Origin of the sequence: Cupriavidus oxalaticus, assembly GCF_016894385.1 — a bacterium.
GTDB classification, from domain to species: Bacteria; Pseudomonadota; Gammaproteobacteria; order Burkholderiales; family Burkholderiaceae; genus Cupriavidus; species Cupriavidus oxalaticus.
Genome location: NZ_CP069811.1, coordinates 218,386 through 274,211, shown reverse-complemented (window position 1 = coordinate 274,211; position 55,826 = coordinate 218,386). Strand labels below are relative to the sequence as shown.

Genomic DNA, 55,826 nt, shown 5'->3' with positions numbered 1-55,826 from the left:
GCGTTGCCAACATCATGCGCCCCTATCTGGAGGTAATAGGATGAAGGCAGATTTTCCGGCGTCGGTACGTGCACGATTGCTGAATGTTGCAAGGGCACAGCGAGTGGATTTCAATCAGGTACTGGTTCGCTTCGCGCTGGAACGCATCTTGTACCGACTCAGCCGGTCGGCACACGCCGACCGTTTTGTTCTCAAAGGCGCACTGTTGTTTACGCTCTGGTACGACTTGCCACACCGTGCCACGCGCGACGCCGACATGCTGGGTTTTGGCGCCAGTGACCTGGAATCTCTTGCGAAGACATTCCGCGACATCGCTGGTATTGCGGTGAACGACGGCATCGCTTTCGATCCGGCATCGGTCACCACCGATGAAATTCGCAAGGAAGCGGGCTATGCCGGTGCGCGCATCCTGATCACCGGCACACTGGCCAATGCGCGCTGCAGGACGCAAATCGATATCGGATTCGGGGATGCGGTAACACCCGGGCCTGTGGAGGCGACCTATCCGGTGCTGCTCCACGATCTGCCAGCGCCACGGTTGCGGACCTATCCAATCTACACGGTTGTTTCGGAAAAACTCCATGCCATTGCGCTGCTTGGCATGGCTAACAGCCGCCTGAAGGACTATTTCGACCTTTGGGTTTTGCTTGAGCGCGAAACACTGGATGCCCATCTCCTTGCCGACGCAATCTCCGCGACATTTGCCCGAAGGGGCATGGCCGTTTCCAGTCAGATTCCTGTCGGCCTCACCGACGAGTTTTCATTGGACCCATCCCGTCAGGCAGTTTGGGAGGCTTTCCTGTGGAAGAACGAACTCGGCCGGCTGACGTTGCGCGAGGTCGTCGGGAGATTGCGGAACGTGCTGGAGCCGGCCTTGATGCAGGCCCATCTGGGCAAGCATTCTTAGGCGGTATGCGACCTGTTGCTGGCACCTAGATCAGATGCCAATCCGCGAGGCAGAACAAATGCCTACCGAAACCCGACAACCACCTCATTACTCCGCCCCTGCAAAACCGGCACCAGGCTCCCCTGCCCCGGCACCCGAAAGGCAAACACAAACCCCTTGGTAGCATCATCCCCGGAGAACGCGGACGTCTGCCCCTCGGCCTGAGGCAACATCACACACCGCTGCGCATTGCAGAGATATGCCTGCAACTCAGCCGGCGGCGTCTGCGCAAAGCTGTAACGCCACCGCACCGTCGTAATCACGCCTTCAGCCTGCGGCAACACCCCCACCGGCTGGATCGGCGCCGACACGGCCCGCTGCCCGCGCCCATGCAACGCCGGCCCATTGACCGACCCGGTCCACGCATGCCGCGTACCGCCTTCAATCGCTGCCCAGGCACAAGCCGACGCAGCCAGCAGCACGACCACAGCGCCGCGCGCGAGCAGGCCACCAGCTGCCATCACAACAACCCTCGCAACTGATTCCGCAACCGCGTAATCGCCTGCCCCCGGATCTGGCACACCCGTGACTCGGTCACATCCAGCACCGCCCCGATCTCCCGCAGGTTCAGCTCCTGGTCATAGCACAGCGACAGCACCAGCTTCTCGCGCTCGGGCAGCCGGTCGATGGCGCGGATCAGCGCCTGGCGCATGCCGCTTTCCATCAGCACCGTCAGCGGATTGCCGTCGTCGCTGCCGCCAAGATGGCGGTCGAGGAAATCCTCTTCCCCGGAGCGCTCGAAATCTTCGTAATGCAGCAACTGGCAGCCATAGACCTCGTTGAGCAGGACCTGGTAATCGTCCAGCGGCATTTCCATCGCCTCGGCCACCTCGGAATCGAGCGGCGTGCGTCCGAGCTTCTGCTCCAGCGAGCGCTGGGTGCGTTCGATGCGCCGCGTGAACTGGCGCAGGCTGCGCGACTGCCAGTCGTTGGCGCGCACCTCGTCGAGCATGGCGCCGCGGATGCGCTGGCTGGCGTAGGTCTCGAAGCGCGCGCCGTGGGTGTCTTCATAGCGCTTGGCGGCGTCGAGCAGGCCGATCATGCCGGCCTGGATCAGGTCGTCGATCTGCACGCTGGCAGGCAGCTTGGCGGCCAGCTGCAGGGCGATGCGGCGCACCAGCTGTGCGTGCGCCTTGACCACATCGGCCTGGTCGAGCTTTCCCTCGATCGTGTACATGGTGCAATTCTCGTGAATGCTGGATTGCTGGACGGGCGCGCCACGCGGCGCGCCGGCTGGCTCAGGGTCTGGTTCGTTGGTAAGGCATGGCTCGGGCGGCGCTCATGCCGGCACGGGCGTTGCCGCAGGGGTTGGCGTCTCGGTGCGCAGCGGCCAGCCGCCGATGCTGCCGGCGGTGCGGCGCAGCGCGCTGGTCGCGGGTGCAGCCGGGAAGGCCTCGACCACGCAGCGGCCGAGCTGCACGCCGCGCGCCACCAGCGGGTCTGCCGGCAGCCAGCCGGCGCACAGCACTTCCACGCCCAGGTACTGGCTGGCGGTACGCGCCAGGTTGCGCAGGATCGCCTGTACGGCGGCTTCGGTGGCGGCCATGTTGACCACCAGGTGGAAGCGGCGCCACGCGTACAGGTGGTGCAGGCGCTTGATGCAGGCATACGCGGCGGTGATCGACGCCAGTTCCGGGCGCATCACGATCACCACGTTGTGCGCGCCGCCGGCAAAGGGCGACAGCGCGCCGTCGGCATTGGTGGTGGCATCGACCAGCACGCTGCGGAAGGCCGACAGCGCCGCGGCGGGCACCTCGAGCCCCGCGCGCTGGCGGCCAGCCGGCAGCACTGAAACCGCCCCGCCGGTGCCGGCACCCGCCGCGGCTTCCAGCGGCAGGCGTCCTTCCTGCACGTCGGCGAGCGTGCCGGCCGGAGTCGCGCCGGCGAGCCTGGTCGCGCGCGCCGTGGCCGGGTCTTCGTCGAGCAGCAGTACGCGCTCGCCCTGCAGCGCCAGGGCGTGCGCCAGGCCCAGCGCCACCGTGGTGGCGCCGGCGCCGCGTTCGCTGGCGATCACGGCAATGCGGCGCGTGGTGCGCGGCGCCAGCATGCGCCGCAGGCTTTCTGCCTGGTCCATGGCAAGCGTGCTCACTGCAGGGCTCCCATGACATCGGCCGCTTCCGCGACAGCGGGTGCCGCCGCGGCGCGGCCGGGGTAGTTCTCCAGTACGTCGAGCAGCGCCAGCATGCGGCCCATGCCTTCATTGAGCACGGTGCCCGGTACCGCGGCGCCGGCACGCACGGTGCGGCCGGCCAGCCGTGCCAGGAATGACGGCGCGGTCGCGGTTGGCGCGTGTTCGAGGCGCAGCACGGACAGGCCCAGTTGCAGCGCAGCGAGTGCGGCACTGGCGGCGTGGCCGGCGTCGGCATCCTGCGCGAAATGATCGGCAGCATGGCGCAGCGTGCGCAGGCGCGTTTCGGCCGTGTCCGACCACGGCGCCCAGCGCGCCACCTGTGCCGCGTCCGGCGCCAGCGCCGGGTCGCACAGCAAATAGCGGGTATCGAGCAGCTCGCCGCTGGCGCGGTCGACCAGGCGCACCACCGCCAGGCAGGCATCGATGCCGCCTTCAGGGGCGCCCTTGCCACGTGCGGGGCTGTCGGGCACGCGCACGTCGGCGGTGGCAAGCCAGCGCACAGCGTCACGCTCGCGCACGACGGCGTCGCCGACGGCGTGGAAGGTCAGCGTATCGGCGAGCGCGTCGAGCTTCCAGGCGGCGCCCGCGCTGACCACGCGCACGGTCTTGCGCGCGCCCGCGAGCCAGCGTTCGCCGGCCTGCTGCCAGCGCGCCAGCGTGGCGGCCGAGGGCATCGCGTCGATCAGGTTGACCACCTTGCGCGCAGCGCTCATGGCCGCGCGCAGGTTGGCGGCCTCGGCATCGGCCTCGCCCAGCGGCTGGCCGGCGCGGCCGGCGGCGGTGATGGTGGCGGCCAGCGGCGTGCCGTCGCGGTCGCCCAGCCACAGCGTGTGCTGCAGCGGCTGCGGCGTGCGGCGTCCGGGCACGCTGACCGGCAGCGTGGCCGCCAGCGCCAGCACATACTGGTCGCAGGCGCGGTTGACGTCGCGGCAGACCGCTTCGCGTACCTGCTGCGCCATCGCGCGCAGCTCGGTATCGCCCGCGGTACGCTGCTGCCACAGCGAGCGCGCCAGATCGAAGCCGAGACCCGCGTTGTTGAGCTCCGCGACGCACTGGCCCAGCGCGTCGGCGCTGTCGGTGAGCGAGCGCAGCACGTCGTCGGCGCCGCCCTTCGCGGCCTGCTCGTCCGCGACCGCCTGGCGGCGGCGCGCGGCGTCGGCATCGGCGAAGACCGAGCCGCGGCGCGGCGTCAGGAAGGCGCGTTCGACCAGCGCGGTGCTGCTGGCCAGTTCCAGGTGCTCGGGCACGCGCTGGCCGGTGGAGGCATAGAACACCGGCAGGCGGTGGCGGATCACCACGTCGAGCACGGAGCCCAGGTGGGTAGCTTCATCCAGCTTGCTGATGATGCAGCCGTCGATACCGCCGCCATCCGGCGCGGCATCGTGGCGGTAGGCATGCACGACTTCATTGAGCGTATCGCCGTGGCTGGCGCCGTTGAGCAGCAGCACGCGCTGCACCGGCGCCGGCACGCCGGCCAGCATCGCGATCTGTTCCGACAGGCTGCGGTCGCGCTGGCTCATGCCGACGGTGTCGATGATGACCAGGTGCTTGTCCTTCATCGCCGCCAGCGCGAAGCGCAGGTCGGCCGCGTCTTTCACCGCGTGCACCGGCACGCCGAGGATGTCGCCGTAGATGCGCAGCTGTTCATGCGCGCCGATACGGAAGCTGTCGGTGGTCAGCAGCGCCAGCTTGTCGGCGCCGTGGCGCAGCACGAAGCGCGCTGCCAGCTTGGCGGTGGTGGTGGTCTTGCCCACGCCGGTGGGCCCGATCAGCGCCAGCACGCCGCCCTGCGCGAACAGGTGGTCTTCGTCGCCCAGCACCGGCACCTTGCTGGCCAGTTCCTTGCGGATCCAGGTCATCGCGGCGGGACGGTCGTAGCCCAGCGGCAGGCGCGCCAGCAGCGTGCGCGCGAGCTGGCCGGAGAAGCCGGCGCCCACCATCCATTCGAACAGCGATTCGCGCAGCGGGTCGCTCGCCGCAACGCCATGGCCTGCTGCGGTGGGCGCATTGCCGATGCCGGCAAGCTGGCGCTCCAGCAGTGCGCGCATCGATTGCAGTTCGCCGCGCAGGTCGCCGATGGCAGGCGTCTCCGCCACTACCATCGCCGGCGCTGGCGGCACGTAGGCCTGCGCACTGGCCGATACGCTGCCCAGGTCGGCATCGCGCATGGCGACGATCTCCACGCCGCCCTCCACGGTGCGGTTGGACAGCACCACGGCATCGGGGCCCATGGCTTCGCGCACCTGGCGCATGGCTTCACGGCCGTTGGCGGCGACAAATTTGGCTACGCTCATCGTTGGCTCTGTCGTTGGCTCTGTCGGGTGACACTCACGCGCCGATCATGGCGGTGACGCGGATATTGCGGTTGTCAGGCACTTCGGCGTGCGACAGCACCCTCAGCTGCGGCAGCGTGCGGCGCAGGAAGCGCGCCATCAGCGGACGCAGCTGCGACGGCACCAGCAGCACCGGGTCCAGCCCCATCTGCTCCTGGCGCGTGACCGCGCCCTGGGTCTGCTGCAGCAGCGCATCGGCCAGGCCCGGCTCGATGCCGCCGCCGTTGGTCAGCGCCTGCGACAGCACCCGCTCCAGGCCGGCGTCGAGGCCGATCACCTGCAGGTCGGCGTTGTTGGGGAACAGCTGCTGCGTGATGGCGCGGCCCATCGCCACGCGCACCATCGCGGTCAGTTCGTTGGGGTCGCTGATCTTGGGCGCATGCTCGGCCACCACGTCGAGGATGGTGCGCATGTCGCGGATCGCCACGCCTTCGTCGAGCAGGTTCTGCAGGATCTTCTGCAGCGCCGTCAGCGAGATGGTCTTGGGCACCAGGTCTTCGGTCAGCTTGGGCGCATCCCTGGCGATGCGGTCCAGCAGCGCCTGCACTTCCTGGCGGCCGAGCAGCTCGGCCGCGTGCATGTGGATCAGGTGGTTCAGGTGCGTGGCGACTACGGTGCTGGCATCGACCACGGTGTAGCCATACGCCTGCGCCTGCTCCTTGATGCCCGCGTCGATCCACACCGCCGGCAGGCCGAAGGCGGGATCGCGCGTGGCCGCGCCCGGCAGCGTGCCGCTGACCTGGCCCGGGTTGATCGCCATCCACTGCCCCGGCATGGCTTCGCCGCGGCCGATCTCGACGCCCTTGAGCGTGATGCGGTAGGCGTTGGGCTTGAGCTCCAGGTTGTCGCGGATATGCACCACCGGCACCAGAAAGCCGATTTCCTGCGCCACCTTCTTGCGGATGCTCTTGATGCGGCCGAGCAGCTCGCCGTCCTGCGCACGGTCGACCAGCGTGATCAGGCGATAGCCCACTTCCATGCCGAGCGGGTCGACCAGCGAGACATCGTCCCAGCTGGCTTCGGTCGATTCCTGCGCCACCACCGGTGCGCGCTCTTCGCGCTGCCTGACCTGCTGCTGCGTCGCCGCCTTGCGCGACAGGTAGCGGCCCATCCAGACCAGCGCGCCGGACAGCAGCAGGAAGGCGAAATGCGGCATGCCCGGGATGATGCCCATCAGCCCCATGATGCCGGCGGTCAGGTACAGCACGCGCGGGTTGGAGAAGAGCTGCCCGGTCAGCTGCTCGCCGACATCCTGCTCATTGGCCACGCGCGACACGATCACGCCGGCCGCGGTGGAGATCACCAGCGCCGGGATCTGCGCGACCAGGCCGTCGCCGATGGTCAGCAGCGTGTAGTTGTGCACGGCGGTGCCGAAATCCAGGTCGTGCTGCACCATGCCCACCACCATGCCGGCGGCGACGTTGATGAACATGATGATCAGGCCCGCCACGGCGTCGCCGCGCACGAACTTGCTGGCACCGTCCATGGCGCCGTAGAAGTCGGATTCCTGCGCCACTTCGGCGCGGCGCTTCTTGGCCGCGGCTTCGTCGATCAGGCCGGCGTTGAGGTCGGCATCGATCGACATCTGCTTGCCGGGCATCGAGTCCAGCATGAAGCGCGCGCCCACCTCGGCGATCCGGCCCGCGCCCTTGGTGATGACCATGAAGTTGATCACCACCAGGATCGCGAACACCACGATGCCGACCGCAAAGTTGCCGCCCACCAGGAAGTGGCCGAACGCCTCCACCACCTTGCCGGCGGCGTCGGGGCCGGTATGGCCTTCGAGCAGCACCACGCGGGTGGAAGCGACGTTCAGCGACAGGCGCAGCAGCGTGGTAAACAGCAGCACCGCGGGGAACGCGGCAAAGTCCAGCGGCTTCTGCGTGTACATGCTGACCAGCAGCACCATGATCGCCAGCGCGATATTGAAGGTAAACAGCAGGTCCAGCACGAAGGCCGGCAGCGGCAGGATCATCATCCCCAGGATCATGATGATCAGCAGCGGCCCCGTGAAGGCCTTCATCTGGCCGGCCGCGCGCAGGCCAGGCAGGTTCAACAGTGAGCTCAATGCGTTCATTCGCGGCTTTCCGGTACGGCGAGTTCATCAGGCACCAGCAGGTCCGACGGCGCCTGCGGCTGCGGCCCCTGCGAGTAGTGCCAGTGCTTCAGTTGGTAGACCCAGGCCAGCACTTCGGCCACGGCGGTATAGAGTCCGGCGGGGATTTCGTGGCCCAGCTCCACGTGGCGGTGCAGCGCGCGCGCCAGCGGCGGCGCCGACATCAGCGGCACACGATGCTCGGCGGCCAGCGCGCGGATGCGCGCGGCGACTTCGCCGGTGCCCTTGGCCACCACGCGCGGCGCGCCCATGCGGCCTTCCTCATAGCGCAGCGCCACGGCGAAGTGGGTGGGGTTGGTCACCACCACGTCGGCCTTGGGCACCTCGGTCATCATGCGCCGGCGCGCCATGGCGCGCTGCTGCTGGCGGATGCGGTTCTTGATATGCGGATCGCCCTCGCTCTCCTTGAACTCCTGCTTGACCTCTTCCTTGGTCATGCGCAGCTTCTTGAAGAACTCCCAGTACTGCCAGGGCACGTCGATGGCCGCCACCACCAGCAGCGACAGCGACACCACCAGGCAGCAGTACAGCACCAGGTCGACCATGTGCAGCAGCGCTTCCTGCACCGGCGCATTCATCAGCGCGATGGCTTCCGGCAGGCGCTGCCAAACCACCCAGGCGCCGACCGCGCCCACCAGCAGCGACTTCGCCACCGCCTTGAGGAGCTCGACCAGCGAATGGGCGGAGAACATGCGGCCCAGCCCGGCGATCGGCGACATGCGCGACAACTGCGGCGCGAACGACTTGGCCGAGAACACCCAGCCGCCCAGCATCAGCGGCGCGGCCAGCGCGGCCACGCCGAACAGCAGCAGCAGCGGCAGGAAGGCCAGCAGGCTGTCCCACACCATCAGGCCAAAACGGGACAGCATGCGCGAGGTATCGAAGGCGGTTTCCCGCTCGAAGCGCAGCGCGCCCTGCATCACCTGGTTCAGGCTGCGGCCCATATGGCCGCCCAGCGTCCACAGCCCGACCACGCCGGCGATCAGCATGATGAACGTGGCCAGCTCGCGCGAACGCACCACCTGCCCCTCCTCGCGCGCCTTTTCCAGACGCCGGGGTGAGGCGGGTTCGGTTTTCTCGAGATCGCTTTCTTCGGACATCCACGCTCCGTGCGAAGCGGCAGGCCGCTATTCGTCAGGACGGATTATCGAAGCGTGGGGGGTTTCCCATTCACGGGAAAAGGCGGGGGATTTGGGTGTTGTTTGGGAAATCGGGGGGACTTGGGGGGTTAACGGCGGGGCGGTGGGAGACTTTAGGGGAATCTGGAGGGGGCGTCGGCCGGTGAGTGACTTGGAACATGCCCCACCCGTCGTGGGCGCACCCCTGTGGCCAGCACTGTGCTTGCCCATCCCCAGCGAACCTGCCTTGGTGAAGGTTGGGCGGCACTTTCCACGTGGTCGCGTAGCCGTTCACACGGCCACGGACTTTCGGCAGCGGCCGCGAGCTTAAAGAAGTGTAGCGACCCCGACGGGCTATTGAGATCGATATGACGAATGGCCGAGAGGGGTGATCAGACTCGAACCAGGCTAGCCGCCACAGCCTGCAGAGAACAAGGTGCCATCCACTCGCGCAAAGGAGGCCGCGGTCGGATCCACCATCGCTACGACAATGATCAGAATCAAAATGCACAAACGCATGAATCGCGTCCGCGAGGGAAGCTGCATCCTCGAAGCAGCAATGAACAGCGGCAGCACACATGCACCAGCAAACATGCACCTGACCGCCACCGCATAGAGCATCGTCATGTGTAGACGACCTGCGTAGCGGCAGGCATACTGGACTCCAGTCGTGCACTCAGAAATGCCTGCTCTATATCCGCCTGCAAGTCTTCAACATTCTCAAGACCCACGGACAATCGCACCAGAGAATCCCGAATCCCAGCCCGTCTTCGTTGGTCCGCGGTGAGCTTGCCATGCGTTGTCGCGGGACACACCGCTGAATTTATTGGCAGCGTCGGCTGCTGAACTGAACACGTACGCCGACGTCAACGCTATTGGCTCGCAATAGGCGTCCGACAAATCCTGGAACTGCGCAGTTCGCACTGCCTGCGTCATCGCCCCATTCATGATCAAGCCCTGTTAGTTTGTCTTGGTAGCTGGCAGCGTCGCACGGTTCGGTTGTGTGGTCCCATCGCTTTTCGATGCTTTGCCCCGCAATCCGATCCAAGAGAGTGCGGCAGCAAATAGAGTGAGCAGGGAAAGCGTCATGATCGTGCTACTGTAGCTGCTACTTGATTCAAATGACGCCGCACCCAGTTGCACAGAAAGAAATGCGCCTATCTGATGAATGAGGAACAGCAGTCCGAAGACCCGTCCTTTGATGTGATTGCCAAAACGGTCGAAGCAGAACATTGACGTCAATATGACAGTGCCAAGATAGCTCGCTCCGAAAATCACCGCGAACGGCAGCACGCCGACGCCCGGAGTAAGAAGCAAAATCATCGACAGTGATCGCATGGCATAGAAGAGCGCCAGCAATCGATGCTTGTCGAATCGCAGCGCGAGTGCTCCTGAGGCGAGCCCACTCAGTAACTCCAGCACCCCCAGGGTGCTCATGCCGTAGCCCATCTCTAGTCTCGGCACGCCCTGGTCCTGCCAGTGAGCCAGAAGATGAACGTCGATGAACGCCATCGTTGCACCACAACCAAAGAACCCGGTGGCCAGGATATAGAAGACCGGATCTCGACGCACCACGACCCATGCGGATGGTTCGTCCTTCCGCTCGTCTATACTTTCCGCTGAATGTGTCGGAGGTTCCAATCGTGAGGCCAGCCACACGATGGCCGCGATTGGCAATGCGAAGGAAAGTCCGACCGAGGCGAACACAATCATCCAGCTTGCCTGAGGTTGGAGCCAGATCCAAATCGGCGAGAGAACGATGAAGCCAACCGCCGTGCCGTTCGTGATGACCGCGTACGCAAGCCCCTTTTTGCGCTGTTCAAAGAGGCGATCTACGAGGACTCCCATGGGCACGAAAGTCATGGCGGCAAGTCCAAATGCGCCCACGACGCCAAACGCGACGGTAAAGATCACTAGCGACTGATGGCAAACTGCCACGATCAGGCACGCGATGCCGGCCGAGAATGCACCGATCGCAACGGTGCGCAATGGCCCGACTCTGTCGCTCAATGCCCCGACCACTGGCGACATTACGCCAGTGGCAAGCATGAAAAGTCCGCCGGACCAGGCAAACTGTGCTCGGCCTTGTCCAAAGTGCTCTGCCAACGGAACAAAGTAGACTTGATAGATCCCTTTGATTGCGGTTGACGCAAACATGGCCGCGAAGCCAATGGCGATGAGCAAGTAGGTTACCGAACGGGAACTCGGCGCGGCGTTCATGTCAAGCCGCCTTCACTGCTGCCGACGTGCGGGGAACCTTCCTGCGATACTCCGCGTAGATGTTCTCGTACATGCCATAGAAGAGCTTGCACGTGTGGTCGACAGCGAACAGGGCATCTGCTTGCATCTGAGGTGTCGTGCACAATTCAGATACAAGGTTCAGACCCTGCTCGACGTGACCGACATCCTCAACCTGATGCACGGAGAAGAACAGAAGGTCGTCGGCCGCCAGTTCATAGACTTTCCCGAACAACTCGTGACGAGCCTCCCCAGCCTTCGTCTCGAGGTTCTGACCCTCGCTCGCAATCATGACGGCCGCCGCGCCGATGTGGTACCTCGGTGGGTCGCGTACTGCATCCAGGCGGTAGTTGATTAGCTCGGCGGTTCCGGGCAGTGGACGCTCCGCATCGCGTTGAGCGTCACTAATGCCAAGCGAGCGCATGAAGTTCTGCATAAGGGCGACGTGATTGTCGGTCTTGGAAAGGCGCCCGGTCTCTTCCTCGTAGACGTTGATCAGCAGCGCGCGTTTGAACTTTGGCAGCGGGCAATGGAAGAAAAGGTGTTCAACATAGTACAGAAAGTGCTTCGTCAATTGATAGCCTTGCAGCGCCACACTTTGCAGCAGCGGCATGCCGCCATCAGCGGTCTTGCAATCGACAAGCGAGACCACGTGTCGGGCCTCCGGTTCACCAAGGCGTGGCAACCACTCAAGGTGAAGCGTATCGGCCGGTTGATTGGTATTGTTTTCAGGCATAGGTGAGATCGTAGGAGCCGGCCTGCGTTTCAGCGAGCAAACGTTCGGACAACATTGACAAGTATTTGGCCACTGACGCACGTGCCGTGTAGGCCGATGAATCGGAACGATTTCGCTATAATCGTCCGCGCAAAGCAAAGACTAGGCCATCGAAGGCGCGTGCCTGCAGACCCTGCAAGAAATGAAATCTGCCTACTTCCTCGTATTGCCTGACGCGCATATGCTCGATCTGGCGGGGCCGCTCCAGGTTTTGTCGAGCGTTGCCGAACTGGGTATCGCGCCGGTAGCCGTCCAATGCGTCGGGCCGAATTCAAGCGTGCGAAGTTTTCAAGGTGTTGCCCTGGCGCACGTCGAGAAGTTGCCTTCCCGCCTTAGGAGTGGCGATGCGGTGCTAGTCATAGGCAGCAAGCTTCAGGACACTCTGATGAAATCTCGCTCGTGGGGCGATACAGTGGCGTGGCTGCGCCATGCTTTTGTGGAGCAGCAAACACCAGATGTCACCGTTGCGGCTATCTGCACCGGTGCGTTCCTGCTCGGTGACGCCGGACTCCTCGATGAGCGGCTGTGCACAACGCACCATCACTTTGTGAAGCAATTGCGTCGACGTCATCCCAAGGCCTCGGTAGTCGACAACCGGGTGTTTGTCCGCGACGGCAACGTCTGGACCTCGGCCGGAGTCGCCTCGGGTATTGACCTAGCGTTAAGACTCGTCGCGCATTCATTTGGAGATGAGGCAGCGATTCGCGTTGCGCGTGAGAACGTTGTTCCGTTTCGACGATTCAGCAATGATCCGGACCTCGATCCCCAGTTCCAGTCGCGATCCCATGGCAATCAACTCATCCATGCCGTCCAGGATGCGATCTCGAAGGATTTGGGCGTTTCCGTCTCGGATCCGCGATTCGCTCACAGGTTTGCGATCAGCGTCAGGCACCTTTCCCGCGTCTTTAGCGAAGAAACTGGCTCGACGCCAAAGCAGTACCAACTCGCGCTTCGCATGTCGCGAGCTCGGCAATTGTTGGCGTCGTCTACGCTGTCCGTCGACGAGATTGCGTTGCGGTGCGGCTTCGCAAGCGTCCAGGCGTTTCGTCATTATTGGAACAAGGTGGAAGCTTTGACGCCCTCCAGCTTCCGGCGCACGAATTCCGCTACCCCGCTGCTAATTGGGGCAGGCGGGCGCAAGGCAGGGTTAGCAGACTGGTGAAAAGGAGCCGGCGCGTGCCGCGGGACTATCGCGCCGCAGCCGATTCGCGCTCGAACTCGCGGATCACCGGGTTGCCAAGGATGGCATCCCTTCCCGCTTCGATCAGGCGATCGACATCCCTCTCGGGCAGACGAAGCCTGGTCGGCAGATCGTTCAGACTTGCAGCACGCTCCTTGTCGAGGGCATCAAACGAGATCCGCGTGACGAAGAAATCGACTTCGTTGCACCGCCAGCCTGGGCGGCGCGCAGCGATCTCCTGCTGCCGGGAATGCGGCAGCCCGCACCGGTACGCCACGAGGTCGTCGCGCCATTGCTGCATCATGGGAATGAAGGCGTCATAGGTCATGCGGACAGTGGTTGCCATTGCCGCGTCGATGGCCGCGTTTGCGACTTCGATGCCGGATGGGCCATCCTGGCGGTGGTTCCAATCGCCGCGCGGGCCCTGGCCGGCGTCAACAACGATGAAAAGCAGACGCCGCATATTGATTGCATCGTTCTCGCTCATGGGTCCGTAAGGCGTGCCCAGCAGCAGGCGCGATTGCAAAATGGTGGCCAGGCCGTAGTTGTCGGTCACCCCGCCGTCGACCAGCTTGATGTACTTTCCCTTCGAAAGGTCCCGGTGACCGCGAACGGCAGTTGCCAACGCGCCAACCAGCAGCGACTGTTCAGGCGCCTGGACGTGGTCAAGGTTCGGCAGCGGTGCACTACAGGCCTCGGGATGCTTTTGGAGGACGATCGGTGCGAAGAAGACCGGGACCGCCATGGATGCGGCGACGGCCTCGGAAACGGGAAAGCTCGCGAGATCACTGCATAGCGCATCGAATGCCAGCTGGCTGAATGGGAACGCGACCCGGTAGTAGATGTTCGTGGCGTTGATCCAGACGACTGGCTTGCCGCGGCGGAACATGTCGGCGTACGTCGCGCCCTTGAACACGTCTTCGTCGAGCCATGCCTGGAGATCCTCCCGATCGTTGAGCCCCCCGGCGAAGAGGCGCGCAAGATTCACCGGATTCAGGAGACTGAAGCGAAGTCCCGCCTCTCCGTCCTTCAAGAGCACGGATCGAAAGGTCGCCAGGCTGGCCTTGCCGTGCAGACCGTAGTACGCAGCGGTGATGGAGCCTCCGGACACGCTGCTGATGAAGGCGACGTCGTCGAGCAGGGACGCGCCCGCAGGACCTCTCATGGCGTCGAGCCCCTGCAGCGCGCCGAAGGCGAAGGCTGCGGCTCGCGTGCCACCGCCAGAGAACGACATGGCGACGGTGGTCGGGCCGGCGAAGTCGCTGGGTTCGCGCAGGGCCGCGGGTGCGCTGCCAGCCGCGGCCTGAGGCAGATTGCGCGGAGCATTGTGAGGAAGCGACCCGCAGGCACTGAGTCCCGCAAGCAGAAGCAGCATCAGCGTGCGGCAGGCCCTGCCGCAGCCGTGTCGCTCTCTTCCTGCCCCCACCATTCGCCAAGGCAGGCTGCTCTTGCGGCGAAGAGTGCGGTCAAGTCGAAACTTCCACATTGGACTAGGTCAGAAACTTGGCGTGGTGGCGGCCCGCAGGAAGGGAAAGTCGAGTTTCGTTGCCGCCAGGATCCGGTGAGTCCGGGCTCCCCGGGATATTACGGCATCTCCGTGGGAGCCGCACGACCCGCAGATGGCGACTGATCAATCGACCGTGCTCCCAGGACGGGACGGCAGCCGATTGCACGGCTGCCCCCAAACATCAGTCAGCCTGCAGCGCCTGCCCCTGTAGCACGGCCAGTTCACTCAACACCTGCGTCTCGTGCGCCAGGCTGACGGCGAGGGAAAGCAAGTTCTCCCAGGTCCGCTGGTCCAGATCCACCGGATCCAGACTCGGGGCGCCATGATCGCTGGCCATGAGCAAGAGGCCATGAAGCTGTGCCGCGCGCTGCACGGCGAGGCTCAGCGGATTCTCGCCGGGGCTGTGGGCGGTCACGAGCATGTCGGCACCGTTGTGTTCCGCTGTGATGCCGTGATGGCTATGGTTATACATGGCGCACCTCCACATACGCGGCTCGCGCGCACTGCGGCAGTGTGCAGGTATTGGAGATTGCCAATCGCCCGATATGGGCAAGTAAAGACTGAAGCATGGAAATATCCCCCTTCTCATACAGGTTCAGTCCCGCTCCCCGGGGTGCTGATCGGGGTGGGCGGGCGCAAGGCAGGGTTAGCAGACCGGGAAAGAGCCAAAAGCCGGCGAGCCCGAAGGCTCCCCTGCCAGGGCCCGCCCAAAGAAGGGGCGTGCGAAGGCACGGCGAACGTAAGAATACCGCCAGAAGGCGAACGTTCGGCTCTCTCTCCGGGCTGCTAAACCCGGTCGCCACGACGCAGCGACGAATCCAGTATGAAGAGGGGTTGTAAGCGCGGGTATGGGCAAACTCTTAAAAAGCGAGCCTAACCGAAACGTCAGAACCCCAAACTAGCCAACAAATCATCCACCTGCGCCTGGTCCGACACCACGTCGGCCTTGCCCTCCGGATTCACCTGCGGCCCGTTGAGCAGTGTCGACGGCGCCTGCGCTTCTACGCGCCGCTCGGACGGGACATTGTCGATCAGCACCTGCAGCAGCTCCTGCTCCAGCGTGCGGATCATGTCCATCATCTTCTTGATCACCTGCCCGGTCAGGTCCTGGAAGTCCTGCGCCATCATGATGTCGAGCAGGTGGCTGTTGGTGGCGCGGGCTTGCGCCGGGACCTCGGACAGGAAGGCGCGCGTGTCGAGCACCAGCGAGCGGGCGTCGGCCAGCTCCACCGGCTGCTCGAACCACGCCCCCCAGCGCTTGTCCAGGGTCTCGGCCTGCTGCTCGATGTCGGACTGGATCGGCTGCGCCAGTTCGACCGCGTTCAGCGTGCGCTCGGCGGCCTGCTCGGTCATTGCCGCGATGTAGTTGAGCCGGTCGCGCGCATCGGGGATGGCCTGCGCGGCGCGCTCGATCTCCTTGTCCAGGCCGAGCTCGCGCATATTGTCGCGCAGCATCCGCGTCAGGTTACCGATGCGCAGGATCAGTTGCTCGGCCGAATCGTTGCTCAGCGTCGGAGTCATGGCAAAGGGCTCCTTTGGATCAGCCGCCGAGTTTCTCGAAGATCTTGGCGATCTTCTCGTCCAGCGTGGCTGCCGTGAACGGCTTGACCACATAGCCGTTGGCGCCGGCCTGGGCCGCGGCGATGATGTTTTCCTTCTTGGCCTCGGCCGTCACCATCAGCACCGGGATCTTGCCGATATTCGCGTCAGCGCGGATCGCCTGCAGCATCGACAGGCCGTCCATGTTGGGCATGTTCCAGTCGGAGATCACGAACTGGAAGCTGCCGTCCCTGGCCTTCTCCAGGCCGGCGGCACCGTCCTCGGCTTCTTCGACGTTGACGAATCCCAGCTCCTTGAGCAGGTTACGGATGATCCGGCGCATGGTCGGGAAATCGTCCACGACCAGGATCTTGATGTTCTTGTCCACTTTGAGGGCTCCAGGTAAATGCAGTGATGGCTTGTTGGTCCGGCTTTGTTGTTTCGGCTTGCCGGCTCGACTAGACCCGTTGCGCGCGCGTGCCGTACGTGGCCAGGCGCGCCATCACGCGCTGGGTCATCGACGGCAAGGGCACGATTTCATGCACGCCGCCGGTGGCGATCGCCTCCTTCGGCATGCCAAACACGATAGAGGTGTGCTCGTCCTGCGCCAGGTTGTAGGCGCCGGCCTCGCGCATGCGCAGCATGCCGCGCGCGCCGTCCTTGCCCATGCCGGTCAGGATCACGCCGATCACATTCTTGCCGCCATGCTCGGCGGCCGAATCGAACAGCACGTCGACCGAGGGCCGGTGCCGGTTGACCGGCGCTTCCTGCGACAGGTGCGCGACATAGTTGGCACCGCTGCGCGCCAGGCGCAGGTGCGAATCGCCCGGCGCGATGTACGCATGGCCGGGCAACACGCGCTCGCCGTGCTCGGCTTCCTTCACGGTGATGCGGCACAGCCCGTCCAGGCGCTGCGCGAACGAGCGCGTGAAGCCGGCCGGCATATGCTGCACGATCATCACCGCGGGGCTGTCGGGCGGCAGCGGCATCAGGAATTCCTTGATCGCCTCGGTGCCGCCGGTGGAGGCGCCCACGATGATCAGCTTCTCGGTCGACAGCAGCGGGCTGCGCAAGATCGGCGCGGGGGCAGCGGTGCCTGCCGCAGGCTGCGCCGCGGCACGCACGCGCGCGCGCGCTGCGGCGCGCAGCTTGTCGGCAATGGTGTCGGTGTATTCGATCAGCCCGTCGCGAATGCCGAGCTTGGGCTTGGTGACGAAATCCACCGCGCCGAGCTCCAGCGCGCGCATGGTGATTTCCGAGCCGCGCTCGGTCAGCGACGACACCATCAGCACCGGCATCGGTCGCAGCCGCATCAGGCGCTCCAGGAAATCCAGGCCGTCCATGCGCGGCATTTCGACGTCCAGTGTCAGCACGTCCGGGTTCAGGCGCTTGATCAGGTCGCGCGCCACCAGAGGATCGGGGGCGGTGCCAACCACTTCCATGTCGGGCTGGCTGTTGATGATCTCCGTCATCAGGCTGCGGATCAGCGCGGAATCATCCACGCAGAGCACCTTGATCTTGGCGGCAGTCATAGGAATTCGTGCTCGGTTGGGTCAGGGAAGCGGGCGCGTGGAAGACTGCCGCGCAAACAGTTCGGGGGTGCGCTCCGGCGCGCGCGCCGGGGCCCTGGCCGAGGTTGCGATGGCCCGTGCCAGCGCGCGTTCGTCGCGCGCCACCGAGACCTCGTCGTCCTGCCGCGTCAGGCGGCGCACCAGTGCCAGCCCGCCGACCGGGAAATAGCTGACGCGGCGCGCATGCGGGCCGCGCAGGTCCTGCGCCGCGACGCGGATCTCTTCGGCCTTGAGGTAGCGCAGCACGAAATCCGCGTTGCGGTCGCCGATGTTCAGCGTGGTCATGTTGGCCAGCACCGCACCGCCGCCGAAGACCTTGGCCTCCAGCCGCTCGCGCCGCGCGCCCATCTTGAGCAGCTCGTTGATCAGCACCTCGAGCGCGTAGCTGCCGTAGCGCATCGACGGCGACAGCATGCGGTCGGCGCCAGCGCCGCCACCTTCGTCGTCGGGCAGCATGAAGTGGTTCATGCCACCGACGCCGGCGACCTCGTCGCGGATGCACGCGGCCACGCACGAACCCAGCACGGTGGTCAGCACCACGTCCTCGCGCGTCACGTAGTACTCGTTGGGCAGCAGCTTGACCGCCTGCTTGCCGAACTCGCGGTCGAAGTAGGTGCGCGTGGCCAGCGCCTCGGGCAGACAGGGCGTGCGCATCAGGCCCTTCCCGCCCTGGCGGCATCGTGCGCCAGTTCGTAGACAGTCTGCCCGCGCAGCTGGAATGCGCGCGTGACGTAGGAGAAGTTCTCCGAGTGGCCGGCGAAGAGCAGGCCGTGCGGCTTGAGCAGCGGCACGAAGCGCTCCAGGATGCGGCCCTGCGTCGGCTTGTCGAAATAGATCATCACGTTGCGGCAGAAGATCGCGTCGAACTGCTCGCGGATGCCCCAGTCGGGCGCGAGCAGGTTGAGCGGCTCGAACGTGATGGTGGCGGCCAGCTCGGGCTTGACCTTGACCGAGCCCGCGCGCGGGCCGGTGCCCTTCAGGAAGAAGCGCTTGAGTCGTTCGGGCGAGAGCCGCGCGACCTGGTCGGCCGAATACACGCCGCTGCGCGCCTTGGCCAGCACCTGCGTGTCGATATCGGTGGCCAGCACGGTGGCGGCGCGCTCGCCCAGCGCCTCGGCCAGCGTGATGGCGATCGAGTACGGCTCTTCGCCGGTGGACGCCGCGGCGCACCACACGCTGTACGGGCGGCCGGTCTTCTTCGCGTGCTCGGCCAGCAGCGGGAAATGGTGCGCTTCGCGGAAGAAGGAAGTCAGGTTGGTGGTCAGCGAGTTGGTGAAGAACTCCCACTCGGGCGAGCGGTCATCCGCTTCCAGGAGCGCCAGGTACGAGGCAAAGTCGGCCAGCTGCAGCGTGCGCAGGCGGCGCGCCAGGCGGCTGTAGACCATCTCGCGCTTGTGGCTGCCCAGCGAGATGCCCGCGCGCTTGTGGATCAGCGCGCGGATCTTCTCGAAGTCGCGCTCGGTCAGCAGGAAGTCGCGCATCTCGTCGCGCCGCGGGTTGGCGGCCGGCGCGGAGACTGCGCCCGCCAGGCCCTGGAGGCTGGCGGGCGCGCTGGCGGCAGTGCGGAACGGCGTCATGGCTGGCTGCGAAGATGGAGGTGGCTTTCGCTATTGGAGTGTTCCGGATTCGCGATAATGCAGACATCACCACTGTCATTCCCGCGCAGGCGGGAATCCAGCGTCTTTAAAGCCACTGGGTTCCCGCCTGCGCGGGAACGACAAGCGAAAAGAGATGCGGTGATGTGCGGAACCATCAATAGCTCCGGCGTCAGGCCAGTTCGGCCTCGACCAGCGCCATCTCGGCGCTGGTCATCAGCTTCTCGATATCGATCAGCACCAGCATGCGGCCGTCGATGGTGCCCAGGCCGGTCAGGTGCTCGGTCGAGATCGACACGCCGAACTCCGGCGCGGGCTTGATCGCCTCGCCGGTCAGCGTCAGCACGTCCGACACGCCATCGACCACGATGCCGACCACGCGGCCGGCCACGTTGAGGATGATGACCACGGTCTGGTGGTCGTAGCGCACGTTGCCCAGGCGGAACTTCAGGCGCAGGTCGACGATCGGCACGATCACGCCGCGCAGGTTGGTCACGCCCTTGATGAAATCGGGCGCGCTGGCGATGCGCGTGACGGTCTCGTAGCTGCGGATCTCCTGCACCTTGAGGATGTCGATGCCGTATTCCTCCGAGCCCAGCGTGAAGACCAGGAACTCCTGGCCCGAAGCGTCGCTTCCGGGGGTATCGATGTGTCCGATGCCGGCCATGATGTGTTTTCTCTTCCTGTAGTGGGTCGGTTGATTACGCCAGCGCCGGCTCCTGCCGGCGCACCCCGGTGCGCTGCAGCGCGCCGACATCGACGATCAGCGCCACGCTGCCGTCGCCGAGGATGGTCGCCGCGGAGATGCACGGCACCTTGCGGTAGTTGGTTTCCAGGTTCTTCAGCACCACCTGGTGCTGGCCGATCAGCTGGTCCACCAGCAGCGCGAAGCGCTTGCCTTCGGCCTGCAGGATCACGGCGATGCCCTGCGTGGGCTCCTGCACCGCGTCGGCAACGTTGAAGACGCGGTGCATTTCCAGCAGCGGCAGGTATTCGCCGCGCACGTGCATGACGCGGTCGGAGTTGGCGGCGGTGTGCACGTCCTCGGCCTTGGGCTGCAGCGATTCCATCACGCAGTTCAGCGGCAGGATGAAGGTCTCTTCGCCGACCTTGACCGACATGCCGTCCAGGATCGCCAGCGTCAGCGGCAGCACGATGCGGATGGTGGTGCCCAGGCCCGGGCGCGAGCTGATCTGCACGTGGCCGCCCATCTCCTGGATGTTGCGCTTGACCACGTCCATGCCCACGCCGCGGCCCGAGACGTCGGTGACGACTTCCGCAGTGGAGAAGCCCGGCGCGAAGATCAGTTGCCAGACTTCCTCGTCGCTGATGTTCTCGGACACCGGCAGGCCGTTCTGGATCGCCTTGGCCAGGATGCGCTCGCGGTTCAGGCCGCCGCCGTCGTCGCTGACTTCGATCACGATATTGCCGCCGTGATGCTGCGCGGACAGCACCAGCTGGCCGGTCGGCTCCTTGCCGGCGGCGACGCGCCTGTCCGGGGTCTCGATGCCGTGGTCCAGGCTGTTGCGCACCAGGTGCGTGAGCGGGTCGATGATGCGTTCGATCAGGCTCTTGTCGAGCTCGGTGGCCTTGCCGAAGGTGACCAGGTCGATCTGCTTGCCGAGCTTGCTGGCCAGGTCGCGCACCAGCCGCGGGAAGCGCGAGAACACGTAGTCCATCGGCATCATGCGGATCGACATCACCGCTTCCTGCAGGTCGCGCGCGTTGCGCTCGAGCTGGCCCATGCCGGAGAACAGGCGGTCGAACAGCACCGGGTCGAGCGACGACGCGGTCTGCGCCAGCATCGACTGGGTGATCACCAGCTCGCCCACCAGGTTGATGATCTGGTCGACCTTTTCGGTCGGCACGCGGATCGAGCCTTCGCCGTGGGCAGCGGCCGGGGCAGGCTTGGCTTTTTCCTTCTCCTTCTCGCGTGCGGCGGGAGCAGGAGCGGCGGGGGCTGCCGGCACCGGAGCGGGAGCGGGCATCGCCGCAGGTGCCGGTGCCGCGGCCGGTGCTTCGGCCGCGGCTTCGATCACGATCTGGTCCATGTCGATCACGAAGCAGCACACCGCGATGATGTCGTCGGCGCTGCACTGGGTGTTGAGCCACACCACCAGTTCGCCGTTGACCTCCTGCTGCCCGGTGATCTCGCCGAGGTTGGCGAGTTCTTCGCGCAGCAGCGCCTGGTCGTTGGCCGAGACCTTGATCAGCCGGATCTTCAGCGCGCCGCCTGCCACGGCTGCAGGCGCGGCAACGGGAGCGGCAACCGGAGCCGCAGCGGGTGCAGCAACTGGCGCGGCCACGGGCGCCTGGCCGGCGGCTTCCTGCGCGAGCTGCTGCAGCACGGCGCAGATGCGCGCCAGCGTTTCCGGATCGGGTTCGGTGCCGTTGCGGTAGGCGTTGAGCTGGTCTTGCAACACGTCCTTGGTTTCCAGAAAAGTGTCGATGATGGTCCTGGTCAACGCCAGTTCCTGCCGGCGCGTGCGGTCCAGCAGGTTCTCGAAGATGTGGGTGGTCTCGGTCAGCGCCGCGAACCCGAAGGTGGCGGCCCCGCCCTTGATCGAGTGCGCCGCCCGGAAGATCGCGTTCAGATGCTCGGCATCGGGAGACTCGATGTCCAGGCCGAGCAGCAGCTGCTCCATTTCCACGAGCAGTTCTTCCGCTTCTTCGAAGAAGGTCTGGTAAAACTGTGTGATATCGATATCGACAGACATGGCGTCCTGACTCACTTGCGGTTATTCCTGATGACGGCGCAACCGCCACCGTCATTCCCGCGCAGGCGGGAATCCAGCGTCGTTACCCCCGGCGTGAAAGCCACTGGGTTCCCGCCTGCGCGGGAACGACAAACATCGTGCTTCATGGTGACTTGCCCTCTGCGGGCGCCCCCGGCGCCGAAGCCCCCGCCAGGCCGGCCTGCATCTCCTGCGCCATCTTGCCGGCCTGCGCCGCCACCGAGACCTCGGCTGCGCTGGCGTTCTCGGCCTCGAAGCGCGCCTGGGCCTTGTGGTTGAGCACGACGATGCTGATGCGGCGGTTCACCGGCGCCAGCAGGTCCTGCTTGTCCAGCGGCATGGTCGCGGCCAGGCCCAGCACGCGCAGCACCTTGCCCTCCTGCATGCCGCCCGCGATCAGTTCGCGGCGCGACGCATTGGCGCGGTCGCTGGACAGCTCCCAGTTGCTGTAGGTGCGCTCGCCGTTGGAATAGTTGGCCGCGTCGGTATGGCCGGACAGGCTGACCTTGTTCGGCAGCTCGTTCAGCACCGGCCCGATCTCGCGCAGGATGGTGCGCATATAGCTCTCGACATTGGCGCTGCCGGTGCGGAACATCGGGCGGTTCTGCGTATCGAGGATCTGGATGCGCAGGCCTTCGCTGGTGATGTCGAGCAGCAGCTGCGGGCGGAACTGGCGCAGCATCGGGTTGTTCTCGATGATCTGCTCCAGGCGCTGCTTGAGCGCGCGCAGGCGCTGCCCTTCCTGCAGGTCGTTGCGGCGCTGTTCCTCGCTCGGGTCGTTGTCGCGCGCGCGTATGACTTCGCCGTCCTTGCGCAGGGCGTCCATGCCGCCGCCCGGGATCACGCTGGGCGACTGGCTGCTTTTCTCGCCACCGACGATGGCCACCTTGAGCGGCATGCGGAAATATTCCGCGATGCCTTCCAGCGTCTTCTTGTTGGCGCTGGACAGCAGCCACAGCACCAGGAACAGCGCCATCATCGCCGTCATGAAGTCGGCGTAGGCGATCTTCCAGCTGTGGTTGCCGTGCGGCCTGGCGTGCGATCTCGCCCGGCGGACGATGATCGGACGCATGTCATGTGCGCTGCTCATGGGGTGCCTCCTGCCTTGCCGTGCTCAGTTCAGGCTCTTGACTTCGCGCACGTGGTCGTCGAGCTCGAGGAACGACGGCCGCACCGTGGAGTACAGCACCTTGCGGCCGAATTCCACCGCGACCAGCGGGGCGTAGCCGTTCAGGGAGGCGAGCAGCACCACCTTGATGCACTCGTAGACCTTGACGTTCTCGGACACCTGCAGCTCGATGCGCGCGGCCAGCGGCGAGATAAAACCGTAGGCCAGCAGGATGCCCAGGAAGGTGCCGACCATGGCGTGCGCGATCAGCGCGCCCAGTTCCGCCGGCGGCAGGTCGGCCGAACCCAGCGCATGCACCACGCCCATCACCGCGGCGACGATGCCGAAGGCGGGCAGCGCATCGCCGACGCGCGACAGCGCATGGGCGGGAATCTCGGCCTCATGGCGGAAGGTCTCGATCTCGTGGTCCATCAGGGCCTCGATCTCGAAGGCGTTCATGTTGCCGTTGACCATCATGCGCAGGTAGTCGGTGAGGAATTCCATCACCACCGGATCCGACAGGATGCGCGGATACTGGCTGAAGACGCTGCTGGAGGCGGGATCCGCGATTTCCTTTTCCAGGAACAGGATGCCCTCGCGGCGTGCCTTGGACAGCAGCACATACAGCAGCGACATGACGTCCAGGTACAGCTCCTTCTTGTACTTGGAGCCCTTGAACAGGCCCGGCAGGGCGCGGGCGGTGGCCTTGATGGCCTTGGTGGTGTTGGTGGCGATGAAGGCACCGAAGGCGGCACCCCCGATGATCACGAATTCCGCCGGTTGATATAGCGCGCCCATGTGGCCGCCGGTCATGGCGTAACCGCCAAGCACCGCGACAACCACGACGACATAGCCAAGAACTACTAGCACGATGGGATCCCCGTCAAAAAACGCGCGTCAGTCACGCACAATGGCCCGCGCACGGGCGAACGGGGAGTGGTCCGTCCGCCAGCGCTGCAAGCTTGCCGGCCGACGGACCTCAACCAGGATCAGGCGGTGGTCTGTACGGCGGCGGCGTCTTTCGAGAGCTTTTTCACTTTCCCTGCGCGCGAGGGCGGACGGCACAGGCTGCACACGAAGTTCGCGTGCGGCTCATACGCGTGCGTGACGAACTGTCCGCCGCAACACGTGCAGCGGGACAGCTGCAGCATATTGCTCTCGAAGAACCGTACTAACGTCCAGGCACGCGTGAAACTTAAGACAATTTCACCGCCGAGCAGCGAAACGTGCTCGAGGTACAGGCGATAGGCCGCCACCACGGCGCGGATGCCCACGGTCTCGCCTTCCTGCACCATGAACTGGTAGGCAGAGAAGAACAGCGACGAGTGGATATTCGGCAGCCAGGTGGTGAACCAGTCCGTCGAGAAGGGCAGCATGCCCTTGGGAGGCGAGACTCCGCGCAGTTCCTTGTACAGGCGGATGAGCCGGTCGCGCGACAGCGTGGTCTCGGCTTCCAGCACCTGCAGGCGCGCACCCAGGCCGATCAGCTCGATGGCGAGCTGGGTCTGGTTGGCATCCTGGAGAACGCTCTTGCGTGGGGTGGCTGCGGAGGTGGCCGTGAAACTCCGGTTCGGCTCGGCCTTCAGCAGCGCGGTCAATTGAGTGACTCCACAGGCTGGCGAGCAAGCAGGATCGCGGCGTGGATCTGCTGCATGTCGTGGCTCTTGGCCGTGTGGGTGAGCGTGGACAGAAGCGCATGGTCGTCGAAGCGGAACCTGCACAGCACCATGTTGGATGCCGCGAGCTTGACGAGTTGCGCCGAAGTCAGCTTGCCGAGGATATCCGCGATTTCCTTGCTGACCCCGAGCCGGAACATGGCTTCGACCTGGTTTTCGCGCACGAGTCGTTGCGCGAGCAGCAGATAGGCGAGGTTGACCTCCCTGATCTCCTGGAGAACTTCACTGCTTTCCAATTTTTCCCCGCTACCAAAAAACCCACCTTTGCCGCTTGTCCGGCGCTTACCAGGCCCGAGGGCTCCGGCGACCAGATCGTTTGTCTGCGGTTGGGCGGGTACAACGTACGACTTAAAGGAACTGCGCCCATGTCACACTGCGATCGACCCCGTTACAAGTGTTACAGAGTGTAAGTGAGACCGGTACGTTTATATCGGCAATTCGACCGCAATGCCAATCCCTACTTACGCGGGGGTTCACAAATGTCGCATGAAACATACATGGAAGATCGCGAACTTTGTAACATTTCACAGGCCTGTCACTTGATTTCGGTCAACGTTGTAACGCAATCGTCATAACAGCCAAAGGTGCGGGAACGCACTTCGGGTGCCTGCTGGATTTCTCTATTGACGAAGTGCGTGCGGAGTGTTCACCGCGTACGCGGCTGCCCCTGCCCTGTCCGAAAACGGCATGTCCCAAATCCGCGGACGCGGCACGCGCGCGTTCAACCGCCGAACATGCGCCGCAGCCACGCCGCCAGCCGCGCAAAGACATCGTCGGGCGCATCGCGGAACAACGCGGGACGCGAGCGCTCCACCTGCTCGAGCACGCGCGCGGCTTCTTCCGGCTGCACCGAGCCATACTCGAGCGCCAGTCCCAGCATGCCGCGCAGCTCGCCGACGCGGGCACGGCCCGTGGCCTCGTTGTCTTCGGTCTGCAGCGCGTACATCAGGTCATAGGCACGCTGGCGCAGGCTTTCGGCCAGCCGCCATGCCGGCGTGCGCATGCGCGCCTCGAGCGCACGCACGTCTTCGGCCGAGGCCGCGACCTGGGTCGCCAGCGCTTCCGTGAAACCGTCATCGGCCCCGCACTCGGTCAGCACCTTCGCGGCCCATTCGCGCGCGTGCGCAAGGCGCTGCGCCGCCGTCCAGTCCGGCTGCACCGCGAGGCCAAAGCCGAAGCGCTGCGCGTCGCGCATCAGCGCCGCCAGCGCGTTGGGCAACTGCTTGTCGAACACGCGCCGGGCCCAGCCATACTCGCCGCCGGACAACAGCCGGTTCACGGCGCGCTCGGTCAGCGGGCCATCGTGCTGCAGCAGCCGGGCGCGCAGGAAGTCGTTGAACTCGGGCGGCAGGAACTCGCGGTCCAGCCCGGTCGAGACGCCGATGAACTGGTCGAATTCCTTGCGTAGCCTGGCCGCGTCATCGGGCGGCAGGGCCAGGGTGATCTCGCTCGTCATGGCATTGCCATCCCGCCGGTTTGCTCCCTTCTCCCGCTGGCGGGAGAGGGGCCGGGGGAGAGGGCCGGCGCCTGGCAAGTATGACGCCGCCTCACTTCGCGGCAGCGCCTGCCCTCTCCTCCGCCGCTCTCCCAGAGAGGGGGAGAAAACAGTCGCACCATCAATTTGTCAGCAGCCTCCGCGGCCGCCGCCCGGCGCGTATGCGCGATGGGAGCATATGGCGGGGTCAGAACGCGCTCCAGTCGCCGTTGTCGGCACCGGCCAGCGCGGGGCGCGGCGTGCGTGCAGCGGTGACCGCCGGCTGCGCGGGCGCGGCCGCTTGCGGCGCGTCGGCTTCGGCGGATGCCGTTGCCGCTACGGTGGCCGCAGCCGGAACCGCCGGGGCCGCGCGCTTGCGCGATGCCGGCGTGCGCACCTTGCCTGCGGCCTTGCCGGGCGCTGCTGCGGAAACTGATGCCTGCGCCGGCAGCGAGAACGATGCGTGCGCATCCTCCGCCGCCAGGCGGAACATCGCCACCGCGCCCTGCAGGCGGCCGGCCTGCTCTTCCAGCGCGCCGGCAGCGGCCGCGGCCTGCTCGACCAGTGCCGCGTTCTGCTGCGTCACCTCGTCCATCTGCGCCACGGCCTGGTTGACCTGCTCGATGCCGGAGCTCTGCTCGGCCGAGGCCGCGCTGATCTCGCCCATGATGTCGGTCACGCGCTTCACCGCCTGCACGATCTCGTCCATGGTCTTGCCGGCCTGGCCCACCAGCGCCGAGCCGTTGTCGACACGCTCGACGGTATCGCCGATCAGGCCCTTGATTTCCTTCGCCGCATTGGCGCTGCGCTGCGCCAGGCTGCGCACCTCGCCCGCGACCACGGCAAAGCCGCGGCCCTGCTCGCCGGCGCGCGCGGCTTCCACCGCGGCGTTCAGCGCCAGGATATTGGTCTGGAAGGCAATGCCCTCGATCACGCCGATGATGTCGACGATCTTCCTGGACGCATCGTTGATCTCGTCCATGGTCTGCACCACGCGGCCCACCACTTCGCCACCGCGCAGCGCGGTCTCCGACGCATTGGCCGCCAGCCCGCTGGCCTGGCGCGCATTGTCGGCGTTCTGGCGCACGGTGCTGGTCAGCTCTTCCATGCTGGAAGCGGTCTCTTCCAGCGACGCGGCCTGCTGCTCCGTGCGCTGCGACAGGTCGTTGTTGCCGGCGGCAATTTCACGCGAGGCCGTGCCGATCGATTCCGCCGACTCCTTGAAGTCGCGGACCATGTGCGACAGCTGCCGCTGCATCTGCTGCATGGCATAGACCAGGCTGCTCTTGTCGCCGGCGCGCGTCACCACCGTCGCGGAGAAGTCGCCATCGGCGATGCGCTTCGCGATCTCGGCCGCATAGCCCGGCTCGCCGCCGAGCTGGCGCGACAGTCCACGCGCCAGGAACACGCCCAGCAGCACCGACAGCGCGACGCCGCCCAGCACCAGCGCCAGCATCCACACCCGGGTGGCGTCATAGACGCTGCGCGCTTCCTCGTTGTTGCTGCGGGCACGGTCGTCGCGGCGCTTGACCATCTTCGCCATCACGTCTTCCAGCGCATGGCTGTCCTTGAGCAGGTCGGCGCTCTCGGTGAACACCTGGCTCTCGAACTGCGAGGTATCCAGCGGCTGCTTGCTGACCAGCTCGACATACTTTTCCATGCGCGCGCGGAAGGCTGGCGCCAGGTCGTGGTATTGCTTGACCATTGCCTGCGACTCGGAGGTCGACGAGAAGGCGCCTGCCACACTGCGGATACGCTCGTCCATCACGCCCAGCGACCTGGCGATCAGCTCCTTCTCGGTGGCGCGCTCGCCCATGGTCGACGCCGACAGCAGGCCGATCTGCGAGCGGCTGGCGTAGACCAGGTTGATGTTGGCGTCCTGCACGGCCTTCAGTGCCTGCAGGTCGCCGTGATAGATCTTGTCGGTCCAGTCGGCCATGCGCCCCATGTTGACGACGCCCAACAGCCCCATGACGGCGCCGATCACCGCGACGACCAGGAATCCGGCAACCAGCCTGGTCGTGACGCGCAATTGATTAAACCACTGCATAGCAACTCCCCCTTGTTACTGATAGCTTCGTACTAAGCCTGTGCCACGGACCGGGCCGCCGCTTCGCGCTGCGCTGCCGGCAGGCGTTGTGGACGAATCTCGGCCTGCATGCTGACGCGGAAGGTGGCGACGGCATCGCGCAGCCGCAGTGCCTGCTCTTCGAGCGAGCCTGCCGCCGCTGCCGCCTGTTCCACCAGCGCGGCGTTTTGCTGCGTGCCTTCGTCCATCTGCGCCACCGCCTGGTTGACCTGTTCGATGCCGGCACTCTGCTCGGCCGAGGCCGCGCTGATCTCGCCCATGATGTCGGTCACGGACTTCACCGCCTGCACGATCTCGTCCATGGTCTTGCCGGCCTGGCCCACCAGCGCCGAGCCATTGTCGACACGCTCGACGGTATCGCCGATCAGGCCCTTGATTTCCTTCGCCGCATTGGCGCTGCGCTGCGCCAGGCTGCGCACCTCGCCCGCCACCACCGCAAAGCCGCGGCCCTGCTCGCCGGCGCGCGCGGCTTCCACCGCGGCATTCAGCGCCAGGATGTTGGTCTGGAAGGCAATGCCCTCGATCACGCCGATGATGTCGACGATCTTCCTGGACGCATCGTTGATCTCGTCCATGGTCTGCACCACGCGGCCCACCACTTCGCCGCCGCGCAGCGCGGTCTCCGACGCATTGGCCGCCAGCCCGCTGGCCTGGCGCGCATTGTCGGCGTTCTGGCGCACGGTGCTGGTCAGCTCTTCCATGCTGGAAGCGGTCTCTTCCAGCGACGCGGCCTGCTGCTCCGTGCGCTGCGACAGGTCGTTGTTGCCGGCCGCAACCTGGCGCGTCGCGGTGGAGATGCTGGCCATGCCTTCCTGGATTTCATGCACCACCGACAGCAGGCTGCGCTGCATGGTCTGCATCGCCTGCGCCAGCGCGCCGATCTCGTCGTCGCTGCGATGCTCAAAACGCGTGGTCAGGTCGCCCGCGCCCAGGCGCAGCGCAAAGTCCAGCATGTCGCCCACCGGCCGGTGCACGCGCGCCAGCAGCATGGTGCCGGCGGCGAACGCGGTGGCCAGCGCCAGCGCGAAGCCGCCCCACAGCCACGGACGCAGCGTCGCGGCAGCCGCGGGATCCAGGATCTCGACCGCTGCCAGCGCCGCCAGGAACCACACCAGCCCGCCCGCCTGCGCCCACAGGATGCGGCGCTTCAGGTTCATGCGCAGCGCACGTTGGACGAAACCAGCGATGCCGGTGCGCACCACGGCGCCATCGCGGATCGCCAGCCCGGCGGCGCGTCCCGCACGGAAGCGCGCATACAGCGCGCCGGCGGCCTCGACCTGCTCGCGCGAAGGCATCGAACGCACCGAGGTATAGCCGACCACGCGGCCGTCGACGCGCGTGGGCGTCACGGTGGCATTGACCCAGTAGAAGTCGCCGTTCTTGCGGCGGTTCTTGACCACGCCCATCCAGCTGCGGCCGGCTTCCAGGTTCTGCCACAGGTCGGCAAACGCCTCGGGCGGCATGTCGGGGTGGCGCACCAGGTTATGCGGCGCGCCCAGCAATTCCTCCGCCGCAAAGCCGCTGGCCTCGATAAAGGTGCGGTTGGCGAAGGTGATACGGCCCTTGAGGTCCGTGCGCGAGATCAGGTAGTCCGATGGTGAGAGCTGGTATTCGCGCTGCGTAACGGGTTGGTTGTTTCGCATGGATGACATCGATACTGCTTGCCCGAAGAAACCATGGCTGCCAGGCATGGTGCAAATCCGGGCGGATACGATCCGGCAGGCGCGGTGCGCCGGCCGGACGGCGGGGGCGAACAGGCAGGTGTGGCAGGGGTCAGGCCATGGCGTCGAGCGCGGCCAGTTCGTCGGTATTGAGCAGCTTCTCGATATCGACCAGGATCAGCATGCGCTGCTCGACCGAGCCGAGGCCGCGGATGTAGTCGGTAGCCAGTTCGCCGGAAAAATGCGGCGTGGGCTTGATCTGCGCAGGCGTCAGCGTCAGCACGTCGGAGACGCCGTCGACGACGATGCCGGTGGTGCGCTCGTTGAGATCGACGATGATGACCACGGTGTACTGGTCATAGCTGACGTTGGCCTGCCGGAACTTGATGCGCAGGTCGACGATCGGCACGATGATGCCGCGCAGGTTGATCACGCCCTTGATGTAGTCGGGCGCATTGGCAAGCTGGGTGACCGACTCGTAGCCGCGGATTTCCTGCACCTTCAGGATATCGATGCCGTACTCTTCGCGGCCCAGCGTGAAGGCCAGGAACTCCTCGCCCGCGCCTTCGTTCGCGCCTGCCGCGCCGTTTGCCTTGTCGATATGCTTCATCGTCAGCCCCCCAATCTGGTCATGCCGGTTTCCTGGCGCATGGCGCCGGGGCGTGATTTCGCCCACCAGTGTTTACGGCAGCAAGCGGGGGGACTGAAGGCCGGCGCGGCGTCTTCCTTACCCTTCCGAGGAGGGGTGCTGGGGCGCCAGCAGCGCCGCGACGGCCTGCATCAAGGCATCGGGATCGAAGGGCTTGGGCAGGAAGCCCGAGGCGCCCGCGGCACGGGCCTGCTCGCGGATACTGCCGTCATGCTCGGTGGTCAGCATCAGGATGGGGATGGCGGCGTAGCGCGCGCTGGCGCGCAGGCGGCGGATCAGGGTCAGGCCGTCCATGCCGGGCATGACCTGGTCGGTGACCAGCATGCCGAATGCGGCGTGCTCCGCGGCCTCGTCCGCAGCCGCGGTGTCGGCCAGCGCATACGCCTGTTCGCCGTCGGCGGCCTCGGTGACATCGAACCCGGCGGCACGCAGGCATGCGCCGATCATGCGGCGTAGCGAGGGGGAATCGTCGACGACGAGGATGCTGGGCAATGACATTGGCGCCTCCGTTGGCAGGGCTCGGTTGATCCGCCGAATGCTGAAGCAGTGCTAGGCGCCGGGGGCGCGGCCGGCGCGGACAGGCCGGCGCAGGGCCGCGCTGCAAGCGCGCGGGCCCTGCCAGCGTGGATATCGGCACAGCTGGCGCGACGCTGTAGCGTTTTTGGCGTTTTTCTTTCCGCCGTGGTGTTTCTGCGTGCGGCGCTCAGGCGTGCTGCCGGCCACGCAACGCGTCGGCAAACCCCGCCGCATCGAGCGGCAGCGACAGCAGGTAGCCCTGCACTTCGTCGCAGCCCATCTCGTTGAGGAGTTCCAGCTGCGAGGCCGACTCGACGCCTTCGGCCACCACCTTCATGCGCAGCTCGTGCGCCAGCGCCACCATCGAGCCGACGATGGCGCGGCCCTGCGCATCGGTGTCGAGCCCGCCGATCAGCGTGCGGTCGATCTTGAGCGTGCCCACGCGCAGGCGCTTGAGGTAGCCCAGGCTCGAATAGCCGCTGCCGAAGTCGTCCAGCGCCACCTGGATGCCGAGCGACTGCAGCTCGGCCAGCGTCTCCAGCGACTTGCCGATGTCCTTCATGGCGGCGGTCTCGGTGATCTCCAGCGTGATCGCCGACGGCGGGATGTCGTGCTGGTGGATCTGCTCGAGCAGGTACTGCGGGAAATTGCGGCTGGCAAAGCGCAGCCCCGACACGTTGATCGCCACCGGCACGGTCGGCAGGCCGGCGTCCTGCCACAGGCGCACCTGGCGGCAGACGCTGGTCAGCACCCAGTCGTCGAGCTTGTCGATCTGGCCGGACTGCTCGGCCACGGCGATGAACTCGGCCGGGCTGACCTGGCCCAGCGCGGGATGGCGCCAGCGGCACAGCGCCTCGGCGCCCACCAGCGTGCCGCGGCGGGCGTCGTACTTGGGCTGGAACTGCAGCGACAGCGCATCGTCCTGGATCGCCAGCCACAGGTCGCGGCGGATCACGCGGGTGCGGCGGGCGCGCTCGCCGGCGGCGCTGTTGAACAGGCGCACCTGGTTCGAGCCGCTTTCGCGGGCCTCGGCCAGGCTCACGCGCGCGGCCTGCATCAGCGCCTCGGAAGTCTGGGCGTCGCGCGGGTAGATGGCGATGCCGATATTGACGCCGATCTGCATCTGCAGCCCGCGCGCGGCGATGAACTCGGCCAGCGAGCCCAGCACGCGCGAGCCCAGCTCCTGCGCGCGGCCGTGGTGCACCAGCTCGGGCACGCCGACGGCGAACTCGTCGCGCGCCAGCCGCGCGAGGAAATCGTGCGGCTCCAGCACGGCCTGCGCGAGCGCGCCGGCGTCCTGCGCCAGGATATCGTCGGCGCGGATCTCGAAGACTTCATCGACCTCGCGATAGTCGGCAATATGGATCAGCAGCACGGCGCAGCCGGTATCGGCCAGCCGCGCCTGGGCCATGGCCTGGTCCACCCAGCGGCCGAACGCGACGCGGTCGGGCATCACGGTGGCGACGCTGTACTCGCCCACCGTGCCCTGCCCGCGCGCAGTGGCGCGCACCGTGAGCCGGCCGGGAATACGGGCGCCGCGCCGCACCAGCCGCGGCTCGGCGCCGCGCGCCAGGGCGGGCGCGGCATCGTCGGCAAGATCCTCGGCGGGGCTGGCCTCGGTGCGCGATACCGGCAGCCAGCCGCGCGACTGCGCCCGGTGCAGCGCGAACATCAGCGCGCACAGCGCGGTCAGCCCGCCTGCCAGCCAGGCGGGATGCGGCAGGCCGGCCGCGTCGATACAGGCGCGTGCCGAGGACGCGCCGGCGCCGCAGGCCCGGCCCAGGTGGGTGCCGGCCGCGGCCACCATGCCGGCGCCGCCGACCACCGCCAGCAGCGCCGCGCCGCGCCACAGGCGCGCGCCCTGGCGCAGCCACTGCAGCAGCAGCTTGGCGGCGGTGGTGGCAGCGGCGGCGGCAGCGAAGCTGGCGGCCATCTGGGCGGTGTCGTTGGCCACCGGCACGCTGCCCGACAGCACCACCACCACCACGGGCAGGCTGACGGCCAGTTGCGACAACAGCGCCGCCGTCCAGGTCAGCGTGCGCAGCGACCTGCTTCCGGCGCCCTCGTTCGCACGCCCGGCGCGGGCGCCGAGGACGGCGGCCACGCCCAGCAGGGCGGCGAGCAGCAACAGGACGGTACTCAGGGCAATCATTGGGCTGCGCGGTGATAAAGAAAATGCGCGAAGACGAACCCGGCGCGGGGCAAACTTCGCATCATGGCATCTTGCGGTCGCGGTGTGAACAACACAATACGGGGGTCCCCTGCCGGGGACACCTGTTCAGAACGCACTCCGGCCATCGTTGCTGCCGGCAGCGATCAGCGCGATGGCCGAAGCCGGCTGGTTGGAATGCGTGCCCTGGAGCGAGTCGTTGCTGGCGGAAATACCATGCAGCGCGGCGCCGCCGACCAGCAACAGCAGCACCGACAACATTCCCATGGCGCCCCGCAACAGGGTCTTGATCTGCATATTGTCGTGGAAAGACATTGTTGAAAGGAAAACGTAAGCATTCCGCCAGGCGCACCGCTGGCTCCGTTACGGCAAGACCAGGGCACCGGCTTGATCCGCCCTGCCCGGATAACGGCGCAGCCCACCGGTACTTGAGCAGCGACGTCCGGCCGCGTGTCAAATGGGCGGAAATTAACCTGGATGTCGGATATACGGCACGCCGCACGTGGCGGCATGTAAGCAGACGCTTTATTCACCGGGGCGGCCGCCGATTATGGCAACTTGATTTCCATCGCCGCCGGCGCGGCCGGGCAGACGCTGGTTTGGACGGATCGGCCCGGTCAGGACGATTTATGTGTCGGGTCGGCGGACAGCGGACGCATGAGCGCCGTCGCGATCCGGTTCAAATCCGGCCGACCGACCTGAATGGTTCACGAAAGTTCACTGCAATATCGGCTGCAAGAATTTTCGTAAAAACCATGCAGGAATAGCGACCCGGCATTTGCAGCGGCTCGTTACCCCGTTATAATTGTTTTCAGCATTTCAGCACACCGACAGCGCAACACGGCGCAACCTTGCGCGACACCCCGCTGTGCCGACACCCACGCATATCACCCCACCGAAAACCGAGGACGCAATGGCGACTTATCAGGAAATCGTTCAGAAAATCAGTGAACTGCAGAAGCAAGCCGAGGAAATCAAGGCGCGCGAACAGGCTTCGGTGATCTCGGATATTCGCGAGAAAATCGAGCAATATGGCCTGACCGCGGAAGACCTGGGTTTTGGCGCGAAAGCGCCGGCCGGCAAGAAGGCGGCCAACCGCAAGGTGCCGGTGCGCTATCGCGACAGCGCCGGCAATACCTGGACCGGCCGCGGCAAGCGTCCGGGCTGGCTGACCCAGGCCCTGGCCCAGGGCAAGGCTGTCGAGGACTTCCTGATTCGCTGAAGCCCGGCTCCGACGCATGCCAAAACGCCACGGTTGCAAGCCGTGGCGTTTTTGTTTGGTGTGTTTTGCCGGAATTGCCGCTCAGGCGCCGAACCCGTGCGGGTTCATCGACTGCCAGCGCCATGAGTCCTGGCACATGCGCTCGATGCCGTGCTGCGCGCGCCATCCCAGCAGCTGGTTGGCCAGCGCGGGATCGGCATAGCAAGAGGCGATATCGCCCGGGCGGCGCGCCACGATCTCATACGGCACCGGCCGGCCACTGGCCCGCTGGTAGGCCTCGACCACTTCCAGCACGCTGTAGCCGCGGCCGGTGCCCAGGTTGACGGTCATGCCGCGCCCCTGGTCGCGCAGGTAGACCAGCGCCGCGAGGTGGCCGTCGGCGAGGTCGCACACGTGGATATAGTCGCGCACGCCGGTACCGTCAGGCGTGGGATAGTCGCCGCCGAATACCATCAGTTTCTCGCGGCGCCCGCCGGCCACCTGCGCCACGTATGGCATCAGGTTATTCGGGATTCCGCGCGGATCCTCGCCGATCAGCCCGCTTTCATGCGCGCCGACCGGATTGAAATAGCGCAGGTAGGCAATGCGCCATGCCGGATCCGATTTTTCCAGGTCGCGCAGGATTTGCTCTCCCATCAGCTTGGTCTGGCCATACGGATTGGTCGCCGACAGCGGGAAGTCCTCCAGGATCGGCACCGTGTGAGGATTGCCATAAACCGTGGCTGAGGAACTGAACACCAGTTGTTTCACCCCGGCCGCGCCCATGGCGGCGCAGACCGTCAGCAGGCCGTCGAGGTTGTTGCTGTAATACTGCAGCGGCTGGCTCACCGATTCGCCCACTGCCTTGAGCGCGGCAAAATGAATCACCCCGCTGATGCGGTGTTCGGCAAAAAGCCGGTCCAGCAAGGCGCGGTCGCGCACGTCGCCCTGGACAAAATCCGGGGTCTTGCCGGTAATGGCGGCCAGCCGCTCGATCACCACGGGGCTGCTGTTGCACAGATTATCCAGTCCGATCACGTGGTAGCCGGCATGGAGCAGCGCGACCCAGGTATGCGAGGCGATATAGCCGGTGGCGCCGGTAAGGAGCAGGGTTTCGGGCATGGGAAATAAGCGTCGGATTTCGATTCGCGGCGGGGGGTCTCAAGCGCCATCGTGCAATGCCTGATGCCGCACATTGAGCCCGCGCAGGCGGTAGTGTCGTCTATTATCCACGATGCGTCAGCCGCGCCCGGTCAGCTGGCACACACAGTTACAAGCATGGCGGCGCCGCATTCATCAGGACTGCCTGTCGCTCGCCTGGGCCACCAGCCCCGCCCGTGCCTGCCAGGCCTCATACGCGCCATGCAGCCGCCAGCCCGATTCCAGGTCGCGCATGCCCAGGCATTGCGCCACCTCGGCCGGCGTCGTGCCGGCCTCGAAATGCATGGCCGCGCAGGTATTGCGCAAGGTCTGCGGCGAGGCCCGCTCATGGCGGCCGGCCAGCACGCCGGCTTCGTCGAGCAGGATTTCCACGCGCCGGTAGACCGAAGCCGCGTGCATCGGCCGGCCTGACGGCATGGCCGGGAACAGCAGGCTGCCGAGCGTGCCCGACGCCTCGCGCAGCGCCAGCCACGCCCGCAGCGGTGCATGCGCCAGCGCGAACAGCGGCGCGGTATAGGCGCGGCCATTGTCGGGACGCACCATGCGCAGCGCCATCCTGCCCGGGGCGCCATCGTCGATCGCCTCCAGGCGCAGGGCGCGCGCTTCGCCCACCTTCAGTCCCCCACCCAGCAACACCGCCACCAGGGCGGCATCGCGCGCGCGCTTCCATTGCGTCGGCGATGCCGCACGGCATTCCTCCACCGTCGGCGGCACGCCGGCCGGACCCAGGATGCGGGCCACCAGCAGGTCGCGCTCGCCCGGCAGCAGGAAGGCAGTGGGGTCGTTCTCGCCCTCGGCGAGGTGCGCGCGCACCGCCTGGCTTCCCGGGTTGTGCATGCCCTCGCGCAACTGGGAGAGATGGTGGAACACCCGCTCGATCAGCCGCGCATAGCGGTAGCGGTGCGACTTGTGCAGCTGCTGGGCATCGAGGAATTCGCCGATCTGCTCCGCCGACCAGCTCAGCGGCGGCAACCCGCGCTCGGCCGACCAGCGCAGCAGCTTGCCCCACATGGCGCGGTACACCACGCTGGTGCCGTGGCGGAAGCCGTGCCGCGCCAGCCAGCCGTCGAAGGCGCGCTCGGGATGGGCGCGCCAGGCGGCCAGGTCGGCATCGAACAGCGCTGCCTGGCCGGGCTGGTGGGCGGTCGACTTACCGGTCGACTTAGTGGTCACTGACTTCTCCTGCCGGTGGCTGCGGGCGCGGCTGGGATTCCGCTAGGCGATGCCGCCTATTGTAGCCAACCCGTCACTGCGGGGCGCTCCCGGCATGGCGCGGGGCCAATGCCGGCTTGCGCAGGGCAGCAGCGCATGCTACCTTTCGATTCACTATGCAACTGGTTGCATAAGACAAGAACACAAGAACACGAACGCAAGGTAGCCGGCGCATGCCGTGACCGTCCAAGGAGACCGCAATGACCACCACCCAGCTGATTCCCGCAGCGCAGGCCTCGCTCGACACCTGGCACCAGTTGATTGCCACCAATTCGATGGCCGGGCTCGACGCCATCGTCGCCGACGAGGTCGTGTTCCGCTCGCCGGTCGCGCATACGCCCTATCCCGGCCGTGCGGCGATCGCGCTGGTGCTGACCACGGTGAACCAGGTGTTCCGGGATTTCCGCTACCACCGCAGCTTTGTCAGCGAGGACGGCCACAGCGTGGTGCTCGAATTCAGCGCCACGGTCGATGGCAAGGCGCTCAAGGGCATCGACATGATCCGCTTCAACGACGCCGGCCATATTGCCGAATTCGAAGTGATGGTGCGCCCGCGCTCGGGGCTGGAGGCGCTGGCCGCCGCCATGAGCGCGCGCCTCGCCAGCCAGAAGGACGTGCTGACCGGTGCCGCGTAAGCGGCCAGGCTGCCGCCCGCGCCCGCCAGATTCTTTTTGCCTCACCGTACTACCCAGGAGACTTCACCCATGGCCCTCCCCGCCCTGCTGCAGAACCGGCTGTCGCTGCCGGTGGTCTGCTCGCCGCTGTTCATCATTTCCAACCCCGACCTGGTGATTGCCCAGTGCAAGGCCGGCGTGGTGGGCTCGTTCCCGGCGCTGAACGCGCGCCCGGCGCCCAGGCTGGAGGAATGGCTGGACCGCATCACCACCGAACTGGCCGAGCACAACGCAAAGCATCCGGACCGTCCGGCGGCGCCGTTCGCGGTCAACCAGATCGTGCACAAGTCCAACGACCGGCTCGAGCATGACCTGGAGCTGTGCGTGCGCTACAAGGTGCCGATCGTGATCACCTCGCTGGGCGCGCGCAAGGAAGTCAACGACGCGGTGCACTCGTACGGCGGCATCGTGCTGCACGACGTGATCAACAACGCCTTCGCGCGCAAGGCCATCGAGAAGGGCGCCGACGGGCTGGTGGCGGTGGCTGCCGGCGCCGGCGGCCATGCCGGCACGCTGTCGCCGTTCGCGCTGCTGCACGAGATCCGCGAATGGTTCGACGGCCCGCTGCTGCTGTCGGGCGCGATCTCCAGCGGCGACGCCATCCTGGCCGCGCAGGCCGCGGGCGCCGACCTGGCCTACATCGGCTCGGCCTTCATCGCCACGCAGGAAGCCAACGCGCAGGACGGCTACAAGCAGATGATCGTCGACAGCAGCGCCGGCGACATCGTCTACTCCAACCTCTTTACCGGCGTGCACGGCAACTACCTGCGCGGCAGCATCGAGCGCGCGGGCCTGGATCCGCAGGCGCTGCCGCAGTCGGATCCGTCCAAGATGAACTTCGGCTCGACCAGCGTGAAGGCGTGGAAGGATATCTGGGGCGCCGGCCAGGGCGTGGGCGCGATCAAGCGCGTGGTGCCGGCGGGCGAGCTGGTGCGGCGCTTTGCCGAGGAGTATGCGCTGGCGCGCCGGCGCCTGGGGTTGGGCGAAGCCAGCCAGGCGGGTGCGCGGGCAGTTGACGTGGCCTGAGCCTGACCAAGCCCCAATAAAGAACGCCGGCCGCAAGGCCGGCGTTTTGCTTTGGCGCGCGGCGCGCTACGCCGACTGCCGCTCCAGCAGCGGCAGCAGGTCTTCGCCCCACGCCACCCAGTCCTGCTCGAAGCGGATGCCCCGGCGCAGCAGCGCATAGCGCAACTGCTGCGCGCGGTCCATGTCGGGCGCGGAGAAATCCTTGCGCTCGATCGCGAGGTAGGTCTCGAGCCGTGCCTGGTGCAGCGCGATCAGCCGGCGCATTTCATCGCCCAGGCCGAGCGGCCCGATCGCGGCATCGGCACGCAGCTTGACCAGGATTTCCTCGCGCTGGTCGAGCGCGGCACCGGGCGCCAGCACCCAGCGCACCAGTTCGTCGCGCCCGGCCGGCAGCACCCGGTAGACCTTCTTGCGGTTCTTGCGGTCGGTGGCGGCGCCCTCGTTTTCCACCGCCTCGCTCTCGTCGGCAGCGATCCAGCCGCTGTCGGCCATGCGCCCCAGCTCCCGGTAAATCTGCTGGTGGGTGGCATGCCAGAAATAGCCGATGGAGCGGTCGAAGCGGCGCGCCAGGTCGTAACCGGACGACGGCTTTTCGAGCAGGGAAATCAACAAGGCGTGCTGGGTCGACATGCGTCTGGGCAATGGCCCGTCGGGGGCGGTTGATGGTTGCGGAGTGCCATGCGGCGCGAGTGCCGGTCGTGCCGGTGCGCCACGGACCGCAAAAACTGGCGCTATGTTAGCGCAACCCTCCACGGTGTCGGCAAAGCGTGATGCAAGGATCGCCGCAATCCGGCAATATCTGCAAGCGCGGGCATATATTCGGTAAATCTGGCAGTTTAGAAATTTTGCGGCAGACAGAATTAAATAATGCTGAATGGCATTTTTGCGTTACTTGCCATACATTCCATACATTGAAACCTGTGCGAGCAAGAAAAATCCGTCCCCGGCCGCACCATGCACCGAATCTGGAGTATGCCCATGACCGGAAAACCCATGCTTGCCGAAGAGCGCGACGTCGCCTGGGAAGCCGATGCCGGCGAACGCCTGCCCGGCCTGCTGGCGCCGCTGCGCGACACGGCCCCGAACAAGGCCCCGATCTACTACCGGTTGCCCGATACGCCTGACGGGCACCACATCAAGGAATACGCCAGCGGCCTGCGCCAGCTGGTACGTTTTGTCGGCGTCGAAGAACAGGTCGTCAAATACAGCCTGAACTGACTGACGCCCCGGCTTTTCCTGTGGTTGTCTCCTCCGAGCCCGATCCTGCGGGCAGGGACTTGAACCCGCGGTTGCCGCGGGTTTTTTCTTGGTGCGTTCCGGCATCAGGCACTATTCCAGCCGCTCCCGCACCTGCGCGATCACCTCGCGCCACATGTCACGCTGCGCGGCCAGGTAGGCGGCCGCCGCGGCGCCGGTCAGCGCCAGCGGCTCGGCGCCACCCTGGCCGAGGCGCCGCGACAAGGCCGGCTCGTCCCGCAGCAGCCGCTGCATGCGCAGGGCCAGCCCCTCGTACTGCACGCCGGGCATGCCCGGTGCGGCCAGCAGCCCGTACCACGCGGCCTGATGCATGCCGGCGATACCGGCCTCGGCAAAGGTGGGCGTGGATGGCGCCAGCGGGCTGCGACGCGCACCCGTCACGGCCAGGGCCCGCACCCTGCCCTGGCGCAGCAGCGGCAACGCGGCCTGCAGCGTGCTGACCAGCATCTCGATATGGCCGCCCTGCAGGTCGGTCAATGCGCGCGCGCTGCCGGGATAGGGAAGATGGGCCATCTCGACGCCGGCCTGCCGGCACATCAGCGCACCCACCAGGTGGGCGCTGGAATGGATGCCAAGCGAGGCAAAGGCCAGCTCCCCCGGCCTGCGCCGCGCGCGGGCCAGCCGCGCATGCAGTTCGGCGTCCGGCGCCAGCCCGGCGGGCGCGGCGCCGCTGGTCAGCAGCACATGCGGCGTCGCGGCCAGCACCGCGACCGGGTGTAGCCGGTCCGCACCGGCTGCATGGGGCGACAGCAGCGGGGCGATGCTGACCGAGCCCACCGTGCCCAGCAGCAGCACGGAGCGGTCGGCCGGCGCGCGCAGCACCGCCTGCAGCGCCACCAGCCCCGCGGCACCGGCGCGGTTCTCGACCAGCACGGGATAGCCGTCGGCGGCCAGGCTGTCGGCAACCACGCGCGCGACATGGTCCGCACCCCCGCCAGCGCCATACCCGACGACCAGGTGAGCCGGTTCCGCGGCCGAGGCACGGCGGGGCACTGCCCCACCGCCCGTCGCCGCCGCGAGCAGGCCAGCGCAGGCAAGGCGCAGCCATTGCCGGCGCGGCCGCGGCAGGGCGGCAAGGCAATCTCGTGCAGGGGATGGACGATGGCCAGCAGGTCGACCCGGACCACCGGGCGGCTGCGCCGCGGCGTGCCAGGCGTCGCGCTGCGGCTTGGGCTGAAGCATGCGGAGGCGCGATTCCATGGAAGCAGGCCCCGCACCTGGGCAGGGACCATCCGCCGGCAGACGGCGGACCGCTGCATGTTAGCACCGCGCGGGCGGGACTGGCTGCCGGGGCAAACCCCGGCGTTCCCGTGCGTCAGAGCTGCGGTGCGCGGCAGGCAGCACCGTCCGGATTGGCCGACTCCGCCATGCCGAACACCGCCCTGGCCCCGCACTGCGAACCGAACATGCGCGCCTGGTCATGGCCCACGCCCACCACTTCATACGCCTGGTGGCGGCTCACCTGGCCAGGCGTGGCCAGGTAGCGCTCGTAGCGCAGGTAGCCGCGCGCGCGCTGCAGCCGCGTGGGCCCTTCGGCTTCGGCGCCGCACGCCTTGTCGAGCACGCGGTGGTTGGGGTCGTTGTCCTCGGTGCCGGCCAGGTAGGTCACCTGCCGGCCAATGTAGCGCCGGTACAGCGACAGGCCGCTGGCACCCTGCGCATAGGGCACGATGTCCTGCATGCCGTAGCGGTACTTGTCGTAGTCAGGACAGGCGGTCTTGTCATAGGGTGCGAACGACTTGCCATCCGGGCCCGCCGGCCGTACCGGCGTGAAATAGAGATAGGACGAGGGATTGGCCACCACGTAGCGCAGGTCGATGCCGCGCGCGCGGATGCGCTCGTCGACGTTGTTCAGCACCGCATAGCGATGCACGATCTGCGCGCCGCCGGAATGTCCCGCCACCGTCACCTTGCTCACCTGCGGCAGCCGCGCCTTGTCGGTGACAAGCGCCAGCAGGTCGTCCAGCAGCTGCAGCGAGCTGACCGGGAAGCGCGCGTCGACCGCGTTCTCGCCGCTCATCCAGCCCTGTACCGACCACTGCGGCATGCCGTCGAAACCCTTGCCCTGGTCCGGCGTGCCGGGGAAGTTGGGCGCGATCAGCAGGACCTCGCCGGGATTGCGCCCGCTGGCCTTGAGCAGGGCCGCGCCGGCGGCGTAGTAGTCATCGCCGTTGCGCTGCAGGCCGTGCTGCACGAACACCACCTCGCGGATGCGCGACAGGTCGCCGTCGAGCCGGTGATTCGCATACACCGGGAAGTCATAGCCGGCGCCCGCGCCCAGGTGCACACGCTGCCAGTGCGGCTTGCCGGTGTCGACCTTGGTGGCTTCGGCAGGCCTGGCAGCCGCGGTTGTACCCGGAGGCGTGGCGGCACAACCGGCGATAACGGCTGCCGTGACCGCCGCGCAAGCGAGGCGAAGGGCCGGGCTTGCTGGCAAGGCATTGGCGAAGGCTGAAAGCATGGGCGTCTCCTGTCTCCTGTATTGAATGCGGCTGATGTTAGGGCAGATCATCGACCTTGAAAAATATATACTTACTGCCAATCCCATATATTTGACATATACCAACGTGGAACTCCGGCACCTGCGCTATTTCCTCGCCGTGGCCGAGCATGGCTCGGTGACCCGTGCGGCCGAGCAGCTCGGCATCCAGCAGCCGCCGCTGTCGCAGCAGCTCAAGGCGCTCGAGGCCGAACTGGGCGTGGCCCTGTTCGAGCGCCAGCCGCGCGGCGTGGCGCTGACCCCGGCCGGACTGGCGTTGCGCGACGACGCCGAAGACCTGTTCAGCCGCATCGCGCAGATGCGCGCGCGCATGCAGCGGCTGGCACGCGGCGACGAAGGGTCGCTGGCGATCGGCTTCACCAGTTCCGCCGCGGCGCACCGGCTCACGCCCGAGGTGCTGCGCGAGTGCCGGCGCCGGTTCCCGCGCGTGGCGCTGTCGCTCACCGAATGCAATGCGGCCGAGGCGATCGAGCGCCTGGCCGACGGCACCCTCAGCGCCGCGCTGCTGCGTGCGCCGGTGCAGCATCCGGAAGGCGTGCGCTTTGACCTGCTGCTGGAAGAAGACATGGTGATCGCGCTGCCGCTGGACCACCCGCTGCTGCGCAAGCGCCAGGCGGCGGGCATCGCGGCCACGGCGCCGGTGTCGCTGCGCGAGCTGGCCGCCGACCCTTTCATCCTGGTACGCCGCCCCGGCGCGCCGGGCATGTACCACGACCTGCTGCGCGCCTGCGAGGCGCTCGGCTTCACGCCGCGCGTGGGCGCCGAGGTCGAGCGCATGCTGACCAACCTGAACCTCGTCGCTGCCGGCGCCGGCGTCAGCGTGGTGCCGGGCTCGATGGCCAGCCTGAACCGCCACGGCGTGGCCTACTGCCCCATGCAGGAAGCGGACCGCTTGCGCGCACCGCTGACGCTGGGCTATCGCGAGGACGCCGCGCAGGGCGGCGACCCGGCGCTGGCCGCGCTGGTCGCGCTCACGCACCGGCTGGCCGCGCGGCACCGGCGCCGGCCGGCAAAGGCGGCCGACGCCTGAGCCGGGCGTGGGCTAGTACATCACGCCCAGTTCGAAGCGCGTCCCGGCGGTGCCGGCCAGCACCCCGCCGCTGGCGGTATAGAACCCGCTGACATCGCCGCTTGCGGCCATCACGCCCGCCACCGGCAGGTTGTAGGCAAGCGCGCCGCTGGCGCCGGCACGCACGATGGTGGCACCCGCGAGGTCCGCATCCGCCAGGATGCCGTCGGTGCCCTGCAGGCGATAGGTGCCGTCCGCCGCGCCCACCGGCAGCGTGGCGGGCTGCGGCGTGTAGACGCTCATGCCATAGGCCGTCGCGGAGCGCGTCAGCACCAGCGGCACCGGCTTGCCGTTGACCATGCCGCTGATGAGCGAGCCGGACAGCGTGCCGTCATTGGCCGCGATGGTGCCGCCGACCATGTAGTCGAAGGCGTTGCGCGCCGCATTCCACGCGATATAGCCCTTGGTGGTGGCGGTGCAGGCCGCGTCGTAGACGATGAAGCCGCCGGTGCCGGGATCCTGGCAGGTCTGCCAGGTGGCCGCCGACGAGCGCAGCCGCGCCGCGCCGTTGCGCACCGTGGCGGCGTGGTCCGCTGCCGCGTACTGGATACCGTTGACGTTGTAGATGTCCGCCACGGCCTTGTAGTCCGACGACACGTTCCGGAAGGCCAGCAGCGGCGCAAAGCCCGCGCCCGAAGCCGGCACCACCCCGCCGGTGACCACGCCGCCGCCGCCGAAGGTGAAGCGGGCGCCGTTCTCGTCGCTGGCATAGGTGCAGCCGCCCTGCGGCGACAGCCGTCCGCTGCGCTGCGTGCCGGCGGCGCGCTGCAGGCTCGCATCGACCGTCACGGTGTATTGCAGCGTGGCCGGGTCCACCGAGACCGTCAGCTCTTCACCCAGGGTATTGCCGCCCTTGTACGCAGTCGCCGCCGACGGCAGGTTCAGGCAGGCCTGCACCACGCCGCTGGCGCCTTCGCAGGTGTAGTTGACCGCCGCATCCGCGCTGCCGCTGCCCTTGTACTTGGGCCATGCCGGGTACTGGCACAGCGGGCGCGTGCGGCCATAGGTCTGCGCGTTGGTGTCCATCACCGTGCGCGTGCCCGGCGCCGCGCCCAGCTCGACCCAGTTCTCCAGCGCCGTCAGTGAGTTCCACGCCGGCAGGAAGCTGCCGGTGCCGTGGCCCATGCCTGGCACCGTGTAGAAGCGGATGCCCTGGTCGACCGCGCCCTGCCCCACCGTGGCCGTCACCGCCTGGAACCACGCGATCGTGGAATTGGGGCTGATGACCTCGTCGGCCAGCCCGTGCAGCAGGACCAGGCGCCCGCCGCGCGCCAGGAAGGCCGAGATATCGGGGTTGGTGGCATCGGTCAGCGCCGACACGGCCTGCACGCGGGCGGTCCAGCTGCCCGGGCTGGCGGGATCGAACGTCAGCGCATCGAAGCCCGCGTCGCGCGCGATGAAGTACTTCACCCACTGGTCGCCGGTGACGTACATGTTGGCGTCCGCGGTAGTGGCCGGATTGCCCGGCACGGGGCGCGTGCCGAGATCGCGCGAAGTGAACGGGCCCGCCACCAGCGCACCTTCCAGCAGGTTGTAGCCGCCCGCCACGGTCACGCCATTGGCGAGCGGGTAGTTCAGCTGCAGCGGCGCCTCGATGGCCTTGACCGTGGCGATCTGCGCATCCGACAGGCAGCTGTCGCCCGCGTCGGCGCCGCCCGCGCAGCGCAGGCCGGCCAGCACCTGCTGCGCGCCCGCGCGGCAGCCTTCGACGTTGCTGACGATCTTGTCTGCGACGCCGTCCAGGCGGTCGCACGCCGCCATCGCGGCATCCTGCACCAGCAGCGTCTTGTTCAGGTTGAGCCAGCCCGCGCCGTTGTTCAGGTACAGCGCGCGTCCCACCGCCACGTTCGAGAGCCGCGTGCCGGTGTAGTTGAGTGCCGGCTCGTTGGCGATCACCCCGTCATAGTCGGCCGGCCAGCGCTGGATATAGGACAGCGCATCGCGCCCGCCGGTGGAGGTGCCGAGGAAATACGCGCGCTGCGGCGCCTTGCCGTAACGCGCCTGGATCAGCGCCAGCGCCACGTCATGGGTCTTCTTCAGCGTGTCGCCGCCGTAATTGCGCAGCGCCTCGTCGTTCACCGCGAAGCGGCCGTCGGTGATGCTGCTGCTCTGGTGGCCCGAATCGTCGCCCCAGGTGGCATAGCCGCGCGCCAGCGGCGCGGGGTCGTCGGGCATGGCGAAGCGCACGGTCTCGGTGCCGTCGATCAGCCTGCCGTCAAAGCCGCCCCCGCCGAACTGGATGCCCTTGCCATTCCATTGCGTCGGCAGGTTCACCGCAAACAGGATCGACGGCGCCGCCGGATCCACCGGCGCGATCGCGCCGCGCACCTGGCAGTACTCGCCCAGCGTGTTGCCCGCCGCGCCCGCGGCAATCAGCGTGGCGCCGCTCACGGTGGCGCCACCGGTGGCCAGCGCCAGCTGCGCGGCCGGGATCGGCATGCCCTGGAGCGCGTTGCAGGCGTCGAGCGCCGACAGCGCGGGCGCCTCGCCGCCCGCGCCCGGATCGCCGCCGGGCGCGGCGCCGTTGGCAGCGCCGGGGTCCTGCGCCACCGGCGCATCGTCGCCACCGCCGCAACCCGCGGCCAGCAGCGTTGCCGCCAGGACGGCGGCGAACCACCGCAGCCCCCTGCGGCCGCGGTGTAAAGCCTGATGCCTTGCCATGCTTGTCTCCTCCGTATGCATTCGCGTCGTGCCGCGATGCGGCCGGGAATGCTGGAGCGAGACGGTATCACCGCGCTTTGCGCACGTAAAATATATGCATCAAGAGCCATCCATATTTTATGTATATGGCAACGCCAGGTGCAAATCCTTGCAAAGCGCGCAGGAAGGGATTGCAATCCGCAGGGCATCCATGCGGCCCCGCGGCAACGCCGCATCGGGAATGAAGGTTGCAGTGTCCGGTACGTTGCCGGCAATGACGAGGAGAACTCATGTACATGGTCTACTGGTCCGAAGCCAGCGGCGCCGGACTCAGTCCCCACGCGCAGTCATTCCCCAGCGATGCGATGCGCGAGGCGCTGCACTTTACCGAAGCGCTGCGGCAGCGCCAGCATGCAGGCGAGCCGGTGAGCTTTGTCACCCTGTGCTCGGAGAACCCGAACTCGGTCGGGCGCGCCGGCGCGGCGGATCCGCCGCCCGACTATGAGTGGAAGAAGCGGCGGCCGTAACTGCGCGCAATGCTGCGCGCCCGCGGCGGGCAGGCGCTAGATCATCCTTGCCCCGTCTGGCGCGTTGCAAGCCGGCGCCTGACGGTCTCGTCGAACCAGCGGTCCATCATCGCCTTTTCATAGCGCAGCCTGTCGCTCTGGCTGTAGACGTTGACGCCCATGTTGAAGTTCTGGTCGGAGATACGCTGCTCGCCGCTGCCGATCACGGCACCGTCGCTGCCGCGCAGTGCATAGCGCAGCGTCATGCGCGGCCAGGTGACATCGCGCACGATGCGCACGTCATAGCCGCGCACGCGCCATGGCTCGAAATGTCCCGCCAGGTCGACATCGAGCACCTCGATGCTCAACGCATAACCCTGCGGCAGGTAGCGCGCCGCCAGCTCGTCGAAGTGGCTGTGGATATCGTTCATCACCTGCGCGCGCTCGCGGTCGCTGCCGTATGCGCTGCGGTAGGCGGCATCGGTGTAGGTTTCGGGATGGAGGAAGGAAACAGTCAGCGTTCCGGCGGGCGACGCGGCGAAGGCACTGATGGTACTCAGGGCACACATCAGGCCGATGGGCGCCGCGCAGGCGGCCAGCAGACGGCGGGATCTGGCCATGGCGAACTCCAGGACAAGGGCAACAAGGGCATTGCGCCTCTTGATTGTAGTGCGCCAGGGCCCGTCAGCCGATGATGTTGAACTGGCTGAAGTACGCCTCGTTCAACTCCAGCCCCAGTCCCGGCAGGTTGTCGTCAAGCTGCAGGTAGCCGTTGTCGGGCGCCGGATCGCCCCTGAAGATGTAGTAGAACAGCTCGTTGCCGACCTCGACGTCGTGCACGGGGAAGTACTCCGACATCGGCGATGCGGTCGACGCCATGGTCAGGTGGTAGTTGTGCATCTGCCCCGCGTGCGGGATCACCGGCACCGACCAGGCCTCGGCCATCGCGTTGATCTTCTGCGCAGCGGTGATGCCGCCAACGCGGTTGGTGTCGTACTGGATCACGTCGACGGCGCGGCGCTCCAGCAGGTCCTTGAAGCCGTATGAGGTGAACTCGTGCTCGCCGCCGGAGATCGGGAACGGGCTTGCCTTCTTCAGCTCGACATAGCCTTCGATATCGTCGGCGATCACCGGCTCTTCCAGCCAGCGGGGGTTGAACTCCGCCAGGCGCGGCAGCATGCGGCGCGCGTATTCCAGCGTCCAGCCCATGTAGCACTCCAGCATGATGTCGACGCCGTCGCCGACCAGCTCGCGCAGCAGCCGCACCTGCTCGATGTTCTTCTGCATGCCGGCGGGGCCGTCCTTGGGGCCGTAGCCGAAGCGCATCTTCATCGCGGTAAAGCCCTGGTCGAGGTAGCCTTGCGCTTCTGCCAGGAAGGCATCGCGGTCGTCGTTGTTGTAGAGCTTGGAGGCATAGCACCAGATCTTTTCCTTGGTGCGCCCGCCCAGCAGCTTGAACACCGGCTTGCCGACGGCCTTGCCCATCAGGTCCCACAGCGCGATGTCGACCGCCGAGATCGCCGCCATGCCGATGCCCTTGCGGCCCCAGGCGTGCGTGCGGCGATACATCTTCTGCCACAGGTACTCGTTGTCGAACGGGTCCTGGCCGAGCACCACCGGCGCCAGGTACTCGTCGACGATCTGCCTGGCCACGCGCGGGGCCAGCGCGCAGTTGCCGATGCCGACCAGGCCGGTGTCGGTCTCGACCTCGACCACCATCCAGCCGTGGAAGCGGAACGAGCCCATGGCATCGCCGCGTTCGAACAGGATGTCGGTGGCGTTGGTGCAGAAATGCGCCTGCGGCGGCACGGTCTTGCCCTTCCATTCGAAAACGCGGGCGCGGACGTTGGTGATCTTCATGTTCAACTCCTGATGGCAATGCGTTGGCGCGAACGCTCCCCGGCCGCGCCGGGGGCGGTCATGCTGGATCCGGTATGGATTGATGAGAGAGGCTAGGCGTTTGCGGCGGCGCGCCGTTGCGCGCCCATGCGGCAGGCGATCTGGAACGCCTGCTGCGTGGCGCCGGGGTCGGCGCGGCCCTGCTGCGTGATATCGAACGCGGTGCCGTGCGCCGGCGTGGTGATCGGCACCGGCAGCCCGCCCTGCACCGTCACGCCGCGCGAGAAGCCCATCAGCTTGATGCCGATCTGGCCCTGGTCGTGGTACATGGTGACGATGGCGTCGAACTGCCGCTGCGCCGGGCCGCCCTGCACCTTCAGGAAGATGGTGTCGGCCGGGAACGGGCCTGCGGCATTCACGCCGCGCTCGCGCGCCGCGGCGACGGCCGGGGCGATCACGTCGATCTCTTCGCGGCCGAAGGCGCCGTTGTCGCCGTTGTGCGGGTTCAGGCCGCACACGGCGATGCGCGGGCTCGCCATGCCGGCGCGGCGCAGCGCCTGGTCGATCAGGTCGATGGCGGCGCCGACGCGTTCCAGCGTGATCATTGCCGGCACGTCCCTGAGCGCCACGTGCGAGGTCACGCGCGAGGTCCACAGGCCGTCGAGCACGTTGAATTCGCAGAAATCGCCGTGGTAGGCAAGCTGCTCGGCGAACCAGTGCAGCTCGTCGCTATGGTCCATGCCGGCGGCGTGCAGCGAACTCTTGTTGAGCGGGCCGAACAGGATCGCATCGGCCTGGCCCGACTGCGCCAGCTGCAGCGCCAGCGACAGCGTGCCCAGGCTGTAGCGGCCGCCCTCGGCGCTGGACGCGCCGCGCGGATACGCGGGCCTGCCGTCCAGTTCCCAGTGGTAGAGGCGCGGCGCGCCGGGTGCGAACCCGAGGGTGTCGGTCTCTGCCAGCGCCAGCTCGACGCCCGCCACCTGCATGCCGCGGCGCCATTCGTCGCGGTCGGCGATCAGCAGGATGTCGGCCTGTTCGCTGGTGGCCGGATCGGCCAGCAGGCGCGCGATCAGTTCGGGGCCGATGCCGGCGGGATCGCCCAGCACCATCGCGATTCGTGGACGTGAAGTCATGAAGTTCTCTTGAAATACGGGCTCAGTCGAGCTTGACGCCAAGCTCTGCGATCAGCTTGCCATAGCGCGCGTACTCCGCGCGCGAGAAGGCATCGAACTGCGCGGCAGTCAGCGTGCCGGGCACGGCGCCCACGTCGGCCAGCTTGCGCACGGTATCGGGATCCCTGATCACGGTCGACAGCGCGGTACCCAGCTTCTGCAGCGTGGCGGGCGGCGTGCCGGCCGGCGCATAGACGCCGTACCAGGCATTCATCTGGATGCCCGGCACGCCGGCCTCGGCCAGCGTCGGCACATCGGGCAGCAGCGCCGAGCGCTTGTCCGCGGTCACCGCCAGCGCGCGCAGCTTGCCGGCCTTGATATGGTTGATCACCGACGGCATGGTCTCGAAGCTCATGTCCACCTGGCCTCCCATCAGGTCGACCAGCGCGCTGCTGCTGCTCTTGTACGGCACGTGCAGCAGCTTGCCCTGGATCTGGCGCGCAAACGCGGCGCCGGCCAGGTGCTGGGTGCTGCCGACGCCCGACGAGCTGAAGCGGAACTTGTCCGGGCTCGCTTGGATCTGCGCGACCAGCGCCTTGACGTCGCGCGCCGTGACCTGGTTGTTGACCACCAGCACGTTGGGCACCGACGACACCAGCGCCACCGGCGCCAGGTCCTTGAGCGGGTCGAACTGCAGCTTGAGCAGGTGCGGCGCGATCGCCTGCGAGGTGACCACGCCCATCAGCAGCGTGTTGCCGTCCGGCGCGGCCTTGGCGGTGATGTCCGCGGCGATGGTATTGGAGGCGCCGGGGCGGTTGTCGACCACGACGGGCTGCTTCAGCTGTGCGGCAAGCTTGTCGGAGACGATGCGCGCCATCACGTCGGTGCCGCCGCCGGGCGCGGCGCCCACCATCAGGCGCACCGGCCGGGTGTCCTGCGCCCAGGCGCTGGTCGTCATTGCAGCAGCCACTGTGGCCAGGCCGGCCAGTGCACCGGCAATCCGTGTCTTCATCGCTGTCTCCATTTTGCTGTCCGGCTCTGGTGGCGCGGATGAGCAGACTATATGGGCATCAGCGATTCGCTACTACTGACGTTTTTTGAACTGGCGATCACCTGGCGTTATACCTCCGCCGCCTTCCCTGCCTGCGCTTTCAGGATCGCCACCAGCTGCCGCGCGGAAGCGGACAAGGCGCCGCCACGCCGCGTAACGATGCCGAAGGTCTGCTGGCGCGATTGCAGGTGCACGGGCAGGATCCGCAGCATCTTCTGGCGCACGAACAGCGCCGCCACGCTGGCCGGCAGCAGCGACACCAGCCCGGCATCGCGCTGGAGCATCGCCACGGTGATCAGCGCCGACGACGTGGAAATCGCATTGGCGGGAAAGCTGACGCCGGCATGGTCCAGTTCGCGCTGCAGCAGCGCATGCATCGGCATGTGCCCGGTGTATGTGATCCAGCGATAACCGGCGAGATCAGCGAAGTCCATGGTGCGCGCACGGGGCGCGGGATGCGCGTGGCCAACCACCACGGACACCTGCTCGTCGCCAAGCGGGTGGTAGCGGTACTTGCCGGGTTCGTCGCTGACCAGCGAGCGGCCGAGCACGAGGTCGAGATGGCCGTCGTCGAGCTGGCCGAGCAGGCGCAGGCTGGTGTCCTCGATGATCTCGAGCGCCAGGTCCGGGTGCGCCTGCCGCAGCTGCTCGAGCGCCGGCACCAGCACATCCGGCACCGCGCCCATGATCACGCCGACGGCGACGCGCCCGCCGCTGCCCGCGCGGATGCCGGCCACTTCCTCGCACATCGCACTCAGGTCCGCCACCAGCTGCCGGGCATGGCGGATCACGCAATGGCCGAACGCGTTGGGGCGCATGCCGCGCCTGGAGCGCTCGAACAATGGCGCTTCCAGCATGCCTTCCAGCTCCTGCAGCGACTTGCTGGCGGCCGACTGGGTCATCGCCATCGCGGCGGCGGCCTGGTGCAGCGACTGGTGCTCGTCCAGCGCGATCAGCAGTTGCAGTTGCTTCATGCGCAGGCGGCCGGTAAGGGTGTCCAGGGTGGATTTCATGCTAGGACAAGGTGAGTCGCAAAAGCGATCACCAGATGGAAAGCTTTCAATATACAGCGCCGCTGCGCCGCTCGTATATTGGCCCGACCCGATTGACTGCCCAGAACCCGCGTCGGCCGCGTGCCAGCCGCAAGGAGGAGACCATGACCCGATCCCAGCCGCCTGTCTACCGAGGTGTTTTCCCGGTCGCACCGACCATCTTCGACGAGCACGGCGGCCTCGACCTCGACGGCCAGCGCCGCTGCATCGACTTCATGATCGACGCCGGCTCGCACGGGATCTGCATCCTGGCCAACTTCTCCGAGCAGTTCGTGCTGAGCGACGACGAGCGCAGCGTGCTGATGAAGACCGTGCTGGAGCACGTGGACGGCCGCGTGCCGGTGATCGTCACCACCACGCATTTCAGCTCGCGCATCTGCGCCGAACGCAGCCGCGCCGCGCAGGACGCCGGGGCCGCCATGGTGATGGTGATGCCGCCCTACCACGGCGCCACCATCCGCGTGCCCGAGCGCGGCATCCATGAGTTCTTCGCCACGGTCTCCGCCGCGATCGACATCCCCATCATGATCCAGGACGCGCCGGTCAGCGGCACCACGCTGTCCGCGCCCTTCCTCGCCCGCATGGCGCGCGAGCTGGCCAATGTCTCGTACTTCAAGATCGAAGTGCCGCAGGCCGCGGCCAAGCTGCGCGAGCTGATCGAGCTGGGCGGCGACGCCATCGTCGGCCCCTGGGACGGCGAAGAAGCCATCACGCTGATGGCCGACCTGGAAGCGGGCGCCACCGGCGCGATGACCGGCGCGGGCTTCCCGGACGGCATCCGCCAGATCCTGGATGCTTGGCAGGCCGGCGACGCCGAGCTGGCGGCGCAGCGCTACCAGCAGTGGCTGCCGCTGATCAACCACGAGAACCGGCAAGGGTGGCTGGCGACCAGCAAGGCGCTGATGAAGGAAGGCGGGGTGATTGCCTCGGATGCGGTAAGGCATCCGCTGCAGCCGATGCATCCGGCCACGCGGGAAGGGCTGCTGAAGGTGGCGCGTCGGCTGGATCCGCTGGTGTTGCGGTGGGGGCAGTGAGCAGCGCGCAGTCATTTGGCAGCGCTTCGCATCGAGCAGCGCCGGCCCTCACCCGGCCCCTCTCCCGCTTGCGGGAGAGGGGCCGGGTGAGGGCCGGAGCCTCCACGAAGTCCCCACATCTCGCCATGGCACCACCCCTGCAAGCGCCATGACCAACCACACTTTCCCAGATCCCAACATGACCCTAACCGGCAACCTCCTGATCGGCCGCCAATCCATCCGCGGCACCAACGGCTCCCTCCACGGCATCGATGCCGCCACCGGCGCCACCCTCGAACCCGCGTTCGGCGGCGCCACGCCGGCGCAGCTCGACCAGGCCTGCGCCCTCGCCTGGCAAGCCTTCGACACCTATCGCGAGATCTCGCCGGAACGCCGCGCCGATTTCCTCGAAGCAATCGCCGCGAACATCCTCGCGCTGGGCGACGCGCTGGTAGACCGCTGCGTCGCCGAATCCGGCCTGCCGCGCGGCCGCATCGAAGGTGAGCGCGGCCGCACCGTCGGCCAGCTGCGACTGTTCGCCGGCATGCTGCGCCAGGGCGATTTCCTGGAGCTGCGCGTGGATCCGGCCCAGCCCGAGCGCCAGCCGCTGCCGCGCCCCGACCTGCGCCTGCGCCATATCCCGCTGGGCCCCGTGGCGGTGTTCGGCGCCAGCAATTTCCCGCTGGCGTTCTCGGTCGCGGGCGGCGATACGGCTTCAGCGCTGGCCGCCGGCTGCCCGGTCGTGGTCAAGGCGCATTCGGCGCATCCGGGCACCTCGGAACTGGTGGGCCGCGCGGTCCAGCAGGCGGTGGCAGAGCTGGACCTGCCCGAAGGCACCTTCTCGCTGCTGTTCGATGCCGGCCGCGAAGTCGGCCAGAGCCTGGTGGCAGACCCGCGCATCCGGGCAGTCGGCTTCACCGGCTCGCGCGCCGGCGGCACCGCGCTGATGGCGATCGCCGCGGCGCGCCCGGCACCGATCCCCGTGTTCGCGGAGATGAGCAGCATCAATCCCGTGCTGCTGTTCCCCAACGCGCTGGCTAACCGCGCCGAGGCCATCGGCGCGGCCTTTGCCGGCTCGCTGACGCTCGGCGCCGGCCAGTTCTGCACCAACCCCGGCCTGGTGCTGGCAGTGGAAAGCGAAGGCCTGGAGCGGTTCCTGGAAGCGGCTGCGTCCAGCCTGGCGCGCATCGGCGCGCAGAGCATGCTGACGCCCGGCATCCTGCACGCCTACTGTGGCGGCGTGGACGCGCTCGCGCAGCATCCGCAGGTACGGACGGTAGCGCGCGGACAGGCCGGCAACACGCTGCAGGGCCAGGCCGCTCTGTTCAGCACCAGCGCCGAGGCCTTCCTCGCTGACGCTGCGCTGCGCCACGAGGTCTTCGGCGCCGCCTCGCTGGTGGTGCGTTGCCGCGACGTGGCGCAGATGCGGCAAGTGACCGAGGCGCTGGAAGGGCAGCTCACGGCCGCGCTGCATCTCGATGCCGCCGACCATGACGCGGCGCGCACGCTGCTGCCGTCGCTGGAACGGCTGGCGGGACGCATCCTGGTCAATGGCTTCGGCACCGGGGTGGAGGTCGGGCATGCGATGGTGCATGGCGGGCCATGGCCGTCTACGTCGGATGGCCGGACCACTTCGGTTGGCAGTCTGGCGATTGCGCGGTTTGTGCGGCCGGTGAGTTATCAGGACCTGCCGGATGACCTGCTGCCGGCAGCGCTGCGGGCGGAAAGCGCGTTGCGGCACACCTGGCGGGTTGATGGCAAAGCGTCGCGGTGAGGGCCGCCCTGACGCCCCTTGCTTGCAGCCTGTTTGCCCCCCCTCTACACCCAGCAGCCAGCCATCACTGCGCCAGCGCCCGCAACGTATCAACCAGCAAGCTCATTGACGCAGTCGGCGGCCGCCCGCGCCGCGTGACGATGCCGTACGGCCCGAGCTTGCGCGGCAGCGGCAGAGGCAGCACGGCCAGCGCTCCCACCCGGGCGTAGTAGGCCGCGACCGACTCCGGCAGCACCGCGATCAGTTCGCTGTCGGCCAGCAGCGAGGTGGTCATCAGCACCGCGGCGGTCTCTATGCTCGACGGCGGCGCAGCCACGCCGGCGTCCTCGAACGAGCGGTCGATCAGGGCGCGCATGGGGCTGGGACGCGGCTGCATGATCCAGGGATAGCGGGTCAACTCCGCGAACGACAGCTTGCGCCGCCGCGCCAGCGCGTGCTGCGGCCCGACCACGATCGCCAGGCCTTCGTCGCCGAGCTGCTCGAACTCCAGGCCGCTGCTGTCCCAGCCGTCCGGCACGCGCCCCAGCACGATATCGAGCTGGTCGCGCTCCAGCAGCGGCACCAGCACGTCGCTGGTCTCTACCTGCACCGCGACCTCCAGCCGCGGGTGGTCGCGGTTGAGCTGGCGGATCACCTCGGCCAAGAGGCCCGGCGTCGGCGCCATCACCGCGCCGACCCGCACCCGGCCGATCTTGCCGGATTCCAGCGCGACCAGTTCGTCACGCAAGCCGCCCATGTCCGCGAACACCAGCCGCGCGTAACGCGTGGCGGCCAACCCGAAGCGCGTGGCCCGCAGCCCGCGCGCATGGCGCTCGAACAGGGGCACGCCGAGCAGGTCTTCCATGTCCTGCAGCATCTTGCTGACGGCGGGCTGAGTCAGCGTCAGGGCCTCGGCGGCCTGGCGCAACGAACCGCGCTCCTCGACCGCCAGCAGCAGGCGCAGGTGCTGCATCTTCAGGCGGCCGTGGAGGGTGCTGACGGGTGGGATCATGGGTGGAACGAAGTCCGGGATGCAAGGACAGGCTCGCGCCTGCGATCGCAAATTCTTATCGCTTCGTCCCGGATGGTCAACCCGGAGATATCACTGCGGCACCGGCGGCTGGCCTCGCTGCCACGCGCGCCCTATAGTGAACTGGATGCGGCCCGCGCTACGCTCTGCACTTCAAGGCCGCATCCGTGCCATCCGTCGGAGGACAGCGCCATGCCTGGCGGTGCAAACATCACCGAGGTGACGATCCCGGCTTCCGGCGTGACCTTGCAAGGCATCCTCGCGCTGCCGCCGGGTGCAGCGGCATTGGTGCTGTTCGCGCACGGTACGGGCAGTTCGCGCCATAGCCCGCGCAATCACTACGTGGCCGCCGAACTCAACCGCTGCGGCATGGGAACGCTGCTGATGGATCTGCTGCTGCCCGATGAAGACCAGGTGCAGGCCATCCGCTTCGACGTCGCGCTGCTGGCCGCGCGGCTGGCCCATGCCACCCGCTGGGTCACGCAGCAGCCCGGCATGCCGCGGCAGCTGGGCTACTTCGGCGCAAGCATTGGCGCCGCCGCATCGATTCGCGCCGCGAGCACGTCGCCAATCCCGATCGGCGCTACCGTCTCGCGCGGCGGC

General features: G+C 67.1%; 54 protein-coding genes (2 of these 54 only partly in view). 12 read left to right on the top strand and 42 right to left on the bottom strand.

The features are described from left to right. Both JTE92_RS01200 and JTE92_RS01195 read left to right on the top strand, forming a co-directional pair. Positions 1 to 44: the final stretch of a type IV toxin-antitoxin system AbiEi family antitoxin domain-containing protein gene (locus tag JTE92_RS01200; protein WP_063241087.1), read on the top strand. The gene continues 574 nt to the left of window position 1, outside the view; only the last 44 of its 618 coding nucleotides appear in the window; the start codon falls outside the window, past its left edge; the stop codon is at positions 42 to 44. Then, positions 41 to 907, top strand: a complete 867-nt coding sequence (locus JTE92_RS01195; RefSeq protein ID WP_063241000.1) for a nucleotidyl transferase AbiEii/AbiGii toxin family protein — start codon at positions 41 to 43, stop codon at positions 905 to 907. The genes JTE92_RS01200 and JTE92_RS01195 overlap by 4 nt, the downstream gene beginning before the upstream one ends. Before the next feature lie 62 nt (positions 908 to 969). Here JTE92_RS01195 and JTE92_RS01190 read toward each other — a convergent pair whose 3' ends face one another. The 10 genes from JTE92_RS01190 to JTE92_RS01145 form a co-directional block, all read right to left on the bottom strand. Continuing rightward, positions 970 to 1,407, bottom strand: a complete 438-nt coding sequence (locus JTE92_RS01190; protein ID WP_063241001.1) for a flagellar protein FlhE — start codon at positions 1,405 to 1,407, stop codon at positions 970 to 972. After that, the gene (locus JTE92_RS01185) at positions 1,407 to 2,123 is read right to left on the bottom strand and encodes an RNA polymerase sigma factor FliA (RefSeq protein ID WP_063241002.1); all 717 of its coding nucleotides are present in this window, start codon (positions 2,121 to 2,123) and stop codon (positions 1,407 to 1,409) included. The genes JTE92_RS01190 and JTE92_RS01185 overlap by 1 nt, the downstream gene beginning before the upstream one ends. A 102-nt stretch (positions 2,124 to 2,225) precedes the next feature. After that, entirely contained in the window at positions 2,226 to 3,020 is a 795-nt protein-coding gene (locus tag JTE92_RS01180) for a MinD/ParA family ATP-binding protein (RefSeq protein ID WP_063241088.1), read from the bottom strand. Between the two features lie 11 nt (positions 3,021 to 3,031). Continuing rightward, complete coding sequence (gene flhF / locus JTE92_RS01175; RefSeq protein ID WP_063241003.1) at positions 3,032 to 5,371, bottom strand: flagellar biosynthesis GTPase FlhF; 2,340 nt, start codon at positions 5,369 to 5,371, stop codon at positions 3,032 to 3,034. Between the two features lie 34 nt (positions 5,372 to 5,405). Continuing rightward, positions 5,406 to 7,487, bottom strand: coding sequence for a flagellar biosynthesis protein FlhA (gene flhA / locus JTE92_RS01170; protein WP_063241004.1), 2,082 nt, complete (start codon positions 7,485 to 7,487; stop codon positions 5,406 to 5,408). Beyond that, positions 7,484 to 8,626, bottom strand: a complete 1,143-nt coding sequence (flhB, locus tag JTE92_RS01165) for a flagellar biosynthesis protein FlhB (protein ID WP_063241005.1) — start codon at positions 8,624 to 8,626, stop codon at positions 7,484 to 7,486. Before flhB ends, flhA begins: the two co-directional genes overlap by 4 nt. 426 nt (positions 8,627 to 9,052) lie before the next feature. After that, entirely contained in the window at positions 9,053 to 9,271 is a 219-nt protein-coding gene (locus JTE92_RS01160) for a hypothetical protein (protein WP_063241006.1), read from the bottom strand. Next, positions 9,268 to 9,459 (bottom strand): PLP-dependent transferase, encoded by a 192-nt coding sequence (locus JTE92_RS30740; RefSeq protein ID WP_198065777.1) that lies wholly within the window; start codon positions 9,457 to 9,459, stop codon positions 9,268 to 9,270. Before JTE92_RS30740 ends, JTE92_RS01160 begins: the two co-directional genes overlap by 4 nt. 145 nt (positions 9,460 to 9,604) lie before the next feature. Continuing rightward, entirely contained in the window at positions 9,605 to 10,864 is a 1,260-nt protein-coding gene (locus JTE92_RS01150; RefSeq protein ID WP_063241007.1) for an MFS transporter, read from the bottom strand. 1 nt (position 10,865) lies between these two features. Beyond that, complete coding sequence (locus JTE92_RS01145; protein WP_084254762.1) at positions 10,866 to 11,618, bottom strand: iron-containing redox enzyme family protein; 753 nt, start codon at positions 11,616 to 11,618, stop codon at positions 10,866 to 10,868. Positions 11,619 to 11,799: 181 nt separating this feature from the next. On the opposite strand from JTE92_RS01145, the gene JTE92_RS01140 reads away from it, so the two are divergent. After that, a complete protein-coding gene (locus tag JTE92_RS01140) occupies positions 11,800 to 12,819 on the top strand; it encodes a GlxA family transcriptional regulator (protein ID WP_063241008.1) in 1,020 nt (339 codons plus the stop codon). A gap of 25 nt (positions 12,820 to 12,844) precedes the next feature. Here the strand turns inward: JTE92_RS01140 and JTE92_RS01135 are convergent, their stop codons facing one another. From JTE92_RS01135 to JTE92_RS01040, 20 genes are all read right to left on the bottom strand, one after another. Beyond that, positions 12,845 to 14,212 carry a patatin-like phospholipase family protein gene (locus tag JTE92_RS01135; protein WP_232353394.1) on the bottom strand — a complete coding sequence of 456 codons (1,368 nt, stop codon included), beginning with the start codon at positions 14,210 to 14,212 and terminating at the stop codon, positions 12,845 to 12,847. Between the two features lie 313 nt (positions 14,213 to 14,525). Then, positions 14,526 to 14,816: a hypothetical protein gene (locus JTE92_RS01130; protein ID WP_063241009.1), complete on the bottom strand. Its 291-nt coding sequence runs from the start codon at positions 14,814 to 14,816 to the stop codon at positions 14,526 to 14,528. 413 nt (positions 14,817 to 15,229) lie between these two features. Beyond that, positions 15,230 to 15,865 carry a protein phosphatase CheZ gene (gene cheZ / locus JTE92_RS01125; RefSeq protein ID WP_063241010.1) on the bottom strand — a complete coding sequence of 212 codons (636 nt, stop codon included), beginning with the start codon at positions 15,863 to 15,865 and terminating at the stop codon, positions 15,230 to 15,232. A 19-nt stretch (positions 15,866 to 15,884) separates the two neighbouring features. Further along, positions 15,885 to 16,271 (bottom strand): chemotaxis response regulator CheY, encoded by a 387-nt coding sequence (cheY, locus tag JTE92_RS01120; protein ID WP_063241011.1) that lies wholly within the window; start codon positions 16,269 to 16,271, stop codon positions 15,885 to 15,887. A gap of 70 nt (positions 16,272 to 16,341) precedes the next feature. After that, positions 16,342 to 17,415, bottom strand: a complete 1,074-nt coding sequence (locus tag JTE92_RS01115; protein WP_063241012.1) for a protein-glutamate methylesterase/protein-glutamine glutaminase — start codon at positions 17,413 to 17,415, stop codon at positions 16,342 to 16,344. A 21-nt stretch (positions 17,416 to 17,436) separates the two neighbouring features. Further along, complete coding sequence (gene cheD / locus JTE92_RS01110; protein WP_063241013.1) at positions 17,437 to 18,108, bottom strand: chemoreceptor glutamine deamidase CheD; 672 nt, start codon at positions 18,106 to 18,108, stop codon at positions 17,437 to 17,439. Further along, positions 18,108 to 19,031 (bottom strand): CheR family methyltransferase, encoded by a 924-nt coding sequence (locus JTE92_RS01105; RefSeq protein WP_174544879.1) that lies wholly within the window; start codon positions 19,029 to 19,031, stop codon positions 18,108 to 18,110. The genes cheD and JTE92_RS01105 overlap by 1 nt, the downstream gene beginning before the upstream one ends. A gap of 190 nt (positions 19,032 to 19,221) precedes the next feature. Beyond that, the gene (locus JTE92_RS01100) at positions 19,222 to 19,716 is read right to left on the bottom strand and encodes a chemotaxis protein CheW (RefSeq protein WP_063241014.1); all 495 of its coding nucleotides are present in this window, start codon (positions 19,714 to 19,716) and stop codon (positions 19,222 to 19,224) included. A 34-nt stretch (positions 19,717 to 19,750) separates the two neighbouring features. Beyond that, positions 19,751 to 21,766: a chemotaxis protein CheA gene (gene cheA, locus JTE92_RS01095; protein ID WP_063241015.1), complete on the bottom strand. Its 2,016-nt coding sequence runs from the start codon at positions 21,764 to 21,766 to the stop codon at positions 19,751 to 19,753. Positions 21,767 to 21,908: 142 nt separating this feature from the next. Then, positions 21,909 to 22,874 (bottom strand): flagellar motor protein MotB, encoded by a 966-nt coding sequence (gene motB, locus JTE92_RS01090; RefSeq protein WP_063241016.1) that lies wholly within the window; start codon positions 22,872 to 22,874, stop codon positions 21,909 to 21,911. A 24-nt stretch (positions 22,875 to 22,898) separates the two neighbouring features. Further along, positions 22,899 to 23,762, bottom strand: a complete 864-nt coding sequence (gene motA / locus JTE92_RS01085) for a flagellar motor stator protein MotA (protein WP_063241017.1) — start codon at positions 23,760 to 23,762, stop codon at positions 22,899 to 22,901. 119 nt (positions 23,763 to 23,881) lie between these two features. Continuing rightward, positions 23,882 to 24,490 (bottom strand): flagellar transcriptional regulator FlhC, encoded by a 609-nt coding sequence (gene flhC / locus JTE92_RS01080; protein WP_063241018.1) that lies wholly within the window; start codon positions 24,488 to 24,490, stop codon positions 23,882 to 23,884. Next, on the bottom strand, positions 24,487 to 24,804 hold the full coding sequence (gene flhD, locus JTE92_RS01075; protein WP_022537455.1) for a flagellar transcriptional regulator FlhD: 318 nt from the start codon (positions 24,802 to 24,804) through the stop codon (positions 24,487 to 24,489). Before flhD ends, flhC begins: the two co-directional genes overlap by 4 nt. Before the next feature lie 485 nt (positions 24,805 to 25,289). Beyond that, a complete protein-coding gene (locus JTE92_RS01070) occupies positions 25,290 to 26,024 on the bottom strand; it encodes a DUF4088 family protein (protein WP_063241019.1) in 735 nt (244 codons plus the stop codon). A gap of 226 nt (positions 26,025 to 26,250) precedes the next feature. After that, positions 26,251 to 28,092: a methyl-accepting chemotaxis protein gene (locus JTE92_RS01065; RefSeq protein ID WP_063241020.1), complete on the bottom strand. Its 1,842-nt coding sequence runs from the start codon at positions 28,090 to 28,092 to the stop codon at positions 26,251 to 26,253. Positions 28,093 to 28,124: 32 nt separating this feature from the next. Beyond that, positions 28,125 to 29,774 carry a methyl-accepting chemotaxis protein gene (locus JTE92_RS01060; RefSeq protein ID WP_063241091.1) on the bottom strand — a complete coding sequence of 550 codons (1,650 nt, stop codon included), beginning with the start codon at positions 29,772 to 29,774 and terminating at the stop codon, positions 28,125 to 28,127. 130 nt (positions 29,775 to 29,904) lie between these two features. Further along, positions 29,905 to 30,402, bottom strand: a complete 498-nt coding sequence (locus JTE92_RS01055; protein WP_063241021.1) for a chemotaxis protein CheW — start codon at positions 30,400 to 30,402, stop codon at positions 29,905 to 29,907. Between the two features lie 117 nt (positions 30,403 to 30,519). Further along, a complete protein-coding gene (locus JTE92_RS01050) occupies positions 30,520 to 30,939 on the bottom strand; it encodes a response regulator (protein WP_063241022.1) in 420 nt (139 codons plus the stop codon). Positions 30,940 to 31,144: 205 nt separating this feature from the next. Next, positions 31,145 to 33,109, bottom strand: a complete 1,965-nt coding sequence (locus JTE92_RS01045) for a putative bifunctional diguanylate cyclase/phosphodiesterase (RefSeq protein WP_063241023.1) — start codon at positions 33,107 to 33,109, stop codon at positions 31,145 to 31,147. A 126-nt stretch (positions 33,110 to 33,235) separates the two neighbouring features. Continuing rightward, a complete protein-coding gene (locus JTE92_RS01040) occupies positions 33,236 to 33,424 on the bottom strand; it encodes a Tar ligand binding domain-containing protein (RefSeq protein WP_371136893.1) in 189 nt (62 codons plus the stop codon). A gap of 616 nt (positions 33,425 to 34,040) precedes the next feature. Here JTE92_RS01040 and JTE92_RS01035 point away from each other — a divergent pair. Beyond that, positions 34,041 to 34,349, top strand: coding sequence for an H-NS histone family protein (locus JTE92_RS01035; protein ID WP_063241025.1), 309 nt, complete (start codon positions 34,041 to 34,043; stop codon positions 34,347 to 34,349). An 81-nt stretch (positions 34,350 to 34,430) separates the two neighbouring features. Here the strand turns inward: JTE92_RS01035 and galE are convergent, their stop codons facing one another. Both galE and JTE92_RS01025 read right to left on the bottom strand, forming a co-directional pair. Next, a complete protein-coding gene (galE, locus tag JTE92_RS01030; RefSeq protein WP_063241026.1) occupies positions 34,431 to 35,450 on the bottom strand; it encodes a UDP-glucose 4-epimerase GalE in 1,020 nt (339 codons plus the stop codon). Positions 35,451 to 35,624: 174 nt separating this feature from the next. Continuing rightward, complete coding sequence (locus JTE92_RS01025) at positions 35,625 to 36,662, bottom strand: tyrosine-type recombinase/integrase (protein WP_063241027.1); 1,038 nt, start codon at positions 36,660 to 36,662, stop codon at positions 35,625 to 35,627. Between the two features lie 239 nt (positions 36,663 to 36,901). Here JTE92_RS01025 and JTE92_RS01020 point away from each other — a divergent pair, with 239 nt between their 5' ends. Then, positions 36,902 to 37,336 carry a nuclear transport factor 2 family protein gene (locus JTE92_RS01020; RefSeq protein WP_063241028.1) on the top strand — a complete coding sequence of 145 codons (435 nt, stop codon included), beginning with the start codon at positions 36,902 to 36,904 and terminating at the stop codon, positions 37,334 to 37,336. 69 nt (positions 37,337 to 37,405) lie between these two features. Further along, positions 37,406 to 38,401 (top strand): NAD(P)H-dependent flavin oxidoreductase, encoded by a 996-nt coding sequence (locus JTE92_RS01015; RefSeq protein ID WP_063241029.1) that lies wholly within the window; start codon positions 37,406 to 37,408, stop codon positions 38,399 to 38,401. Between the two features lie 66 nt (positions 38,402 to 38,467). Here JTE92_RS01015 and JTE92_RS01010 read toward each other — a convergent pair whose 3' ends face one another. Then, entirely contained in the window at positions 38,468 to 39,031 is a 564-nt protein-coding gene (locus tag JTE92_RS01010) for a PadR family transcriptional regulator (RefSeq protein ID WP_063241030.1), read from the bottom strand. Between the two features lie 348 nt (positions 39,032 to 39,379). On the opposite strand from JTE92_RS01010, the gene JTE92_RS01005 reads away from it, so the two are divergent. Continuing rightward, positions 39,380 to 39,619, top strand: a complete 240-nt coding sequence (locus tag JTE92_RS01005; RefSeq protein ID WP_063241031.1) for a hypothetical protein — start codon at positions 39,380 to 39,382, stop codon at positions 39,617 to 39,619. Positions 39,620 to 39,730: 111 nt separating this feature from the next. Here the strand turns inward: JTE92_RS01005 and JTE92_RS01000 are convergent, their stop codons facing one another. Together JTE92_RS01000 and JTE92_RS00995 are read right to left on the bottom strand one after the other, a co-directional pair. Next, the gene (locus JTE92_RS01000; RefSeq protein ID WP_169834847.1) at positions 39,731 to 40,651 is read right to left on the bottom strand and encodes a Bug family tripartite tricarboxylate transporter substrate binding protein; all 921 of its coding nucleotides are present in this window, start codon (positions 40,649 to 40,651) and stop codon (positions 39,731 to 39,733) included. Between the two features lie 322 nt (positions 40,652 to 40,973). Continuing rightward, a complete protein-coding gene (locus tag JTE92_RS00995) occupies positions 40,974 to 42,119 on the bottom strand; it encodes an alpha/beta fold hydrolase (protein ID WP_063241033.1) in 1,146 nt (381 codons plus the stop codon). Positions 42,120 to 42,225: 106 nt separating this feature from the next. Here JTE92_RS00995 and JTE92_RS00990 point away from each other — a divergent pair, with 106 nt between their 5' ends. Then, positions 42,226 to 43,188 (top strand): LysR family transcriptional regulator, encoded by a 963-nt coding sequence (locus JTE92_RS00990; RefSeq protein ID WP_063241092.1) that lies wholly within the window; start codon positions 42,226 to 42,228, stop codon positions 43,186 to 43,188. A gap of 12 nt (positions 43,189 to 43,200) precedes the next feature. Here JTE92_RS00990 and JTE92_RS00985 read toward each other — a convergent pair whose 3' ends face one another. Then, positions 43,201 to 45,888, bottom strand: coding sequence for a tannase/feruloyl esterase family alpha/beta hydrolase (locus tag JTE92_RS00985; protein ID WP_063241034.1), 2,688 nt, complete (start codon positions 45,886 to 45,888; stop codon positions 43,201 to 43,203). A 269-nt stretch (positions 45,889 to 46,157) separates the two neighbouring features. Between JTE92_RS00985 and JTE92_RS00980 the strand changes: the two genes are divergently transcribed. After that, complete coding sequence (locus JTE92_RS00980) at positions 46,158 to 46,394, top strand: hypothetical protein (protein ID WP_063241035.1); 237 nt, start codon at positions 46,158 to 46,160, stop codon at positions 46,392 to 46,394. A gap of 41 nt (positions 46,395 to 46,435) precedes the next feature. On the opposite strand, the gene JTE92_RS00975 is transcribed toward JTE92_RS00980, so the two are convergent. The 5 genes from JTE92_RS00975 to JTE92_RS00955 all read right to left on the bottom strand — a co-directional run bounded on the left by JTE92_RS00975 (position 46,436) and on the right by JTE92_RS00955 (position 51,388). Beyond that, positions 46,436 to 46,993, bottom strand: a complete 558-nt coding sequence (locus JTE92_RS00975) for a DUF3016 domain-containing protein (RefSeq protein WP_063241036.1) — start codon at positions 46,991 to 46,993, stop codon at positions 46,436 to 46,438. 64 nt (positions 46,994 to 47,057) lie between these two features. After that, positions 47,058 to 48,233 carry an L-rhamnonate dehydratase gene (locus JTE92_RS00970; RefSeq protein ID WP_063241037.1) on the bottom strand — a complete coding sequence of 392 codons (1,176 nt, stop codon included), beginning with the start codon at positions 48,231 to 48,233 and terminating at the stop codon, positions 47,058 to 47,060. 92 nt (positions 48,234 to 48,325) lie between these two features. Further along, the gene (locus tag JTE92_RS00965; RefSeq protein ID WP_063241038.1) at positions 48,326 to 49,345 is read right to left on the bottom strand and encodes a 4-hydroxythreonine-4-phosphate dehydrogenase PdxA; all 1,020 of its coding nucleotides are present in this window, start codon (positions 49,343 to 49,345) and stop codon (positions 48,326 to 48,328) included. 22 nt (positions 49,346 to 49,367) lie between these two features. Next, positions 49,368 to 50,336 (bottom strand): Bug family tripartite tricarboxylate transporter substrate binding protein, encoded by a 969-nt coding sequence (locus tag JTE92_RS00960; protein WP_063241039.1) that lies wholly within the window; start codon positions 50,334 to 50,336, stop codon positions 49,368 to 49,370. Positions 50,337 to 50,443: 107 nt separating this feature from the next. Further along, positions 50,444 to 51,388 carry a LysR substrate-binding domain-containing protein gene (locus JTE92_RS00955; protein ID WP_063241040.1) on the bottom strand — a complete coding sequence of 315 codons (945 nt, stop codon included), beginning with the start codon at positions 51,386 to 51,388 and terminating at the stop codon, positions 50,444 to 50,446. A gap of 143 nt (positions 51,389 to 51,531) precedes the next feature. On the opposite strand from JTE92_RS00955, the gene JTE92_RS00950 reads away from it, so the two are divergent. After that, on the top strand, positions 51,532 to 52,461 hold the full coding sequence (locus JTE92_RS00950; protein WP_063241041.1) for a dihydrodipicolinate synthase family protein: 930 nt from the start codon (positions 51,532 to 51,534) through the stop codon (positions 52,459 to 52,461). 178 nt (positions 52,462 to 52,639) lie between these two features. Next, positions 52,640 to 54,214, top strand: a complete 1,575-nt coding sequence (locus JTE92_RS00945; RefSeq protein WP_063241093.1) for an aldehyde dehydrogenase (NADP(+)) — start codon at positions 52,640 to 52,642, stop codon at positions 54,212 to 54,214. Positions 54,215 to 54,278: 64 nt separating this feature from the next. Here the strand turns inward: JTE92_RS00945 and JTE92_RS00940 are convergent, their stop codons facing one another. Continuing rightward, positions 54,279 to 55,205 carry a LysR family transcriptional regulator gene (locus JTE92_RS00940; RefSeq protein ID WP_063241042.1) on the bottom strand — a complete coding sequence of 309 codons (927 nt, stop codon included), beginning with the start codon at positions 55,203 to 55,205 and terminating at the stop codon, positions 54,279 to 54,281. A 210-nt stretch (positions 55,206 to 55,415) separates the two neighbouring features. On the opposite strand from JTE92_RS00940, the gene JTE92_RS00935 reads away from it, so the two are divergent. Then, a protein-coding gene (locus tag JTE92_RS00935; protein WP_063241043.1) for a dienelactone hydrolase family protein crosses the window boundary here: on the top strand, positions 55,416 to 55,826 show its 5' portion. 246 nt of this gene lie beyond the right edge of the window; the window shows 411 of its 657 coding nt (coding positions 1-411); it begins with the start codon at positions 55,416 to 55,418; its stop codon lies off the right edge, out of view.

Bases quoted from the DNA above. Each gene is read 5' to 3' on its own strand.
- JTE92_RS00975 (WP_063241036.1), bottom strand. From the start codon at position 46,993: ATGGCCAGATCCCGCCGTCTGCTGGCCGCCTGCGCGGCGCCCATCGGC.
- cheA (WP_063241015.1), bottom strand. From the start codon at position 21,766: ATGTCTGTCGATATCGATATCACACAGTTTTACCAGACCTTCTTCGAA.
- JTE92_RS01005 (WP_063241031.1), top strand. From the start codon at position 39,380: ATGACCGGAAAACCCATGCTTGCCGAAGAGCGCGACGTCGCCTGGGAA.
- flhF (WP_063241003.1), bottom strand. From the start codon at position 5,371: ATGAGCGTAGCCAAATTTGTCGCCGCCAACGGCCGTGAAGCCATGCGC.
- JTE92_RS01040 (WP_371136893.1), bottom strand. From the start codon at position 33,424: ATGCAGATCAAGACCCTGTTGCGGGGCGCCATGGGAATGTTGTCGGTG.
- JTE92_RS00970 (WP_063241037.1), bottom strand. From the start codon at position 48,233: ATGAAGATCACCAACGTCCGCGCCCGCGTTTTCGAATGGAAGGGCAAG.
- JTE92_RS00955 (WP_063241040.1), bottom strand. From the start codon at position 51,388: ATGAAATCCACCCTGGACACCCTTACCGGCCGCCTGCGCATGAAGCAA.
- JTE92_RS01160 (WP_063241006.1), bottom strand. From the start codon at position 9,271: ATGACGATGCTCTATGCGGTGGCGGTCAGGTGCATGTTTGCTGGTGCA.
- JTE92_RS01185 (WP_063241002.1), bottom strand. From the start codon at position 2,123: ATGTACACGATCGAGGGAAAGCTCGACCAGGCCGATGTGGTCAAGGCG.
- JTE92_RS01130 (WP_063241009.1), bottom strand. From the start codon at position 14,816: ATGTATAACCATAGCCATCACGGCATCACAGCGGAACACAACGGTGCC.
- JTE92_RS01015 (WP_063241029.1), top strand. From the start codon at position 37,406: ATGGCCCTCCCCGCCCTGCTGCAGAACCGGCTGTCGCTGCCGGTGGTC.
- motB (WP_063241016.1), bottom strand. From the start codon at position 22,874: ATGAGCAGCGCACATGACATGCGTCCGATCATCGTCCGCCGGGCGAGA.
- JTE92_RS00980 (WP_063241035.1), top strand. From the start codon at position 46,158: ATGTACATGGTCTACTGGTCCGAAGCCAGCGGCGCCGGACTCAGTCCC.
- JTE92_RS01070 (WP_063241019.1), bottom strand. From the start codon at position 26,024: ATGACGAGCGAGATCACCCTGGCCCTGCCGCCCGATGACGCGGCCAGG.
- JTE92_RS01100 (WP_063241014.1), bottom strand. From the start codon at position 19,716: ATGGCCGGCATCGGACACATCGATACCCCCGGAAGCGACGCTTCGGGC.
- JTE92_RS01105 (WP_174544879.1), bottom strand. From the start codon at position 19,031: ATGACGCCGTTCCGCACTGCCGCCAGCGCGCCCGCCAGCCTCCAGGGC.
- JTE92_RS01190 (WP_063241001.1), bottom strand. From the start codon at position 1,407: ATGGCAGCTGGTGGCCTGCTCGCGCGCGGCGCTGTGGTCGTGCTGCTG.
- JTE92_RS01135 (WP_232353394.1), bottom strand. From the start codon at position 14,212: ATGCTGCTTCTGCTTGCGGGACTCAGTGCCTGCGGGTCGCTTCCTCAC.
- JTE92_RS00995 (WP_063241033.1), bottom strand. From the start codon at position 42,119: ATGCTTTCAGCCTTCGCCAATGCCTTGCCAGCAAGCCCGGCCCTTCGC.
- JTE92_RS00965 (WP_063241038.1), bottom strand. From the start codon at position 49,345: ATGACTTCACGTCCACGAATCGCGATGGTGCTGGGCGATCCCGCCGGC.
- cheD (WP_063241013.1), bottom strand. From the start codon at position 18,108: ATGCGCACGCCCTGTCTGCCCGAGGCGCTGGCCACGCGCACCTACTTC.
- flhB (WP_063241005.1), bottom strand. From the start codon at position 8,626: ATGTCCGAAGAAAGCGATCTCGAGAAAACCGAACCCGCCTCACCCCGG.
- JTE92_RS01140 (WP_063241008.1), top strand. From the start codon at position 11,800: ATGAAATCTGCCTACTTCCTCGTATTGCCTGACGCGCATATGCTCGAT.
- JTE92_RS01195 (WP_063241000.1), top strand. From the start codon at position 41: ATGAAGGCAGATTTTCCGGCGTCGGTACGTGCACGATTGCTGAATGTT.
- flhA (WP_063241004.1), bottom strand. From the start codon at position 7,487: ATGAACGCATTGAGCTCACTGTTGAACCTGCCTGGCCTGCGCGCGGCC.
- JTE92_RS01180 (WP_063241088.1), bottom strand. From the start codon at position 3,020: ATGGACCAGGCAGAAAGCCTGCGGCGCATGCTGGCGCCGCGCACCACG.
- JTE92_RS01035 (WP_063241025.1), top strand. From the start codon at position 34,041: ATGGCGACTTATCAGGAAATCGTTCAGAAAATCAGTGAACTGCAGAAG.
- JTE92_RS01055 (WP_063241021.1), bottom strand. From the start codon at position 30,402: ATGAAGCATATCGACAAGGCAAACGGCGCGGCAGGCGCGAACGAAGGC.
- JTE92_RS00940 (WP_063241042.1), bottom strand. From the start codon at position 55,205: ATGATCCCACCCGTCAGCACCCTCCACGGCCGCCTGAAGATGCAGCAC.
- JTE92_RS01010 (WP_063241030.1), bottom strand. From the start codon at position 39,031: ATGTCGACCCAGCACGCCTTGTTGATTTCCCTGCTCGAAAAGCCGTCG.
- JTE92_RS01150 (WP_063241007.1), bottom strand. From the start codon at position 10,864: ATGAACGCCGCGCCGAGTTCCCGTTCGGTAACCTACTTGCTCATCGCC.
- JTE92_RS01115 (WP_063241012.1), bottom strand. From the start codon at position 17,415: ATGACTGCCGCCAAGATCAAGGTGCTCTGCGTGGATGATTCCGCGCTG.
- JTE92_RS00960 (WP_063241039.1), bottom strand. From the start codon at position 50,336: ATGAAGACACGGATTGCCGGTGCACTGGCCGGCCTGGCCACAGTGGCT.
- JTE92_RS01060 (WP_063241091.1), bottom strand. From the start codon at position 29,774: ATGCGAAACAACCAACCCGTTACGCAGCGCGAATACCAGCTCTCACCA.
- JTE92_RS01020 (WP_063241028.1), top strand. From the start codon at position 36,902: ATGACCACCACCCAGCTGATTCCCGCAGCGCAGGCCTCGCTCGACACC.
- JTE92_RS01145 (WP_084254762.1), bottom strand. From the start codon at position 11,618: ATGCCTGAAAACAATACCAATCAACCGGCCGATACGCTTCACCTTGAG.
- galE (WP_063241026.1), bottom strand. From the start codon at position 35,450: ATGCCCGAAACCCTGCTCCTTACCGGCGCCACCGGCTATATCGCCTCG.
- JTE92_RS01045 (WP_063241023.1), bottom strand. From the start codon at position 33,109: ATGATTGCCCTGAGTACCGTCCTGTTGCTGCTCGCCGCCCTGCTGGGC.
- JTE92_RS01050 (WP_063241022.1), bottom strand. From the start codon at position 30,939: ATGTCATTGCCCAGCATCCTCGTCGTCGACGATTCCCCCTCGCTACGC.
- JTE92_RS00950 (WP_063241041.1), top strand. From the start codon at position 51,532: ATGACCCGATCCCAGCCGCCTGTCTACCGAGGTGTTTTCCCGGTCGCA.
- cheZ (WP_063241010.1), bottom strand. From the start codon at position 15,865: ATGACTCCGACGCTGAGCAACGATTCGGCCGAGCAACTGATCCTGCGC.
- JTE92_RS01065 (WP_063241020.1), bottom strand. From the start codon at position 28,092: ATGCAGTGGTTTAATCAATTGCGCGTCACGACCAGGCTGGTTGCCGGA.
- JTE92_RS00985 (WP_063241034.1), bottom strand. From the start codon at position 45,888: ATGGCAAGGCATCAGGCTTTACACCGCGGCCGCAGGGGGCTGCGGTGG.
- JTE92_RS00945 (WP_063241093.1), top strand. From the start codon at position 52,640: ATGACCCTAACCGGCAACCTCCTGATCGGCCGCCAATCCATCCGCGGC.